This is a genomic window from Streptomyces sp. Ru72 (assembly GCF_002920635.1).
Taxonomy (GTDB): domain Bacteria; phylum Actinomycetota; class Actinomycetes; order Streptomycetales; family Streptomycetaceae; genus Streptomyces.
This window is the reverse complement of the sequence record NZ_PQSR01000014.1, coordinates 1-57671: the sequence shown is the minus strand read 5'-3', so window position 1 is coordinate 57671 and position 57671 is coordinate 1. Positions and strand designations below refer to the sequence as shown.

Here is a 57671-nt window from a genome sequence, read left to right as displayed (position 1 = left end):
CCGATGCCGCGGCCCTCGTGGCCGCGCAGATAGACGACGATGCCGCGGCCCTCGGCCACGACCTGCCTGAGGGCGGAGGAGAGTTGGGGCCCGCACTCGCAGTGCGTGGACCCGAAGGAGTCTCCGGTCAGGCACTCGGAATGCAGGCGGACGAGCATGCCCTCTTCCTCGATGTCGCCGTACACCAGCGCCACTTGTTCGTCGCCGCGGTCGTGGTCGAGGTAGCCGACGGCCTGGAAATCACCGTACTTGGTGGGCAGGGGCGTATTCACGACTCGGGTGACCCCGGTGGGCACGTTCGCGATCCGGGTGACTCCCGAGGGGGCATTCCCGCCGAGCACGCCGTCAATGTCTGTCATGATCTGATTCCTATCTGGTAAGCGCAGGCGGTACGAGACGAAAGGCCGTGAAGTGATGAGCGGTTCGGGAACTGCGGACACTGCCGGGGGCCACTCCGCGGGTGTGCTGCCGTCGGACACCTCGCGGGACGTGCGGGAGCGGGCGGAGGGTGCCCGCCGTCAGGTGGCCGTCCTTCCCGTGGGCAGTTTCGAACAGCACGGGCCGTACCTTCCGTTGGCGACCGACACGCTGGTCGCCTGCGCGATCGCCCGCGAGCTGGCCGCCGCGTATCCGGTTCACCTCCTTCCTCCGGTGACGATCTCCTGCTCGCACGAGCACGCGGCGTGGCCGGGAACGGTGAGCATCTCCTCCGTCACTCTCCATGCGGTGGTACGGGACATCGCCGCGTCGCTCGAACGCTCGGGCGTTCAGGCCCTGGTCCTGGTCAACGGTCACGGCGGCAATTACGTCCTCGGCAATGTCGTCCAGGAGGGCAATGCCGTCCGGGATTCCTCGGGCAGCGGTGTGCGGATGGCGCTTTTCCCGGCCCCGGAGGACTGGGAGGCGGCCCGGGAACGGGCCGGGGTGCGCACCTCGCTGCTCAGCGACATGCATGCCGGGGAAATCGAGACCTCCATTCTTCTGCACTGTCATCCCGAATTGGTCAGGCCTGGTCACGAGACCATGGATTTCGTCGCCGACGACCGGCGGCATCTGCTCACCCTCGGTATGTCGGCCTATACGGAGTCCGGCGTCATCGGGCGTCCTTCGCTGGCTTCCGCGGAGAAGGGGAAGCAGTTGCTCGCGACGCTCGCGGAGTCCTTCGAGCCGTATTTCTCCCTGGCCGGGTCGGACGGCGACGAGGGCGGTGCCGCACATCGCCGGTGACCCCGCGTCAGGAAGGGCGCGGAGGCGGAGCGTGTGCGGCGGGTGTGCGTGCTGGGGGCGCGGAGCGCGTGGGGGGTACGCTCCGCGCCCGGTACGGGGGGCCGGGAGGGCGCCGCGGGGGCTTGACCCTCCTCGGCGGCGTTCTCCGTCGCGGTGCGCGGGTGCCGCAGACCCGTGTACCAGCGGGCGAGGAGGACGAGCAGGCCGGGCAGGCTCGCCACGAAGCTGAGGACGCCGTAGACGACCGCGACGCCCAGCCCGGTGTCCGCGCCGAGGCCCGCCGCGCCGAAGGCCCAGGCGGTGACGCCCTCGCGGGGGCCGAAGCCGCCGATGTTCAGCGGCAGGCCCATCGCGATGAGCGCCAGCAGAGCCAGGGGCAGCAGCGTGACCGGGGAGGCGTGCGATCCGGCGACCCGCGCGGCCACCAGGAACATCAGCAGGTGCCCGGCGAGCACGACGACGGACGACAGCAGGACGGAGGGCCAACTCCCGCGCGCCAGCAGGGCGGCACGGGCCTCGGCGAGCGCGGCGCCGAGAGCCCGGCGCCGACGGGAGGGGCGGGGGGCGCGGCCCATGCGGACTGCCACGACGATGGCCAGCGCACCGAGCGTGGCGAGCGCCGTCAGGCCGGCCAGATGGCGGGCCTGGGTGAGCACCGGCGAGGGCAGCGTGAGCAGGACCGGAACGCCGACCGCCACCAGAGCCACCTGGCCCGCGGTGCGTTCCAGGACCACGGCGCGAACGCCACGGCCGACGTCGCCGGCGCTCTGCCCGTGCCGCACCGCGCGGTGCACGTCGCCGAGGACGCCGCCGGGGAGCGCCGCGTTGAGGAACAGGGCGCGGTAGTAGGCGGCGACGGCGGCGCCGAACGGCAGCCTGATCCCGAGTGCGTGGGCGACCCGGCACCAGCGCCAGGCACTGAACACGGTGGTCAGCACACCGATCCCGAGTCCGGCGAGAAGGGCCGGCCCATCGATCCGCCGCAGCCCCTCGAGCAGCGCCCCTGTCCCGAGCCGCCACAGCAGCACCCCGAGGATGAGCACCCCGGCGAGGGTCCCGAAGTGGGTGCGCAGGGCGCGCAGGGCCCGGCGGCGCGGGAGTGCCTCGGGGTGGGTGGCGGCCGCCACGGGGACGGTCTCCGTCACGGTCACGCCCGCCTCCTCGGCCGCCGTCGCCAGGGCCGCCGTCCGCGTCGCCATCACGCGCCTCCCGTCGGGCGGGGCAGGACCAGCACGTCGCTGTGGTGGACCGTCACGCGCAGATCTCCCGCCGCGCAGGCGTCCAGGCGGTCCCGCAGATACGTCTCTGCGCGGGGCGCGAGGTCAGGGCGCTGTTCCACGGCCGCACCGACCCAGCCGCGCAGCCACTCCTGCGTCAACTCCCGCTGCCCGGCGCCCAGTCGCCAGGGGCTCGGATGGACCCGTACGCTCGCGCCGAGCCGGTCGAAGGCCTCGCAGGCCGCGCCCACGGCGTCGGGGCCGAGGAGGTCACCGCGCCGCTGGTGGGCGTTGAACGCCTCGCCGATCTCCCGGTCCAGGGGGTGCTCGGGCGTCAGTTCCACGCGGCCCACCACGGACAGGGTCAGCAGCGCCGGGCAGCCGGCGCCCACGCAGGCCCGGGCGAGCGTGTCGACCTCCTCGGCGGTGAGCACGTCCAGCAGCGCGGACGCGGTCACCAGCGAGGCCCCGGTCAGCGCATCCGGGGTGAGCCGTCCTATGTCGCCGCGCTGGGTGGTGACCGTCACCGGGCTGCCGTCGGCCGCCGCGCGGGGCGCCCCCACCGAGGCGAAGTGCAGCAGGTAGGGGTCCCGGTCGTGCAGCACCCAGTGCTGGGCGCCGTCGAGCAGCGGGGCGAGCCAGCGGCCCATGGAACCGGTGCCGCAGCCCAGGTCGTGCACGATCAGCTCGGTGCCGTGCCGGGGGCGGTTCGCGAGGCGGATCCGCAGCGGGTCGAGCAGTTCGTGCGCCCGCGCCTCCGCGTCGGCGGGCTCCCGCAGCCTCAGCCACTGCGGGGCGTATCGCGGCACCTCCATCTCGCCGCCGCCGGGCGCGGGGATCGCGGGGAGCACCCCGGGCCCCGGTTCCGTTGCCGTCTCGGAGCCCGCCTCCGATGTCGTACCCGTGCTCATGCCGCCCTCCGAGGATCGTGCCGCAGCCGGCCCAGCACACCCGCCAGGCTGCGCGCCGTGGTCGCCCAACCGTCCAGTGCCGCCCGGCGGCCGCGCGCGGCGGCCTTGAGCCGGCGCCGCACGTCCGCCTCACCGAACCAGCCGCGCAGCTCGGCGGCGATCGCGGCGGGGTCCTCCGGCGGGACGAGGATGCCGGGCACCCCACCGTCCGGCGCGCGCCCCACCGCCTCGGGCAGGCCGCCGACGTCGGTGGCGAGGACCGGGATGCCGCGCGCCAGGGCCTCGGTGACGGCCATCCCGTACGTCTCGGCGTACGAGGTGAGGACCATCAGGTCGGCGGAGGCGTAGCTGGCCTCGAGCTGCGCACCGGACCGCGGGCCGGCCAGGTGCAGCCGGTCGGCCAGGCCGTGTTCGTCGATGAGGGTGCGCAGTCGCTCCACGTACTCCGGGTCGTGGCCGAGGCCGCCGACGCACACGCAGGTCCACGGCAGGTCCTTGACCGCGGCCAGGGCCTCGATGAGCCGGTGCTGCCCCTTGCGGGGGGTCACGGCGGCGACGCACAGCAGCCGGGAGACGCCGTCGGTGCCGGGGGCGAGGGGCGCGATGTCGGCGCCGGGGGCTGCGACATGGACCCGCTCGGGAACGAGACCGTGGTGGGAGACGAGCCGGCGCACGGCCCAGTCGCTGGTGGCGATCACGGCGGGCACGGCCCGTAGGGTGGCGCGTTCCTTGGCGTCCAGTTCGGCCGCCCTCCCGGGGTCGAGACCGGTCTCGTCACCGAGCGGCAGGTGCACCAGGACGGCGAGGCAGAGGCGTTCGGCCTCGGGTACGACGATGTCGGGGACGCCGCAGGCGACGAGGCCGTCGAGCAGGACGATCGCGCCGTCCGGCAGGTCCCGCAGTGTTCGGGCGAGTTCGGCCCTCGCCTGCGTGCCGGGCGTCGGCCAGGAGCCCTCGACCAGGTGCCTTTCCACCTGCCAGCCGAAGCCGGGCAGGTCCAGGCAGATCCGGCGGTCGTAGGCGTTGCCGCCGCTGGGGGCGGCCGGGTCGTCGACGCCGCCCGGCATCACGAAGTGCACGGTGCGCAGGGACATGGGGATGATGTCGGCGTTCCTGAGGGCCGTGTTCTGCACGGGCACATAGCCGAGACGGGGCTGGGCCTGCTGCCCGGTGGGGTTCACGGACGCGCGGTCGATGGTCGTGTCGGTCACAGGGCACGCTCGTAACTCGCCCAGGCGATGTGCGACTCGTGCAGCGTGACGGTGACGCCGGCGATTCCACGGGCGCCCTCACCCAGGGCGCCCTTGTGGATCCGTTCGGCGAGGCGGTCGGCGATCACCTTGGCCAGGAACTCCGTCGAGGTGTTGATGTTCGCGAAGTCCGGCTCGTTGTCGAGGTTGCGGTAGTTGAGCTCGCTCACCACCGCCCCCAGCTCCTGCGTGGCCAGTCCGATGTCGACGACGATGTTGTCGTCGTCCAGCTCGGCGCGGCGGAAGGTGGCGTCCACGAGGAACGTCGCTCCGTGCAGGCGCTGCGCGGGTCCGAAGACCTCGCCGCGGAAGCTGTGGGCGATCATCAGGTGATCGCGGACGGTGATGCTGAACAACGGACGACCCTCCAGGTGCGGTGCGTCTGGTCCCCTTCCGGGGCATGCCGTGTAGTACGGCTGACCCCTCCGCGTTGTTCAGCTGCCCGTTCTCCTTGTTCGGAGGTTCCTTGGGAATTCCTTGGGAGTTCGCCCCAAGGGCGGGCAACTCGCGCGGGACGGGGGCTCAGTCGGCGGGATACAGGATGCGGTGGCACAACCCCTTGAGCTCACCACGGGTGAGGCGTGGCAGCACGTCGGGGAGGTCTTCGAAGGGGGACTCGCCGGTGACGAGCGCGTCGAACGCCGGGTCGGCGAGCAGGTCGAGGGCGAGGGCCATGCGGTCGGCGTAGGTGCGTCCGGTGCGGGCGCGCGGCGAGACGGTGCCGACCTGGCTGCTGCGGATCGTGAGGCGGCGCGAGTGGAAGGCCTCACCGAGCGGCAGGGTGACGCTCCGGTCGCCGTACCAGCTGAGTTCGACGACCGTGCCCTCCGGCGCGAGGAGTTCCAGGGAGCGTGCCAGCCCCTGTTCACTGGCGCTGGCGTGCACGACGAGGTCGCAGTCGCCGAGGGCGTCCTCCGGCAGGGCGAAGCCGACGCCGAGCGCGCGTGCGGTCGCGGCCCGCTCCGGATCGGCGTCGACGAGCTGAACGCGGACGCCGGGGTGGCGGGCGAGCAGGGCGGCGACGGAGCATCCGACCATGCCTCCGCCGACGACCGCGATCCGGTCCCCGAGCTGCGGGCCCGCGTCCCACAGGGCGTTGACCGCGGTCTCGACGGTGCCGGCCAGGACGGCGCGGTGGGCGGGCACGCCGTCGGGGACGGCGGTGACGGCCGAGGCGGGGACGACGTACCGGCTCTGGTGCGGATACAGGCAGAAGACGGTCCGCCCGAGCAGCTCGTCCGGCCCCTGCTCCACCTGCCCGACACTCAGATATCCGTACTTCACGGGGGCCGGGAAGTCGCCCTCCTGGAACGGGGCACGCATGGCGGCGTGCTGGCTCTGCGGGACACCGCCGCGGAAGACGAGCGTCTCGGTGCCGCGGCTGACACCGGAGTACAGCGCGCGCACCAGCACGTCGCCGTCGCCGGGCTTCGGCAGCTCGACGTCCCGCAGCTCCCCGTGGCCCGGCGAGCGCAGCCAGAAGGCGCGAGCTGTGAGGTCCATGTGCGTCTCCCTGAACGATCCGGCGTTTCACCACGTACGCAGCTACGAGAAGTCGCGCACAAGGTACGCGCGAAGATCGAATCTGTCACTTGGCCGGAGGGTGAGCGGTGGCCCTGAACCACACATACGAGGCGAGGCTCTTGCAGCAGGAGACGACCGTGGGAGCGGGCGTGCAGGTACTGCTGCTGACCTTGCTGGGCACGGCGATCGGCATGGGTCCGGCCGGCTGGCTGACGGGCCTGGCGTTCGCGCTCGCCACCTGGGCCGTGCTCACCCGGGCCGTGCTCCGCTCCCGGCTCAGCTCGTTCGGCCCGGCCAACCGGGTGACGCTGGGCCGCGCGATCCTGGTGGGCGGGGTGACGGCGCTGGTCGCGGACTCGTTCGAGAGCGCGCCGCCGGTGACGGTGTTCGTGGGGCTCACGGCGGTGGCGCTGATCCTGGACGGCGTGGACGGCAAGGTGGCCCGCCGCACGGGCACGTCGTCGGCGCTGGGCGCGCGCTTCGACATGGAGGTCGACGCGTTCCTGATCCTGGTGCTGAGCGTGTACGTGTCGATGGCGCTGGGCCCGTGGGTGCTGCTGATCGGCGCGATGCGGTACGTGTTCGTGGCGGCGGCCCGGGTGCTGCCGTGGCTGAACGGCGAACTGCCGCCGAGCATGGCCCGCAAGACGGTGGCGGCGGTTCAGGGCGTCGCGCTGCTGGTCGCCGCGTCGGGGCTGCTGCCGTACGCGGCGGGCGCGGGGGTCGTCGGGTGTGCGCTGGCGTCGCTGGTGTGGTCGTTCGGGCGGGACGTGCTGTGGCTGTGGAGCGTGCGGGGCGGCGCGACGGTGGCGACGCCCGCCGAGGTGATGGTGGAGCCGGTCGCGGAACTGGTGGCGGGCGGCTGATCCGCGCGGTCGCCCCAGGTCGTCAGGAGGTGGCCCTCGGGCCGTCGAGCCGTCCGATGCGGGCCACGTTCTCCCGGTCCTCGGGGTCCTCGCTGGGGCGGGCGGCGAACCAGGCGTCGAGGATCTCCTTCAGGAGCGGCTCGGAGGTCAGGCGCAGGCTGAGCGCCAGCACGTTGGCGTCGTTCCAGCGGCGGGCGCCGTCGGCCGAGTACGCGTCCGTGCACAGGGCCGCCCGTACGCCCGGCACCTTGTTCGCGGCGATCGACGCGCCGGTGCCGGTCCAGCAGCACACGACCGCCTGGTCGCAGCTGCCGTCGGCGACCTCGCGGGCCGCCGCCTCGGAGCACGCGGCCCACTGCGGGTCGTCCCCGGCGCGCAGCGCACCGTGCGTGAGCACCTCGTGGCCACGGCCGCGCAGTTCGGCGACGAGGCTGCGGGCCACGGGCTCGTCCATGTCCGAGGAAACGGAGATCCGCATGTCTCGGAGGGTACCCGCTCACACCCGTCCGGTGGGTCCGCCGGCCTGCGGGGTACTCGGCCCCCGGACCGAGACGGAAGGAGCCGGACGTGGGCGGCGGCGATCGGCTGCGGGAGTACCGCGGCAAACGTGACTTCGAGCGGACCGCCGAGCCCCGGGGCGCCACGGCGTCATCCGGCGCGGAGCCCCACTTCGTGGTGCAGATCCACGACGCGAGCACCCTGCACTTCGACTTCCGGCTCCAGGTGGGCGACGTCCTCAAGTCCTGGTCCATCCCCAAGGGCCCGTCCGCCGATCCCGGCGACAAGCGGCTCGCCGTGCCCACCGAGGACCATCCGCTGGAGTACGAGGACTTCGAGGGCGTCATTCCTGCGGGCGAGTACGGGGGCGGCACCGTGATCGTCTGGGACCGCGGGACCTATCAGCCGCTCAGCCACGACCGGCGCGGGCGCCCCGTGCCCTTCGACGAGTCGCTTCAGCGCGGGCACGCGACGTTCCGGCTGGACGGGTCGAAGCTGCACGGCGAGTACGCGCTCACCCGGTTCCGCGGTGGCGAGAGGGGCGGCGAGCAGGAGGCCTGGCTGCTGGTGAAGGCGGGGCGTGCCGGCTCCGGCGGCCACGGGACGCCCGACCCGCGCCGGGCCCGGTCGGTCCGCAGTGGACGCACGCTCGCGCAGGTGGCGGCGGACGGCGGTGAGGGCTGAGGAGCCATCAGCGGCCCCCTCCAGCCGCCCACGGAGCAGCGCCGCCTGGTCGGCGCTGCTCGGGGCGCCGGGGTCCCCTGCTCCAAGAGCCCGGGGGCCGGCCGTCGCCGGGAGCCTTCCCCTGCCCGCCTCGGCAACGAGCAACCGCTGCCCGCAGGGCAACGTCACGTACCCGACGTGGCAGCCTCCCGCTCCGGGTGCGAAGCGGCTCGCGGGGCACCCGCGGTGCGCAACGCGCGCCCGCCGGGCACCAACAGCGCGGCCAGCGCGGCGCCGAGGCACAGCACCCCCAGCAGACCGAAGCCGTGCGTGTACCCGGAGCCGTACGGCAGCCCCGTGGGCTGCAACCGGCCCGTCACCAGCACACTGGTGACCGCCGCGCCGATGGAGCCGCCGATCGTCCGGATGTTGGCGTTCATTCCGGTCGCCGCGCCGGTCTGCTCGGCCGGAACGCTGCCGACGATCAGGTTGGCCATGGAGGCGAAGGCCAGTCCGATGCCGAAGCCGAACACACCGGCCACGAGAGCCACCTGCCACTGCGCGTCGTGCCACAGGGTGAGGAACCCGCAGGCGACCGCACCCAGCGCGGCCCCCGCAGTGAGCAGCGCCTTGGCCCCCACGACCGGCTCCAGGCGGCCGCTCAGCACGCCCGAGACGAACATGGCCACCAGCATCGGCAGCATGAGCAGCCCGGACGCGGTGACGGACGCACCGAAGCCGTATCCGGCGGAGCCGGGCGTCTGCACGAAGGCGGGCAGGAAGGACCAGATCGCGTACATGCCCGCGCCGAACAGCAGCGCGGCGGTGTTGGTCGTCCACACGGCGGGCAGCCGCAGGACGCGCAGATCGATGAGCGGGTTGCGGGAACCCGCCTCGGCCGACAGCCACAGCGCGAACAGCACCGCGGCGGCGAGGAAGAGACCGATCACCGGGGCCGATGCCCAGCCCCACCTGGTCGCCTGGCTGAGCGGCAGCAACAGCGCCACCAGCCATGCGGACAGCAGCACGGCACCGAGCCAGTTGACGCGTCCCTCGGCACGGCTCGGCGACTCCGGCACGAAGCGGGCGGCGATCAGCGTGGTGACGGCGACGACGGCGACCGGGATCCAGAACAGCCAGCGGTAGTCGAGCGCGGAGACGATGGGGCCCGCCGCCACGATGCCCACGCCGCCACCGGCGGCGATCACGGCGGACAGGTTGCTGATGCTGCCGCTCACCTCGGCCGGGGCGAACTCGTCCCGGATGATGCCGAACGACAGCGGGAACAGCGCTCCGCCGGCGCCCTGGACGACCCGGGCGACGATCAGCACGCCGATGGTCGGCGCGAGCGCGGCGAGCAGACAGCCGGCCAGCAGCGTCAGCAGCACCGCGACGAGTGTGCGTTTCCTTCCCACGAGGTCGCCGACCCGGCCGAGGATCGGTGTGAAGACCGAGGCGGACAGCAGGTACGCGGTCATCACCCAGGTCGCGGTGGACTGAGAGGTGTGCAGCGCGTGCTGGACGGTCGGCAGGGCCGGCGCGATCAGTGACTGCAACATGGAGAACACGCCCGCACCGGTCGCGAGGACCGCGAAGGTGAGGCGGGTGGACTTCCGGGGCATGAAAAGCCTCTCCGAACAGGGCGCGGCCGAGATCTTCCGGCCGCGGTCGTAGGACTCCGCCGTGCGTCAGGGCAGCGTGGAGCACGCCGACGGCCGCGGGGAGCGGTCGCGGAGCGGACGGACTGACGGGCGGGCGGTGCGATCGGCGCAGGGCCCGCGGTACGAGGTCATGGGCATGAGGCCGCCGGGGGCGCGCACGGCCGCACGCGCCCAGGGCGGACGCACCCCGACTGATAAAGTGGAGGTGCGCCTCCACTGTAGCGGAGGCACACCTCCGCTTCAACCGGCCGGCCTCGGGAGGCAGCAGTGACGACCCCGCCGTTCCCCGTCAGTGAGATCGTGGCGTCCCAGCGGCCGCACCGAAAGGACGCCGCCCGCAACTACGACGCCCTGATCGCCGCCGCCCGCGAGGCCTTCGCGGAGCACGGCGCGGAGGCGTCCCTGGAGGACATCGCGAGGCGCGCGGGCGTCGGGATCGGCACGCTGTACCGCAACTTCCCCACCCGCCGCCATCTCTTCGAGAGCGTCTACGCGGGCGAGGTGAACGACCTGTGCCGGGTGGCGCGGGAGGTCGCGGACCGTGAGCCGTGGGAGGCGCTCACCTCGTGGCTGCGCCGGTTCGTGGACTACACGGTGACCAAGCGGGCGATCCGCGAGGCGATGGACGACGAGTCGGAGATCTTCCTGGCCTGCCGGGAGTCCATGTACCGGGCGGGCGGCCCGCTCTTCGAGCGGGCGCAGCAGGCCGGCCGGGCGCGCACGGACATGACCTTCGACGACCTGCTGCGGATGGTCGCCGGCATCACGGCGACGAACTTCCTGGACGACGCCCAGCGGGACAGGGTCCTGACCGTGGCCCTGGACGGGGTGCGGGCGTCCGGCGCCTGAGCACGGTCAGGCGCCCCACCGTGCTCAGCTGTTCCAGCTCTCGTCGTACGGGTCGCCGGGGGCCGCGACCGGCTTCGCCTGTATGACGTCGAGGTAGGGGATGATCCCACCGTTGACGGGGTCCTCGGCGCGCTTCGGGGTGTAGGTGCCGGTGACGTCGAGCCAGGAGTCCGGCTCCAGGACGGGCGGCAGCTTGCCGGTCAGGCCGATCTTGACCGGCTGGGCGTCGGCGGCGCAGCAGTTGAGAGCCATGCGGACCAGGTACGGCGTCCCTGTGTGGTCCAGCGCCACGAACCCGTTGATCTCCACCTTCCGGCCGCCGAGGGAGCGTCCGTGGCCGTACGCCGCGCGGCCGGCGTAGTCCACCAGGCCGAGCCTGACCGGGTCGCCGGACGGCAGGGGCGGATAGGCCAGGGGCTGCTGGAGGGCCGTACCGGAACGCACGGCACTGTAGGAGCCGAGCGCGGGCGGGGCGACCAGGATGAGCGCGAACAGGGGGAGCACGAGGAGCCAGGAGATCCGCGGCTCGCGGTGGGCGTGGCCGTGGCCGCCGGCGTGGCCGCCATGTCGGTCGTGTGCCTCGCCGCCGGGGTGCCTCCGGGCAGCCCGGGCGCGGCGCAGCTCGTACCAGAAGGTGGCGGCCGCCGCCACGATCAGGACGGCGCCGGCCGCGAGCAGCAGCGGCTGCAGGCCCGCCTTGACGTAGCGCAGGTACAGGCCGGTGGTCCCGGCGTGCAGCAGTGCCCCGCCCACCAGGAACATGACGGCCGCTTGCGCCTGCCGGTTCACAGCAGCACCGCCCCGGTCAGGACCGACACCAGGACGGCCAGCGCGAAGGTGGCGGGCGCGAACCGCAGTGCGAAGGAGCGGCCGAAGGTGCCGGCCTGCATCGCGAACAGCTTCAGGTCGATCATCGGCCCGACCACCAGGAACGCCAGCCGCGCGGTCAGCGAGAACTGCGACAGCGAGGCCGCCACGAACGCGTCCGCCTCGGAGCAGATCGACAGCAGCACCGCGAGCACGGAGAGCGCGAGGACCGCCACGACCGGGTTGCCGGCCGCCGTCCGCAGCCAGCTCGCCGGCGCCACGGCCTTGAGGGTCGCCGCGGCCATGGCGCCGACGACCAGGAAGCCCCCGGCGTGCATGACGTCGTGCCGTACGGACCCCCAGAACGCGGCCCCCTTGCTCTGCCCTTCGTACGACGCCCGGGCCGGCGGCCGCAGCCAGTCGGTGCGGCCGAGCCGCTGCCACAGCCAGCCCATCGCGCACGCCACGAGGAGGCTGGCCAGGAACCGGGCGAGGACCATCTCCGGGTCGCGGGGGAAGGCCACGGCCGTGGCGGTCAGCACGATCGGGTTGATCGCGGGCGCGGACAGCAGGAACGCCAGCGCCGCCGCGGGCGTCACACCCCGGCGTACCAGTGCCCCGGCGACGGGCACCGAGGCGCATTCGCAGCCGGGCAGGACCGCCCCGGCCACCCCCGCGACGGGCACCGCGAGGGCGGGCCGCTTCGGCAGCGCGCGGGCGAAGAACGACGGCGGGACGAACACCGCGAGCGCCGCTGACAGCAGCACGCCGAGGACGAGGAACGGCAGCGCCTGGACGACCACCGCGAGGAACACGGTCATCCAGCTCTGCATCACCGGCGCGCCCAGCGCCCGGCGGATCGGGCCCTGCCCGACGACCAGCACGAGCAGCAGCAGGGTCAGGCCCAGGGAGGAGTTGAACTGCCAGCCCTGCGAAGGCTCCTCGTCGTGGCCCCGGTCGACCGGGGCCGGGGGTGCTTTGACGGCGGTCACGAGCGGGGTACCTCCGGAAAGGGGCGGGCGGCGCGGGGTGGCTTCCCCTCCCCGTCTGTACGAAGTCCCGGGCGCGGTGTCTCACCGCGGACCCGGGACTTTGCCGCTCAATGACCTTCCCGCGTCACCGGCCGCTGCCGTGCGCCGGTGTCGGCTGTCCTCCCCCGGCCGCCGGGGCGTGCCGGCGGCGGAAGAGGGACGGCAGGCTCGGCGCGGTCAGGAACCCCTCGGCCCGTGCGCTGGCGATGCCGATGCGCGGTATGTCGCGGGTGTTCTCGAACAGCAGGAAGCGGGGCTCCCAGACCGGCCGGTACTTGGCGTTGGCCCGGTACAGGGACTCGATCTGCCACCAGCGGGAGAAGAACGTCAGCACCGAGCGCCACAGCCGCAGTACGGGGCCGGCGCCGAGGCGGGAGCCGCGTTCGAAGACGGCGCGGAACATGGCGAAGTTGAGCGACACCCGCTCGATGCCGAGCTCGCGGGCGCGCAGCAGCAGCTCGATGACCATGAACTCCATCAGGCCGTTCTCGCAGTCGCGGTCGCGGCGCATCAGGTCGAGGGACAGGCCGTGCTCGCCCCAGGGAACGAAGCTGAGCAGGGCCCGCGGCTCGCCCTCGCCGTCGCGGCACTCGAGCATCATGCAGCACCCGTCGGCGGGGTCGCCGAGGCGGCCGAGGGCCATGGAGAAGCCGCGCTCGGTGGCGCCGTCGCGCCAGTGGTCGGCCTTCTCGATCAGCTCGGCCATCTCGGACTCGGGGATGTCCCCGTGGCGGCGGACGGTCACGGTGTATCCGGCGCGCCGGACCCGGTTGTGCGCCTGCCGCACGACCCGCATCGCACGCCCCTCGAGGCTGAAGTCGGACACCTCCACGATCGCCTCGTCGCCCAGTTCGAGGGCGTCCAGACCGTGCCGGGCGTAGATCGTGCCGGCCTCTTCACTCGCGCCCATGACGGCGGGGGTCCAGGCGTGCCGGCGGGCCTCCTGCAGCCACTCCTCGATGGCGCCGGGCCAGGCCTCGGGGTCGCCGATCGGGTCGCCGGAGGCGAGGGTGACGCCGCCGACCACCCGGTAGGCAATGGCGGCCTTGCCGCTCGGGGACCAGATCACGGCCTTGTCGCGCCGCAGCGCGAAGTAACCGAGGGAGTCCCGCTCCCCCTGCTTGTCGAGCAGTTCGCGCAGCCGTCGCTCGTCCTCCTCGCCGAGGAGCTCGCGGCCACGGGGCGCGCGGAAGCAGGCGTACAGGACGAGGAGGAAGGTCGCCGCGGTCAGGACGTTGATGGTGATGTCCACCCAGCGGGGGGCGTGCACGTGCTCGATGTGGTCCGCGAGCGGGCCGACGCTGACGCCGCGCAGCAGCGCATAGACGATCTCGTCCGCGAGGGAGGCCGAGGCCTCGGTGTGCGCCTTGTTGGTGGCGTCCACCAGCAGGGTGCCGATGCCGCCGCTGACGACGATGCCGCAGGCGGCGACGATCAGCGCGAGCTTGGGGTTGGAGCGGTCGCCCACGGCCCGGAACTCCTTGCGGCCGAGCAGCAGCGCGGCCACGAACAGAGCGGTGAGCAGGGCGGAGACCCAGTTGAAGACGTGCTGGTTGTACTGGTGCCGGGTCAGGGCTGCCGCGTAGAGCGCGAGCAGCGGGCCGGCGAGCAGGATGTTCGCCATCCAGGCCGCGCGCTTGCGCCGCCGCATGACCATGGCCAGGAACAGGGCGAGGGCCGCCGAGACCAGTCCGGCGGTGGCCAGGTACGGGGTGAAGAACTCACCGCCGTTGTGCTCGTGCACCTCCTCACGGAAGGGCAGCGAGACGACGGCCACGATGTTCAGCAGGGCCATCAGCCGCAGGTACCAGACCGTGGCGACGGCCGCCCCGGGACCCAGGCGCGCGGGCAGGGACGGACCCTCCCCCGCCGCGCCCTGCGGGCGGCGGGCGTGCTGCTGGACGATCTCTGCTTGCTGCTGTGCGGGCACCGCGATGACTCACCTTGACGAGAGAGGGGCCGGAGCGACCGGCGTGGACGGAAGCACTCGCATCGACCCTACATTTCGTAGGGGTAACGGTGGCTTTTCTTAGGTAGGAGTCCGGCAAGGACGATCCCGTTCCCTGTGAACCCGGCACGAGCGGCGCGGGACGGCCGCCGGGGGCGACGGGTTCACCCCGTAGGGGAACCTCTGGAAGTCTACGGGTCTGTCGGTGGGGGGTTCTCTCCCCGGCCTATGGGGCTCTCTCCTCGACGTGCTCCAGCCCGGCGCGTTCGAGGTCCGCGTGTTCCAGCAGGAACGGCACGATCGCCCGCTCCAGCAGGGCGCGCTCCCAGATCTCACGGGCGCGGCGCACCCGGGGGTCGCGGTCCGTGGGATCGCCGCCGTCGTCGCGGCGGGTCCGGGCGCGGGCCGCCAGGAGCCAGGCGAGGTCCCCGAGGGCCGCTCCCGCCGTCACGACGGCGGCGATCACCCCGGACATCACGAGCCCGTCGCCGATGTGCGGGCGCACGGCGAAGGCCCGCAGTCCGAAGCCGCACAGCAGGAACACTCCCGTGGCCGCGGCTCCGAGGCTCGGCACCAGGACCGCGAGCGCCGGCAGCAGTCTTCTTTGCGTACGATCATCACCCGCCCCCTCCGGCCTGTCACGGTCGGCTGCCGCGGCCCGCAACGCGAGGTAGTGGTGATACTCGTCGGCGGCGATCGAGACGAGGCGGTCACGCGCCTCCAGCGCCCGCGCACGCAGCTGCTCGCGCGCCGGTTCCGCGCAGGTGGCGCCGATCGCCGCCCCGATCCCCGGATGGCCGAGGGCCCGGTCCACCATCTGTTCGAACATCGGGCCGCCCGCTGGTGACGGCTCCTCGGACTCCCGCACAGATCCCCCGACGGCACACAACGGGCCGGCCGATACCGACCGGCGGACGGACGGGCCAAACCCTACAACATGTAGGACCTCCCTCAGGGCGGAGTGTGGAGACCGCACATTTCCCGGGGCGGCGGCCGGTTCGGGCATGCGGTCAGTGCTCCTCGGCGGGCTCGGCGTCCAGGCCGGTGCACGCCAGCGTGCCGTCCACCTTGGCGCACGCCTCCACGTCGTCGGGCGACGTCACGGCGAGCATGGGGCTCGCCGAGCCTCCGGAACCGTCTCCCGGATACGCCGCGGAGAGCACGTCCCGCCCCTTGCGGACGGAGATGACGCGGGCGTCCGAGGCGTCCGCGTCGACCTCGGCCCAGGCGGTGCCGCAGTTCGGGGAGTATTCGAGGCGCACCGCATAGGTGGCGTCGCGGACCTTGCTCTTGGTCTGCGCGTCCCGGTCGCAGGTGGACACGTCGGGCAACTGCCCCTGACAGGCGTCGCCCCGGCACCGGGGCGACGCCGCGGCGAGCCGTCCACCCGGCGCACCCGAACGGTCGGAGGCGAGGAGGGCGACGGCCACCGCGGTGACCGTGACGATGAGGGCGACCGCCGACAGCGGCAGCCGACGCGCCCGGGCGATCCACGGCGGTGGGCAGTCGTGCGGCGGCGCGTCCGCGGGCGGCGGACGGTCGGCCGCCTCCCACAGGGTCAGCACGGGAGCGGAGTCGGCTCCGGCGAGTGCGGCGAGCGCCTCGACCGCCGAACGAGGGGGCCGTTGGGCGCCGGTGAGATAGCGGTGCCAGGCGGACTTGCTGTAGGGGGTGCGCGCGGCGAGGGCCGCGAGGCTGAGACCGGTGCGCTTCTTCAGATCGCGCAGCGTGGTCACGAACGCCTCGTCCGTCTGTGCGGGCGGTGGGGCCGAGGGGCCGCCTGGCGCCGCCGTCCGTGCCGCGCCGGCCTTCACGGTCTGGATCCTTGGGGCTGTCGCATGACCTGTCCCTCAACACCTAATCCTATTTGGGCGGTTCGCCCCGGTTGTCGAGATGTGTTCCCGGGGGCGCGGTGCCGCCACACATCGGGACCGGTATGAGAAATGGGCAACGGGAGTCGTGGGGACGCAGCGCACCGACGGCCCGCCCGGTCACGTGCGTGACCGGGCAGGCCGTCCCTTGGAGGGGAGAGCGGTCGCGGTGTCAGCACCAGGGCAGGGCGCCCCGCGTGCGGACGTAGTGGGCGGAGACGTAACCCTGGTTGCCCGAGAGCTTGTACCAGCGCCGGTTGCCGAAGACGTACGAGCCGTTCTTCTTGCAGACCAGTACGAGGCGGCCGTTGACGTGCGCGTGGCCGACGACGCGGTAGCGGAAGCCGGGACCGGAGCGGACGTTCAGCCTGACGTGGCGCGTGGCGACGTGTCCCACCAGACGGACGGGGCGGCGGTGGTGGACCACGCGCGTCACGTGCCGGGTGTGGCGGGTGGGGTGGGAGCACCGTGTGGAGCGGTGCGCGCGGTGCCGGGCCGGGACGTGCCGGGCCGGGGCGGGGAGCAGGATGTGCGGGCGGTGCGGAACCGTCCGCACGACCGGCGCCGAGGTGGGCCGGCCGCCGTCGGCGGCGACGGCGGCCGTGGGCACCAGCGCGAACATCGCGACCGCGGCCACCAGGCCGCTCTGCAGTGTCCGGCGAATCATGGGAACCTCCGTGCTGACGATGCCGATCACGGTCTGCGTGATCTCATGTCGCCCAGCGTTTCCGTGCGGACTGCCGGGGATTCCGTCCCGTTGTGCCAGGGACACGGGAGACGTCCCGTGGGACGGCGGGCGGCGGCGAGCCACCGGAGCACCGGCCGCACACGACGGGGAACGGCGACGGGGCCTGCGCGGCGCAGGCGCGGCGACGCACGGACGTTCGAACGCGTGCGGACGTGCAGACGTGTGCGGCACGCGGACGGTCCCGCCCCACGCGTGGGGCGGGACCGTCGCCGAACCACCGGGTTGGGGCCTAGGCCGCCGTCCTCACCTGGCTGCCGGTTGCGCGGGCAGGTCGAAGACGTGCCCGGGCGTGACGAGCTTCGTGATCGCTTCGCCGAAGAGCGTGCTGGGTTCCCGGCCGGCATGGTCGATGTCGGTGTTCAGCAGCACCACGAGGGTCGTCCGCGCCGACGGGAGGTGGACGGTGAGGGACTCGTAGCCCGGCAGGGAACCGTTGTGCCCGATCCAGCCGTGGACATCGAAGATGCCGAGGCCGTATCCCGCACCCGGGAGGGGGGTCGGGGGTGTGGTGAGCCGTTGTCTCTGCAGGGTGGGGCTGATCAGGGTGCCGCCGCCCGGGAGCCTGCCGGTGGCCACCGTCCGCGCCCACACCCGCAGGTCCCGCAGATCGGAGATCATCGCGCCGGCCGCCCATGCCCAGGAGGGGTTCCAGTCGGCGGCGTCCTCGACCTTCCCGCTCGCGGTCTGGTCCGTGTAGCCCTGCGCGTGCGGGGTCGGGAAACCGGCGTCGAGCGGGAACAGCGTGTGGTGCAGACCGGCCGGTTCGAGGACGTTCTCGCGGATGAAGTCCGCGAGCCGCTGACCGCCGGCCTTCTCGACGACCAGGCCCAGCAGGACGGTGTTGGTGTTGGAGTAGTCGAACTTCTGCCCGGGCGGAAACAGCACGGGGTGTCTGAAGGCGTAGTCGAGCAACTGCCGTGGCGTGAAGGCCCGTCGCGGATCCGACGTGAGCGCCTTGAAGAAGTCCGGGTCCTGTGAGTAGTTGTACAATCCGCTGCGCATACCGGCCAGTTGACGCAGGGTGATCCTGTCACCGCCCGGTACGCCGTCGACGTACTTCCCGATCGGGTCGTCCAGACCCACCCTGCCCCGGTCGACCAGCTGGAGCAGCGCGGTCACGGTGAACGTCTTGGTCTCGCTGCCGATCCGCAGGTACAGGTCCGGTGACATCCGCCGCCCGCTGCTCTTGTCGGCGACGCCGAACGACCGTGCGTAGCTGCCCTGGTGGGGCGTCCACAGCCCCACGGTCACGCCGGGCACGTGCGCCTCCCGCATGACCCGCCGAACGGCCTCGTCGAGTTGCCGCGTCACGGCGGGGGTGAGGTCCCGGACCTGGCCCGGGGCCGACGGGGCGGGCGGTCCGGCGGCTCGGACGGCCGTGACAGGCGACCGGCCCGCTCCGAACGCGGTCCCGTCCGCGACCGGCACGACCAGCATCCCCGCCGCCACGGCGGCCACGGCCCCCCTGCGCCATCGCGTACACGCACGTGTCATGGGCTGACTCCCACAGAGCCGCAGGTCCCGAGGTTCCGCGGGCCAGCCTAGGGGCGTCCGCGCGCTGCCGCCTGCCGACGCCCATGCGGCTCGAGAGGCCCAGGGGTGGACCGTGGCGCCCCGGACGACAGGGCGCGGGGCGATGACGGTCTCTCTTCCCGGGGCCGTTCCCCCGTCCCTCTCCCCCTCCAGCCGGGCGATGCGCGGCCGACGACGAGTTCGGCCGGTCGGGGGATGGCCTGGGCGACGCCGGTGAGGTCGATGGGGGCGAGGCGGGCCAGGCGGGTGCGCGACCAGGTGGTCCACGGCCTGGCGGGCGCCCTCGTCGTCGGCGCTGCGCACCACGTCCACGCCGGGCGGGGCCGACCGGAGCCGGCGGGCCACCGAGACCACGGGGACGGGACCGCAAGGTCCCGCCAGCCGGGCGACGGGCATCTCGGGACCGAGCAGGACCAGGGCTTCGCACCGGTGTGGGGTTCAACCGCCGCTACGACACCGGGTCCGCGCCGCCCACGAGAAGATCACTGCGGGGCGCCGTCGGCACCCCGCGCTGCTGCGCCCGCTCACCCGCGCCCCGAGGCCGGCCGCTCCGGCACGTGTCCCGCCGTGGACGACAGAGTGGCCGAAATGAGTAATCCGTCTCTTTTGTCAAGATAAGTTCTAAAATTACCTACGGCATCCCACCGTTCCCCCAACGAGGGCGGCGGAGCAGCCCAGCGGCGAGCCGGCGAGCCGGCGAGGGGAGTGATGCACATGGCCGTGGACGACGGCATCGACCTCACTCCGGTTCGCGAGCGATTCCTGCAGGGCGGGACCGTCGAGAGCGGCGTGCGGAGCATCATCCTGAACTCCTGGCAGCGCTCCGTGCTGCTGGGCCTCTCGCCCGACCAGGCCGAGCTCCCCTACCGACCGGACGTCGACACGGACGTACGGCTCGTCCGGGCGGCCGACCCGGTGCTCGACTGGCTGCAGAACCGGTTCGCCGGCAGCCGGATGAACATCGGGCTTGCCGACGGGGAGGGAACGGTGCTCGCACGCCGCTTCGGGCAACCGTCGCTGGCGCGCAGACTGCCGCCGTTCCAGGTCGCCCCGGGGTTCGTGTTCGCCGAGCACGTCGCGGGCACGAACGGCATCGGCCTCGCCCTGGCGGAGCGGCGGCTGTGCCGGCTGTACGGCGCGGAGCACTTCGCCGAGCGGTCGCAGGGCAACGCCTGTTCGGCCATCCCGATCCGTGATCTGCTCAGCGGACGCATCGAGGGCGTCCTCTCCTTCGGTTGCCCCCGCACCGACGCCGGCCCGGTCATGGACACCCTCATCACCCAGGCCGCCCACGCGATCGAGCGCCGACTGCTGGAACAGAGTTCGGCGCGCGAGCGCGACCTGCTCCAGGCGTACCTCGATGCCCGGCGCGGCACCACGGTCGGTGCGCGGCTGCTCGACGCCGCGGGGATCGGCGTGGACGAGCCGGCCCTGGGCGGACTGAACGGGCGCGACCGGATGATCGTCAGGGAGAAGGCCGCCGAGCTGATCTCCGCCGCCCAGCGGGGCGCGGTCGAGGTGGCTCTCTGCGACGGCCGGCGGCTCACCCTGCTGAGCCACTGGGTGACCGGCCCCGGCGGCACGGAGGGCGTCGCCGTCGAGGCGGTCCTGCACGAGGACGGGCCGCAGCCACAGCTCACCCTGACCGGACACCTCGGCGAGCCGCGCGACCTCGCCGCACCGGACACGCTTGTCATTCCGGTGCCGCGGCACCTTCTCGACGTGCCTTCCGGCCAGGTCACCACGGCCCCGCCCATCACCGTCCGGACGCCCGAGCAGCCCCGCGAGCAGTCCGGCGACAGCGCATCCGCCCCGGCGACGGCCGACGGCCGGCTGGTCCTCGTCGGGGAGCCCGGCGTGGGAACGTACGCCGTCGCGGCGCGCCGCCGTCTTGAGCTGCTGTCCGAGGCGAGCGCCCGTATCGGCACCACGCTGGACGTGCGCCGCACGGCTCTCGAACTCGCCGAGATGGCCGTACCGCGTCTCGCGGACCATGTCGCCATCGACCTGCCCGAGGCCGTGCTGCGCGGCGAGGAGGCGGCCGACCCGCGCACCGGCATGGTGCGCGCGGTGATGCACGGCACTCGTGACCTCCCCTTCTACCCGGTCGGCGAGCGGATCGACCCGCGCCCGGCGACGCCGCAGTCCCGTTGCCTGGACCGCGAGCAGGCCGTGCTGGTACCCGATCTGAGGGCCTCCACCGGCTGGATCTCCCAGGAGCACGCGCACACCCAACGACTGGTCTCCATGGGCGTCCACTCCCTGATCGCCGCCCCCCTGCTCGCCCGCGGTGTCGTCCTGGGCATCGCCAGCTTCTACCGTTGCGAGTCCCCGTCGCCCTTCGACGACGACGACCGCTCCCTGGCCCAGGAGCTCGCCACACGCGCAGCGATCTGCATCGACAACGCCCGCCGCTACACCCGCGAGCACACGATGGTCCTGGCGCTGCAGCGCAGCCTGCTGCCGAACCGGCTGCCGGAACAGAGCGCCCTGGAGATCGCGCACCGCTACCAGCCCGCCGAGTGGGAGGTCGGCGGGGACTGGTTCGACGTCATCCCCCTCTCCGGCACCAGGGTCGCGCTGATCGTCGGCGACGTGGTGGGCCACGGCCTGCACGCCTCGGTCACCATGGGCCGACTGCGCACGGCCGCGCGCAACTACGCCGAACTCGACCTCTCCCCCGACGAGGTCCTCACCCACCTCGACAACCTGGTGGGGCGCATGGACCGGGACGAGACGGCCTGCGCCACCGCCGGGATCATCGGCGCGACCTGCCTGTACGCCGTCTACGACCCGACCACGCAGCGGGCCACGGTGGCGCGCGCCGGCCATCTGCCGCCCGCGCTGGTGCACCCGGACGGCAGCGTGACCTTCCCCGACCTGCCCGCCGGGCCTCCCCTGGGCCTCGGCGGCCTGCCGTTCGAGTCCACCGAGATCCCCCTCCCCGAGGGCAGTGAACTCGTCCTGTACACCGACGGGCTCGTCGAGGACCGCGGACGGGACCTGGACACCTCCTTCGAGTTGCTGCGCCGGGCGCTCGCCCGCCCGGACCGGGCACCGGACGACACCTGCCGCGCGATCCTCAGCACCGTGGCACCGGAGCACCCCGAGGACGACATCGCGCTGCTGGTCGCCCGCACCCACGCCCTGGACCCCGGCCGGATCGCCGACTGGTCGATGCCCGCGGACCCGGCCCGCGTGAAGGACGTCCGCGCCGCCGTCATCCGCCGCCTGGCCGACTGGGGCCTGGAGGAGGTGTCGTTCACCGCGGAACTGCTGCTGAGCGAACTGGTCACCAACGCCGTCCGCTACGGCAGCGGCCCCATCCACGTACGCCTGATCCACGACCGCACCCTGATCTGCGAGGTCGCGGACACCAGCAGTACATCGCCGCACCTGCGCCACGCGGCCACCTACGACGAGGGCGGCCGGGGCCTGTTCCTCGTGGCACAGCTCGCCCAGGCCTGGGGCACCCGCTACACCGCCGAGGGCAAGGTCATCTGGGCGGAGTGCGCACTTCAGGCGCCGTCCGGCGCTCTGCCGGAGGCGACGCCGACGGACATGGACTGGGGGGACCTCGCTGGCCTCGTATGACGTCCCGGACCTCGCCGCGAACGACAGCGGTTCGGAGCCCCTGCTGCGCATCCGGGGGCTCGGCAAGCGGTTCGGCGGCACGCTCGCGCTGGACTCGGTCGACCTCGACGTCCACCGGGGCGGCGTCCTGGCGCTGCTGGGGCCGAACGGCGCCGGCAAGTCCACCCTCATCAAGGTGCTCGCCCAGGTCCACCGCGCCGACGAGGGAGAGGTGACGGTGGCCGGACACCCGCTCGGCACGCAGCCCGCCGCGCGTTCCATGTCCTTCATCCATCAGGACCTCGGGCTCGTCGGGTGGATGACCGTCGCGGAGAACATCGCCCTGGGCACCGGTTACCCGCGCCGCCTGGGCCTGATCTCGTTCCGCCGTGTGCGGGAGCGGTGCGTGGAGGCGCTGGAGATCGTCGCCGGCCACCTGGACCCGGACGCCCGGGTCGCCGACCTCGGCCGGGCCGAGCGTTCACTGGTCGCGATCGCCCGCGCGCTGGCCGCCCGAGCCCCGCTGATCGTGCTCGACGAGCCCACGGCGAGCCTGCCCGCGACCGACTGCGCACGCCTGTTCGACGTACTGCACGCCCTGCGCGACCGCGGCCACGGCATCGTGTACGTCAGCCACCGGCTCGACGAGGTCTACCAGGTCGCCGACCGCTTCGCCGTACTGCGCGACGGCCGCGTCGTCAGCCGGGGCCGCCTCGCGGACCGTCCCCCGGCCCGGCTGGTGCAGGACATCGTGGGCCATGGCCCGGTGGCGGCGCACCGGCCCACGACGGCTTCCGCCCCCGGACCGGTCGTGCTCCGCCTGGAGGACGTCCGCACCGAGACCGCGGGGCCGGTCGGCCTGCAACTGCGGTCCGGTGAGCTGCTGGGCGTGGTCGGGCTCACCGGCGCCGGTCACATGGCTCTGGGGCGGGCGCTCGCCGGCTCGGGGACGATCGTCAGCGGGCGCGTCCTGCTGGACGGCCGCCCCCACCACCCGCGGACGGTCGCCGCCGCCGTCGCCGCCGGGGTCGGATTCGTGACCGACGACCGGCAGGAGGAGGGCTGCCTGCACGACCTCACCGTCCGCGAGAACCTCCTGGCCAACCCCCGGGCACAGGGCCCGCACGCGCCCCGCTGGATCGGCCCGCGACGCGAGCGCGCCACGGCCCTGTCCCTGCTCGACCGGTACGGAGTGCGCCCCCGCGACACCGAGGCCCGTATCGACACCCTGTCCGGAGGCAACCAGCAGAAGGTCATGGTGGGCCGGTGGCTCGGGCTCGGCCGGCGGCTGCTGATCCTCGAGGAGCCGACCGCCGGCATCGACGTCGGCGCCAAGGCGGCGATCCACCGTCTGCTCGATGAGGCGCTGGCCGCCGGGGCGGCCGTGCTGCTGTGCTCCACGGACTTCGAGGAGGTCGCCGACGTGTGTCACCGCGCCCTGGTGTTCGTCCGGGGGACCGTGGCGGCCGAGTTGACCGGCGCGGCCCTCACCGTCCCGGAACTCACCCGCACGGCGACGGCCATGCCGGGCATCACCGGAACGGCGACGGAGCGATGACCGGCGCCGCCCCGCGGTCCCCGCACGGACCGTCCCGCCCGCCCCGGCGGCGGCCGGTCCGTGCGCGGGGCCATGTCATCGGGGCGTACGGCCTGCTGTTCCTGACCGCCCTGCTGTTCCTCGTCTTCTCCCTCACCCTGCCGGGCACGTTCCCGACGCTGGACAACGTCTCCTCCATCCTGTCCAACCAGTCGGTGTCGGCGATCCTCGCGCTCGGGGCGACGGTCCCCATCGCCACCGGCCGGTTCGACCTGTCCATCGGGTACGGCCTCGGCCTCGCCCACGTGATGGTCCTGCACCTGATGGTGGCCGGCGGCTGGCCCTGGCCGGCGGCCTGCATCGCCGTCGTCGCCGGCGGCGGTGCCGTCGGCGTCTGCAACGGCCTGCTGGTCGAGTTCGCCCGCATCAACTCCTTCATCGCCACCCTCGGCACGGGCACGGTGATGTACGGGGTCACCGGCTGGATCACCGGCGGCGCCCGGATCGTCCCCGGCCCGGCGGGCCTGCCGCCCGCCTTCACCGACCTCTACGACGCCAGGTTCCTCGGCCTCCCGCTCCCCGCCTTCTACGTCCTGGCCCTGGCCGTCCTGCTCTGGCTGCTGCTGGAGCGTCTGCCGCTCGGCCGGTACCTCTACGTCATCGGCTCCAACCCGCGCGCCGCCGACCTCGTCGGCATCCCCACCCGCCGCTACGGCGTCTACGCCTTCGCCGCCTCCGGCCTGGTCGTGGGCCTCGCCGGAGTCCTCCTGGCGGCACAGCAGGAGCTGGGCAACCCGAGCGTGGGCATGGACTACCTGCTCCCGGCCTTCGTCGGCGCGCTCCTCGGCTCGACCGCCATCAGGCCGGGCCGCGCCAACGCCGCGGGAACCCTCGTCGCCGTCGCGGTGCTGGCGATCGGCCTGGCCGGCATCCAGCAGCTGGGCGCGGACTTCTGGGTCACGCCGCTGTTCGACGGCGGCACCCTGCTGCTGGCGGTCGGTCTCGCGGGCTATGCGGCGCGCCGCCGCCTCCGCGCGGCCACGACGGACGGCAGCCACGCGCCGACGACCGACGAAGGCCCTCCGCGGCCCCCTTGAGTGACCGACTCGACGTGACCGAAAGCGCGAGACTGTGCACGTGAACCGCACGACCGCCGTCGGCACCGCCGCACTGGCCGCCGTCGTCGTCCTCGCCTCCGGCTGCGAACACGGCTCACGGCCGGGCACCGGGACCTCCACCGCGCCGTCGGCGTCCGGCTGCCCGGCCGCATTCGCCCGGGCGCAGTCGGCCGTACGCCAGGCGGAGCAGCCCCACACCGCCTGGAACGGCCCCACCACCGGCCCCAAGGCGGTGCGGGGCCGGACGATCATCTACGTCGCGCAGACGATGACCAACCCGGGCGTCGCCGGCACGGCCAATGGCGCGCGGGAGGCCGCGCAGGCCATCGGCTGGAAGTTCAAGGTCATCGACGGGGGCGGCACACCGGCCGGCATCCAGGCGGCGCTCGACCAGGCGATCGCGCTCAAGCCGTCGGGCATCGTGCTGGGCGGCTTCGACCCGAAGTCCACGGCGCAGCAGGTGGCGAGGGCGAACGCGAAGGGGATCCCGCTGATCGGCTGGCACGCGGTCGCCGAGCCCGGCCCCAGCGAGAACCCGAAGCTGTTCACGAACATCACCACGCACGTGGGGGACGTCGCGAGGATCACGGCCGACTGGATCATCGCGCACTCCGGGGGCCGGGCGGGCGCCGTCCTGTTCACGGACGACTCCATCCCGTTCGCGAAGCACAAGGCGGAATCGATCAGAGAGGAACTCGCCACGTGCGGCGGCGTGCGGCTCCTGTCCTACGTGAACATCCCGCTCCCGGACGCGAGCAGCCGCGTCCCCCAGCAGGTCTCCTCGCTGGCGTCCCGCCTGGGCGGCGGCTGGACCTACTCGGCGGCCATCAACGACCTCTACTTCGCCGACGCCGCCCCGGCCCTGCGCGCCGCGGGAAGGAAGGGCTCCGGTCCCCCCTTCAACATCGGGGCGGGAGACGGGGATCCGTCCGCGTTCCAGCGCATCAACAGCGCAAGCTACCAGGCGGCGACGGTCCCGGAACCGCTCACGCAACAGGGCTGGCAGATCGTGGACGAGTTCAACCGGGCGTTCGCGGGGGCGCCGGCGAGCGGGTATGTGGCGCCTGTGCATGTGGCAACGGCGCAGAACACGGGAGGGGCGACGTCCTGGGATCCGGTGGGGTATCGGGAGGCTTATCGGGGGATCTGGGGGACGTAGTCGGTGTTCCGGGTCAGTGAGCAAGGGCTCGCGCGGGCAGGGGCGGTGGAGCGCGCCGCGAGAGGAGCGGCATCGGCACGGGACCGCTGATCGGGGTCGGTGGGCAGAGCCAGGCCGTCGAGGCCGAAGGATGCTTCCTCGACCGGATGGCGGTGACCGACGACATCGTGGCCGAGGTCGTGGGTTCCGTGACCGGGCGCCTTGACTCGGGCCGCCGTCGAACGCTTTGATCATGCGCGTGCCGGGCCGTTGCCCCGGTACCTCAGAGGTACGCCCAGCCGGTACGCGGTCATGGTCCAGTCCGGCCCGAGTCGCCAGGACCGCGACGGCGTCGGAGGCGGGGTCGTACTCGCGATGGGTGGAGCGTACATGTCCGTCATGCGTGTGGCCCGCGTCGGAGCGGCCGCCGCCGTGGTGGCCCTGCTGGCGGTCGCCGGCTGCGGCACCAAGGCCGACCCGGAGGATCCTTCGGACGCGAGCCCAGGGCAGACCCCGTCGCAGGCGTCACCCTCCCGGAAGCCCGCTCCCACCGCGGTCAGGCTCCCACCACCGCACGCCGGCTTCGACTACCAGATCGGGGGCGCCTATCCCCCGCCGCGCGGAGTCCGCATCGTCAGCCGTGACCGCACGGCGTCCCCGGCGCCGGGCCTCTACAACATCTGTTACGTCAACGCCTTCCAGGCCCAGCCCGGAGCCGAGAAGACATGGCCCGCCGATCTGCTCCTGCGAGACGACAGCGGCGAGGTGGTCATCGACCAGGACTGGAACGAAGCACTGCTCGACATCGGTACGGCGACCAAGCGCGCCCGCGTGGCGACGCGGATCAACCAGTGGATCGACGGCTGCGCCGCAAAGGGCTTCGACGCGGTCGAGCCGGACAACTACGACAGCTACACCCGCTCTGACAACCTGCTGAGCGCGCAGGACGCCGCCGCCTTCATGACCCTGCTGTCGGTCCACGCGCACGCCCGCCATCTGGCCATCGGCCAGAAGAACACCCTCGAGCTGGCCGGGCAGCGCAAGCGGACCGGCCTCGACTTCGCGGTGACGGAGGAGTGCGGGCAGTACGACGAGTGCGACGCGTACGCGAAGGCCTTCGACAACCACGTCGTCGACGTCGAGTACACGGACGGCGGCCTGCGCAAAGCCCTCGCGGGCTACGGCGACCGGCTGAGCATCGTGCGCCGGGACCGGGACGTGTCGACGCCGGACGACCCGGGCTATGTGCGCAGGACCGACTGAGGTGAGCCGGGCGCACGGAGGACCTTCCGGGCTGTTAGGAGACAGCCAGGTTGTCCATCTGAGTCTTCAGTTCCCGCCGGGCGTTGCCATGGCGTACCGCTGGTCCACGAGAACGGACGTGTCGCAGACGACGTGGAACCATGAGCGGTCGGCGGCTGCGGCGACTTCCACTCCCACGCCCACGCTCGTCGCCTGGAGGGCCTCCAGGAGAAGGCCGGCAACGCGGGTGGATGGATTCAGCTCACCCGCCCATCCCGGACGACTGCCTTGTTGCGGACTCCTCATCAGGTGTGTCCGCGCCCCGCCAAGGGGCGCGGACCGCCCATGTTGTAAGCAGCAAGCCGACCAAGCCCGTGCGCATCACCGACGACGCGCGGCCGGAGCAGCCGCGTTGGGCTTCCTGCGGTTGAAGACCCAGATGCCTTGGGAGTGTGTCGCCCCCAGGACGCGGCCAGGAGTCAGCAGCCAGGGATTGGCCTTCTGGAACGGAGCGAAGTTGTCGTTGGAAACGATCACTCCGCCCACCTCTTCCGCGATACTGATGACCAGGGCGTCTCCACGGCCTTCAGTGCCTGCCGGCGGTTGGACGACCGTCCCGGCAGCGATGGCCTCCTCCACCAAGGGGCGTTCCGCCTCGGCGACGTCATGCCGAAGCGTGGCGTCGACGACGACGTGGATGTCCCGGTTCGGGTTCTTGAATCTGAGCGCCCTGACGGCCGCCTGGAGTGCCTGGAAGCTCGGCTGTCCTCCTGCGGAGCGGGGCGGGCGGCCGTTCCACGCCAGGTTCGAGCCATCCACAATCAGGGGTGCGGCGGGTTGCTCGAGGGGGGACGCGGCCTTCGCCATGGAGGCGGGCGATGGCGGGGGCACCGATACGCCGGAATCGGCAGGTCGCCCATCGCGTGGCAGTGCGGGCGACTGCTGTGGATGCGTCGGCCTGGGCGCGGTGTGGCTCGTGGCGCGCAGGGCGAGCAGCTCGTTCAGTTCCTTCTCGATCTCCGGAGGGACGGTGCTGTCGCCGAAGACCTTGACCTCGCCATCGAGGAGGACTTCCCCGGTCTTCTGCAGTGTGGCCTTGACCGCGAGCAGCCCTTCCTTGCTGTAGGTGTATTCGAGGTCGAACACCCCGTCTTCCGCCTGGGACCGCTGCGGGTAGGAGAGCACCAGCTCGGTCAGTTTGACGTTGTCGGGGTGGTCGACAGGTCGGTCCGGGTCTCCTTCCCACACCTCCACGGTCAGCTTGGACACGCCGTCCTTGGACGGCCGGTAGGACTTGACCCGTTGCTGCGGCAGACGCTGGTTGCGGCCGATCAGCGCGCTGAACTCCCGCTTGCCGTATTGGTCCTTGGTGACCGTGCCGAGCGCGTGCGTGTTGACGACGCGGATGATGCTCTCCAGCTCGCCGTCCATGGCCGCGGCGCAGATCGCGGCGCCCTCGGCGACCGCGGTCATCGGGTGGCACAGATCAACACCCACGAGTTCGCAGTCAAGAGCTTCGGACACCGCGTCACGGACGGCCGGGATCTGGCTGCTGCCGCCGATCATCAGTACGGCCTTCAGCTCGCTGGGATCGATGCGGGCCTGCTCGAGACACTCCTCGACAGGGTCGAGCGCGCGGTTGATCAGGTCCTGGATCTCGGCGGAGAACTCGTCCTGTCCGATCTCGACGGGGATGCCGTCCGGCGTGGTGATACGAACGGACTCCTGAGTGGACAGCAGGATCTTGTTCCGTTCGATGTCCAGGGAGAACTGGCGCTGTTCGGACTCCGACCACGCCCTGCGCGCGGGCGCCCGATCGAGCACCATGCGCCGCAACCGCGCGTCGATCTCCAAACCGCCGAGCCGGTTGACGCCTCGGCTGGCCTTCTCGTCGAAGAATCCGTCGTCGTGCAACAGCAGGGTGGCGTCCATGGTTCCGCCGCCCCAGTCGAAGACGAGGAACTCGCCGTCTTCCTTCATGTTGTGTGCGTAGGCGATCGCAGCGGCCGTCGGTTCGTTCAGCAGCGTCTTGACGACGATGCCCGCCGCCCGCGCTGCTTCCCGGGTACGGAAACGGGCCGCTCCGGTGGCGTTCGCCGGCACGGTGATCACGGCTTCCTCGATCTCCGTCGCGGACTCCTCCTCGGCAGCCGTGACCATGGACCGGAAGACACCGGCGGCAGCGGTGGTCGCCGCGAACCGTCGCCCCCCGACCGTTACGAGAGGCTCTTCACGCAACAGGCGTTTGCACGCCTCGACGGCCTTCTCGGACCGAAGTTTGGCCTCCCAGCCGAACAGGGCTCCGGAGCGCAGGGAACTGGTGCCCACCACCGACGGGTAGAGCTTTTCGAACCCAGGGCGTCCCCAGTCGGCGTCGAGCCCTTGACCACCGAGTTCCAGGATCTCGACGTATTCCCCGTTCCACTGCGCGGCCACCGAGTTCGTGGTGCCGAAATCGATGCCTGTCGTCACGCTTCCTCCCCCACTGCAGAACCAGGAACCCGACGCAGATGTCCCGCCAAAATGACCTTCCCGGTCACTTCGTCGACGTACGCCGGGCGCAGCACCTCGAACGCCTCGCCATCACCTTCGGTGACGACGAACCGATCGCTCGCTTCAGGCTCGGTCACCCTGAGGATGCGCAGTTCTCGCAGGTGTTCCCGCAGAGCTCCCCCGAGCAGGTCGCCGCCGTGCTCCGCCTGCGCCCACACAAGAGCGTCGATCTCCGCGAGCCGTCCGGCGAACTGAGCCCGGGTGCGGAACTCATCGAGGACCGCCTTGCGCACCGCCACGCCGACAGCGGTGGCCGACGGCATCCCGTCGGCGTTCACGTCTTCCAGGGCGGCTGGTATCCGATCGACGACTCCCTGGATGATGGTTTTCGCGTCAATGGGTTCGGGCGCCGCGAGCTGTCTCATCGTGGCGGTCGGCTCAGTCGTCTCCTGACTCTTCTCTCTGCGGCGTCTGGTCCCACCGGGCTTGTGGGGCGAGGGCGTCTGCAGCGCTCCTGGCTGTATCTGCCCGCAGTGCGGACAGAGTCGGTGAGGCCGCAGGCTCTTGGAGACCTTCTTCTCGGCGCGACGCGCCGCCTTTCTCCTCCGGGGATCCATCAAGTGGTTGTGCCTCGCTCACCATCGTGCGTCATCAGTCGGGAAACGCCGTCAGCGGATGGACCGGTGACGGTCGAGATGCGGTGCGGTGCTGCGGAAGTCGTCGAGCAGTTCGACGGCCGCCAGAGCGCGAATGGACTCGAGGTCCGCGCCGCTCGTGAGGGCGGTTCGGCGCGCCATCGGTTCCAGCGGCGGCACCAGTTGCCTCGGCACGGCGTCGGGCAACTCGTGTCGGGACCGGTCGAGCGGAATCTGAAAGAAAACGTCGAAGCCAGCCTCGTTGCCCGCGGCCTCATAGATACGGTCTTCCGCCCGATTGAGCCGAGCCTGGCTCGCCCGGTCTCCCGCCTGCTCGTACCGGCGGAAGATCTCCCGGCAGCGCCGCTCCCAGCCTTCTGCCCCATGGTCGAGGCCGAGTTCGAGGAACGGGTTGGTCATCACGCCCCGTCTGTTCTTCGGGGTGGACCTCCAGGTGCGCACGTGCGCGAGATTGCGCACCGCCACCGGATGACCGTTCTCCGCCGCCTTCTCCGCGTAACTCTCCGCCTGTGCGAGCCGCTCCCTTGCGGCACGGTCGTTCTCGGCTTCGGGCGACGTGATCGCAGTGACGTAGGCGGCGATGGTGTACGCCTCCTCCATCAGGTCAGCGGGCAGGGAATGGCCGGTCTTCCGTTCCCGCACGAAGGACTCCGCCTGGCGGTCGGCCCCTTCCAGGTCACCTGACTTCAGCAGGTCGTAGGCCCGGTTGAGCGCGACGAGGGCGTAGAACTCGCTGCGTCGGGGATCGACGGGCCCCGTCGGTCGCCACATGGAGGCCATCAGCTTCCACAGACCTCGATCGCGTATGGTGCCGCCGTCCCACTGCCCGACGAGCGCTCCCGATCTGAGATCACGCAACTGGATCTGCTGCACGCGCGGTAGGACGGCGTCCAGGGCGTCGAGGGACGCCAGCTGAACGTCCATCACCACGTCGTACAGCAAGTCCCAGACGTCCTCGGGCTCCTGCCTCGTGATCGTCTCTCCGGCGAGGAACGCCCGACGGCGCAGCAGGTCGTCCCAGCCGAGTCGCTCGGCCTCTTCAGGGCTGATCGAGGTGGGGGTGAGACGGGCCCGCAGGTAGAGCGCTTCCTCCTCGCTGCGCACCGTCCAGGGCTTGTCCTCTGCCAGGAGGCCACCGCGTTCCACAAGGTCGTCGAGCACGGACAGCGGCGCCCAAGGGAGGACTTGGGCCAGAACGGCGTTCGGTACAGGAATTGCACCTCGGGTGGCGGCGGTGGCGAACAGGGAGAACGCAGGGCCGCCCGAGACCGCGCGGGACCTTGCGTTGACCAGTTCGATGCCGGGAGCGGTCGAGCAGAGGATGCGGCACCGCTCCAGGCCTGCTTCGTTCAGCCATCGCACCCCGGCGGCCCACAGCGCGCGGAGGTGATGGAGCACAGCTTCCGGCTTCAGCCCCGCGAGGCCGGCCCGAACCACCGGGAGCAGCGCCTCCCGGTCCGGTGCACCTGCCTGAGCCTGGCCAAGGACCTCTCGCTGGCTCTCCGTCAGTTCGGCGGACTGCTCGATATCCTTGAGCACTTCCAAAACGGTCTGGACGGCGTCACCACCGTCTACACCGACCCAACGCCATTTCCGCTGAGCGAATCCGTTCGCGCCTGCCGCTTCGCCGCTGCGCCGGCGCTCGCGCGCCCGAGCCAGGCGCTCCTTCTCGGCGGCTATCGCCGCACGGCGGGCGGCAACCGGGTCGGTCATGTCGTACACGCCGACAGATTAACCGTGCACACAAGCATTACATAGCCCTTACATCCGTCACGCTTCCGCACGTTGACACGGCCGGCACTCCTCGGCCTCGGCGACGGAGAAGATGCCGCGACCGGTCAGCCGACCCGCTTCCACTCCTGACACCGGTTCGCCTTGAAGTACTCGCCGTTGTTCAGCGCCACGCGCCCCGTCCGCGGATCTTGCGGCTCGCCTTGGTGGCCGAGTGGAGAATCGCGGCGGCTACGCGGCCTCTGGAGTCTTGACACCGAGCGCCGGCCTTCGCAGCGATGCCGTCTCGGACGTCGCCTCGCCTCGCGCTCCAACTGCGACGGCCTCCTAGGCCATCCGATCCCGGCCGTACGCGCCCGTGGCCCGGGACGTCACATGTCCGTCGGCATCTGTGTAGCGCAACAGCAGTGCCCCGACCGGATCAAGCCAGGGGAACACATTTTCTCCATGGTTCGGTGCAACCTTTTCCACATCCGGACGGTCGATCTCTGCATGCACCACCGATTCCCGGACAGGGGCCTCCGCTTCGGCCGGCTCATCCCGCAGCCGCCGACGTTCGGCGTCGCCGAGCCAGAGTCGCCGCACGTGCGCCTGAACACCACGTCCCGGCACCGCACCGTCAACGGCAGCGCGCCGAAGGCGAGTCAGCAGCTCGGCCAGTACGGCTTTCGTCACGGGCGCGCCCTTGGTTCCGACCATCTGATGCCCCATATCGCCCCCTACGCAGCCCAACTGCACGGCGTGAGCGTAGAACTGACGCGTTAACAGTGTCAACAGATCGAACACCTATGAAAGATGGCACCGCTCGTGTACGGTACTCGGAACCGCACTCCGCTCTGTGACACCCCATGAGCGAAGCGGTGTCACGTGCAGGGGGCGAGTCCCTTGGGGGACGGCGAGATGAGCGCGGAGGATGGCCCGTGAGCCACGAACTGATCGATGGCAGGTTCCGCATCGGACAGGTCATCGGCAAGGGCAACATGGGAGAGGTTCACCGGGCCGAGGACCTCCAGGCGCCGGAGGGCAGCCCCGAGCGCAAGGTCGCGGTGAAGACGATCCTGCGGCGCCGTACGGGCGCGCTGATCGACACCGGGGCGGACGCCAAGGCGGTCGAGCGCTTCGCCCGTGAGGTCCGCATCATGCGTCGCCTCGAGCACCCGAACCTGACACGGCTCGTCGCCGGCGGCGTCACCGAGGACGGTGGACTGCCCTATCTGGCGATGGAGTTCCTGGACGGCGAGACGCTGCGCGACCTCATCGAGGAGGAACGCCAGCTGCCCGTCTCCTGGGTGGCGGCGATCGGCGCGCAGATGGCCTACGGTCTTGCCACGGCGCACGCCGCCGATGTGGTGCACCGCGATCTGAAGCCCGCGAACGTCATGCTGACCCGGGGCGGGACCGTCAAGGTCCTCGACTTCGGCATGGGCCGCATCGTCGACGACCCGGACGAGGCACGGCTCACCAGCACAGGGGTCAGCGTCGGAACCGCCCGCTACATGGCTCCCGAACAATTCCAGGCACGGCAGGTCACCCAGGCAGCCGACCTGTACGCATTGGGCTGTGTGCTGTACGAGATGCTCGTCGGCGTACCTCCCTTCACCAGCGAATCGCCGTACGAACTCGCCCGCAAGCACCTCGAGGCCGAGCCGACGCCCCTCGCCGTCATCCGCAGCGAGATACCCGCCGAGCTGATCCGCCTCGTCGGGCGGCTGCTGGCGAAGGACCCGGCGGACCGTCCAGCCGACGCGGCCGAAGTCCGCGACGCGCTGCTCCCGTTGGCCGTGCAGGACGGGGACGCGGCTCGACTCCCCCACTGGAGCGCCCTCGACCCGACTCGGCTCCTGCGCGCGTACGGCACCCGCGCCACCGCACCCACCCCCTCCCCCACCTCGAGGCCGGCCCCGGTCACCGCTTCCGGCACGGCGATGGACGTGTTCGGCGTGCACCGTGCGCTCATAAAGGACTACCGCTCCTTCACCGAGGGCGGCACGGTGATCCGCGACGACCGCATCGCCGCCTTCGTGGAGAAGGACCTCGACGACAAGTCCCAGTGGCCTGACCCGTGGCTGTCGCTCAACCCGTTCTTCCAGAGCGGCGGCACAGTCGCGGAACTGGTCGGGGAGAGGGTCCTGCACCCGGAGTGCGCCCGCATCTTCCAGGCGGGCAAGACGGAGGGCGGAACGGTCCCGGACGGCCGGCCGCTCACCCTGCACCGGCATCAGCGCGAGGCCATCGAGGCCGCCGACCGCGGTGCCTCGTACGTGCTGACGACCGGAACCGGTTCCGGCAAGTCGCTCTCCTACATCGTCCCGATCGTCAACCGGGTGCTGCACGAGCGGGACGCCGAAGGTACCAGGGCTGAGAAGCGGGTGCGCGCCATCATCGTCTACCCGATGAACGCGCTCGCCAACAGCCAGCTCAAGGAACTGGAGAAGTACCTCCGCGACGGCTACGGCCCAGGCCGTGAACCGGTCACCTTCGCCCGCTACACGGGCCAGGAGGACGACGAGAAGCGCAAGGAGATCCGCGACAACCCGCCGGACATCCTGCTCACCAACTACGTGATGCTGGAACTGATGCTGACCCGGCCCGCCGACCGGGCCAGCCTCATCAGGATGGCGAAGGGCCTGGAATTCCTGGTCTTCGACGAACTGCACACCTATCGCGGCCGGCAGGGCGCCGACGTGGCCCTGCTGATCCGCCGGGTCCGTGAGGCCTGTCAGGCCCCGCACGTGCAGTGCATCGGCACCTCGGCCACCATGTCCACCGAGGGCACCGTCGAGGACCAGAAGAAGGTCGTCGCCGGTGTGGCGAGCACGCTGTTCGGTGCGACGGTCAGCCCGGAGCACGTCATCGGCGAGACGCTGGTACGCGCGACGGAGGAGGCGCCCGACGCCGTTCCCGCCGAGCGCCTGACCTCGCCGGCCTCGCCCCGAGCGTACGACGATCTCGTGCGCGATCCGCTGGCCCGCTGGATCGAGACGCGCTTCGGCCTGGCCACGGACGGTGCGACGGGCCGACTGGTGCGCCGACAGCCCACGAAGATCGAGGTCGCGGCGCGTGAGCTGGCAGAGCAGTCGGGCGTCCCCAAGGACGCCTGTGTGAAGGCCATCGAGGCGACCCTGGAGGCCGGCTCGCAGGCCAGGCATCCGGTCACCGACCGCCCCCTGTTCGCGTTCCGGCTGCACCAGTTCCTCTCCAAGGGCGACACCGTGTACGTCACCCTGGAGGACAAGCTCTCCCGGCACCTCACCCGCTCCTATCAGCTGGAACAGCCGGGCAGCGGCGGCAAGTTGCTGATGCCGCTCGCGTTCTGCCGGGAGTGCGGCCAGGAGTATCTGACGGTCTGGCGCACCGAGAAGGACGGCGAGGTCCGCTACGAGGCCCGCCGGGACACCTCCGCCACGGGCGGGCGCCAGGGCGACGGCTACCTCTACATCGACCACGAGCGGGCCTGGCCGTCCAGCGTCCAGTACGCCGTCGACGACCGCCGGCTGCCGGAGTCCTGGCTGGAGCTGGACGACAAGGGTCAGGAGATCGTCAAGAAGGCGTTCCGCGACCGGGTGCCGCGTGCCGTGACGGTCGACCCGCTCGGCTACGAGGGCCGCGGCGAGTTGCACGCCGCATTCATCCCGTCGCCGTTCCTGTTCTGCCTGCACTGCGGTGTGGCGTACGAGCAGACGCGCGGCCGGGACTTCGCCAAACTGGCGACCCTGGACCAGGAGGGCCGCTCCTCCGCCACCTCGCTCATCTCCGCGTCAGTGGTGCGGTCCCTGAAGTCCGTGCCGGAGGAGGCGCTGGACAAGGAGGCCCGCAAGCTCCTCACGTTCGTGGACAACCGCCAGGACGCCTCCCTCCAGGCCGGCCACTTCAACGACTTCGTGCAGATCACCCAGCTGCGAGGGGCCCTGTACCGGGCCGCTCTGGACGCGGGCGAGGACGGCCTCCACCATGAGGAACTGGCCTCCGCGGTGACGAACGCGCTCGCGATCGAGCCCGCCGACTACACGGGTGACGGCGACCTGCCGCCGTCGCTCGCCAAGGCCGCGGCCAAGACGCTGCGCGACGTGATCGCCTTCCGGCTCTACCTCGACCTGGAACGCGGCTGGCGTATCACCATGCCGAACCTGGAGCAGACGGGTCTGCTGGAGATCGACTACGAGGACCTGCAGTGGGTCGCGAACAAGCAGGACCGCTGGGCCTACACCCACGCGGCGCTGCGGGACGCCGACCCGGCGCTGCGGTCGGAGATCCTGAAGGCGCTGCTCAACGAGATGCGCCGCTCCCTGGCCATCGACGTGTCGTACTTCCGTGACGACTTCGACTCGTTGCAGCGGGCTAGCGAGGAGCGGCTGGTGGACCCGTGGGTGCTGTCGGCCTCCGACCGGCCGCGCGTCGGCACGGCCTATCCCCATCCGTCCCGCCCCGGTCTGGACCGGTCGGCTCTGTTCCTGTCCGCCCGCGGCAAGTTCGGCAAGTACCTGAAGCGCGCCGACACGTCGTTCAAGGCTCTCCCCCTCGAAGACCTGCAGCTCGTCATCGAGGAGCTGTTGAAGGTCCTGGCCAAGGCGGGCCTGGTGAAGGAGGTGTCGGAGGCCCCGCAGCGAGCGGGCCGCTACCGCAGGGCCAGTACACCGTCCGCGACGGGCTACCGGGTGGCCGCCCAGTCGCTGATCTGGCGTGCGGGCAAGGGCGAGACGGGCACGCACGACCCGTTGACGCGCACCTATCAGAGCGGCGACGGTCCACGGGTGAACACCTTCTTCCGCGACCTGTACAAGGAGGCGGCGAGCGCGCTGTCCGGCCTGTTCGCGCGCGAGCACACCGCGCAGGTGGCTCCGGAGGAGCGGGAGCGGCGCGAGGAGGCTTTCCGCAAGGCGGAGTTGAAGCTGCTGTACTGCTCCCCGACGATGGAGCTGGGCGTCGACATCTCCTCCCTCAACGCGGTGATGATGCGCAACGTGCCGCCCACGCCCGCGAACTACGCACAGCGCTCCGGCCGTGCGGGCCGCAGCGGCCAGCCCGCGCTGGTGACGACGTACTGCGCGACGGGCAACAGCCACGACCAGTACTACTTCCGCCGTTCGGAGCGGATGGTGGCGGGCGCGGTGGCACCGCCGCGTCTGGACCTCGCCAACGAGGACCTGGTCCTCTCCCACCTCCAGGGCATATGGATCGCGGAGGCGGGCCTGAAGCTGGGCCGCGCGATACCCGAGGTCCTCGACGTGTCCTACCCGGACACCGGCGACCGCCCGAACCCCGCGCTGGAGCTTCAGCCCGACATCCTCGCGGCCTCCCTGGATGAGGGCGCCCAGCGCCGCACGGTGGACGCCGCCCTGCGCGTGCTCGGCCCGCTGCTGCCCGACTTCGCCGAGACCACGTGGTGGCACGACGACTGGATCCAGGACCGGGTGCGGACGGTTCCGGAGCGGTTCGACCGGGCCTTCGACCGGTGGCGGCAGCTGTTCCGCGCCGCACTCGACGACCAGTACATCCAGAACAAGCGGCGCCTGGACTACAGCCTCACCGAGGGCGACCGCAACCGGGCCAACGCCCGCCGCCGCGAGGCGGAGACGCAGCTGAACCTGCTGATGAACGAGAGCGTCGACAGCAAGTCGGTCCTGTCCGACTTCAACCCGTACCGCTATCTCGCCTCCGAGGGTTTCCTGCCCGGCTACAGCTTCCCGCGTCTGCCGCTGGCCGCGTACATTCCCACGGTCGGCCGCCGTCGCGGCGAGGGCGACTACCTCCAGCGGCCCCGCTTCCTCGCCATCCGCGAGTTCGGGCCCGGCGCGCTCATCTACCACGAGGGCGCCCGCTACCAGGTGACCCGCATCCAGCTGCCGCCGGACTCCTCCGGCGACCTGGCGACCAGCGAGGCGCGCCGCTGCGCGCACTGCGGCTACCACCACGATCCGGAGGAGCGCCAGGACCGCTGCGAGATGTGCGGGGAGCCGCTGGGCGCGGCGACCTACGGCCTGCTGCAGCTGCACACCGTGTACACCACGCGGCGGGAGCGGATCTCCTCCGACGAGGAGGAGCGGCGCCGCGCCGGCTTCCGGCTGGAGACGTCGTACCGCTTCCAGGACCACGGCACCCGCAAGGGACGTCTCGACGCGTCGGTCTCCGACGCCTCGGGCGCGGCGCTCGCCGACATCGCGTACGGCGACTCGGCGACCGTACGGATCACCAACATGGGGCCGGTGCGGGCCAAGAGCGACGAGCCGCCGGGCTACTGGCTGGATCTGGCGGACGGCCGCTGGATGACGAACAAGGATGCGGCCGAGGCGTCCGGCGAGTTCAGCGAGTTGGACAAGGTCGACGCGGACGGCAACGAGCGGCGCCGCAAGAAGCGGGTCATCCCGTACGTGGAGGACCGCCGCAATATCCTCGTCGTCACCCTCGACGAGCCGCTGGACGAGCCGGTGGCGCTGTCCCTCATGTACGCGCTGGAGCGGGGCATCGAGGCCGCGTTCGAGCTGGAGGACGCCGAGCTGACCGGCGAACTGCTGCCGCCGGAGGACGGACCGCGGGGCCGCATCCTGTTCACGGAGGCCGCCGAGGGCGGCGCGGGCGTGCTGCGCCGACTCCAGGCAGAGAAGGACGCCCTGGCGAAGGCGGCCCAGTACGCCCTGTCGATCTGCCACTTCGACGAGGACGGCACCGACCTGGGCGGCCCGCACCCCGACCGGCCGTGCGCGCTCGGCTGCTACGAGTGCCTGCTGACGTACGGCAACCAGCTCAACCACGCCCTCATCAACCGCCACGCGGCACGGGACCTGCTGATGCGGCTCGCCTCGGCGACGGCGCGGCGCGATCCGCGCGGCGAGTCCCGTTCGGAGCAGTACCGGCGGCTGCTCGACGAGGACCCTGCCGAGCCCACGGCCGTCGAGGCGTCGGCCGCCGAACTGGCCGCGCAGGGTGACTTCCTGGGCTGGGCGAAGGCCCGCGGTCTGCGCCTGCCGGACGAGAAGGACGTGTTCCTGAGGGAGGCGAACGCCGGCCCGGACTTCGTGTACCGCCTGCCGGGGGTGAAGGTCGCGGTCTTCGTCGACACCCCGGACAAGGAGCGGAACACGCTGCGGGACGAGGACGCCGAGGACCGCCTGTTCGACGCGAGCTGGGAGGTCGTCCGCTTCCCGCACGACGGCGACTGGGACGCCGTCGCGACGGCCCACGCCCGCTACTTCGGCACGCCATCCACCAACTGATCCCCGTATCGCAAGGACTTGGCTACGTACATGGCACTCACGTACTCCGTCGGCTCTCTGGTGACGGCCCGCGGCCGCGAATGGGTGGTCCTCCCCGAGAGCGAGCCCGATTTGCTGGTGCTGCGCCCGCTGGGTGGCTCGGACGACGACATCGCCGCCGTGTTCCCGGCATTCGAAGAGGTGAAGGGCGCACAGTTCACGCCTCCGGAGCCCGTCGACCTCGGCGATCAGCGCGCGGCGGGCCTGCTGCGTACGGCACTGCGGGTCGGCTTCCGCTCCGGCGCGGGCCCTTTCCGCTCGCTGGCCGGCATCGCGGTGGAGCCGCGGGCGTACCAGCTCGTACCGCTGCTGATGGCCCTCCGTCAGAAGACGGTCCGCATGCTGATCTCCGACGACGTCGGCATCGGCAAGACGATCGAGGCGGGCCTGATCGCGAGCGAACTCCTCGCGCAGGGCGAGGCGACGGGCCTGGCGGTGCTGTGTTCCCCGGCGCTGGCCGAGCAGTGGCAGCAGGAGCTGCGTACCAAGTTCGCCATCGACGCGGAGCTGGTCCTCGCCTCCACGGTGTCCCGCCTCGAACGGGGCCTGGACCTGGGCCAGTCCTTGTTCGACAAGTACCCGAACGTCGTCGTCTCCACAGACTTCATCAAGTCCACGCGCCACCGTGACGACTTCGTGCGCCACTGCCCCGACCTGGTCATCGTGGACGAGGCACACACCTGTGTGGCCGCCGACGACACGTCGGCGAGCGCCCAGAACCAGCTCCGCTACGAACTGCTGCGCCGGGTCGCGGAGGACGCCACCCGTCACCTGATCCTGGTGACGGCGACGCCGCACAGCGGCAAGGAGTCGGCGTTCCGGAATCTGCTGGGCCTGGTCAAGCCCGAACTGGCGTCCGTGGACCTGGAGACGGAGACGGGCAGGAGGCTCCTGGCCCAGCACTTCGTGGCGCGCAAGCGGGCGGACGTACGCCAGTACCTCACCAAGGAGGACGGCCTCGGCGACGACTCGCTCGCCGAGCGCACCGCGTTCCCTTCCGACCGCTACTTCAAGGACGAGACGTACAAGCTGTCGCCGGAGTACCGGGCGCTCCTGGATGACGCGATCGCGTACGCGAGTGAGCGCGTGGAGGCGGCCGACAGCCGGGGCCGCCGGGAAGCGCGGATCGCCTGGTGGTCGGCGATCGCCCTGCTGCGCTCGCTGGTGTCGTCGCCCCGGGCCGCCGCCCAGACGTTGCGTACGCGCTCCGCGGCGGCGGTGGCGGCGTCGGCGGAGGAGGCCGACCGGCTCGGCGCCCCGCTGACCAGTGACGCGGCGGACAGCGACGCGCTGGAAGGCATGGACGTGGCGCCGGGCGCGGAGACGGAGGAGAACGCCGGATCGCGCCTGGCCGAACTCGCCCGGCGTGCTGAGCAGTTGGAGGGGCCGGACGGGGATCTCAAACTCAAGGCGCTCATCAAGCATCTCAAGGCGTTGCTGGCCGACGGCCACAACCCGATCGTGTTCTGCCGCTACATCCCGACCGCCGAGTACCTGGCGGAGGAGTTGGGCAACACGGACGCCGACGGCAACAAGAAGCGCGGCCCGCTCGGCGCGAAGGCCGTGGTCAAGGCGGTGACGGGCACGCTGTCCCCGCAGCAGCGCGTGGAGCGCATCGAGCAGCTGGCGGCGGAGGCGGGCGAGGACGCCGCCGCGCGCCGTGTCCTGATCGCCACGGACTGCCTGTCCGAGGGTGTGAACCTCCAGCACTACTTCGACGCCGTCGTCCACTACGACCTGGCCTGGAACCCGACGCGCCACGACCAGCGCGAGGGTCGCGTCGACCGCTACGGCCAGAAGCGGGACCAGGTCCGCGTCATCACCCTGTACGGCGAGGACAACGGCATCGACGGCAAGGTCCTCGAAGTCCTCATCAAGAAGCACCGGCAGATCAAGAAGGACCTCGGCATCTCCGTCTCCGTTCCGGACGAGATGTCCACGGGCGTGACCGACGCGATCGTCGAATGGCTACTGCTGCGCGGCAGGCAGGGCGAGCAGGAGGCTCTGTTCGGTTCGGACGCCTTCCAGCAGAGCTTCGCGGACCTGGAGAAGGACTGGAACTCGGCCGCGGAGCGCGAGAAGGCGTCGCGGTCGCGATTCGCGCAGCGGTCGATCCACCCGGAGGAGGTGGCCCGCGAGGTCGCGTCGATCAGGGAGGCGCTGGGCGGCGCGGGTGAGATCCACACCTTCGTACGGGAGTCGCTGGCGGCCCTGAACGCGGTGATCCGGGACAGCGGCGAGGACTTCACGGCCGAGGTCGGCGGCACGCCGGCGGGACTCCGGGATGCCCTGGCCGCGGTGGTGGGTGCGGACACGATCGAGAAGGACCGCCCGATCCCGTTCCACACCGATCCGGCGATCGGACGCGGCGAGGCGGCTCTGGTGCGCACGGACCCCGTGGTCGGCGCCCTTGCCGCGCACGTCCTGAACGCCGCCCTGGACACCCAGGCGGATGGTGCACGCCCGGCGCGCCGCTGCGGCGTCATCACGACGGACGCGGTGGCGACGCGCACGACGCTGCTGCTGGTCCGCTACCGGTTCCATTTGACCCTGCCGTCACGGAGCGGCGAGAGGCAGCTCGTCGCGGAGGACGCGCGGCTGCTGGCCTTCCAGGGCTCCCCGAAGAACGCGGTGTGGCTGCCGCAGGAGGAGGCGGTGGCGCTGCTGGAGGCGACGGCGTCGGAGAACACGGACGCGCACTTCGGCGAGCGCACGATGACCCGGATCCTGGGGCAACTTGGCGAGGTCTCCGCTCACTTGGAGGCGTACGGCGAGGAGCTGGCCACCGAGCTGGACGCGTCCCACCGCCGGGTGCGCGCGGCGTCCGGTGAGATCGTCCGCGGCCTGTCCGTGACCGCACAGAAGCCCGCCGACGTCCTCGGCGCGTACGTCTACCTGCCCGCCACCCCCGCTGATTCCGCTACTGGTTCCCCCGCTCTCGCTGGAGTGTCCGCCTGATGTCCGCCACCACCCGCAACCAGGTGTTCTCCGCCGTCCACACGGTCGGCGCGCTGCTCCCGGCCGACATGCTGGTCCGGATCTCCGAGGGCAAGGACGTGCCGGGCTCGAAGCCCGCCGACTACGGCCTGCCGTCGTCCCGTTCGGTCCGCGACGAGGCCGAGCGCAGCTGGGAGTACCTCAAGCCGCTCTGGCGCGAACTGCGCAAGCGCCTGCCGGAGGACCCGGACACGGGTCTCCCGGCCGCCGACCCGACGGGCGTCGCAGGCACCGACTGGCTGGCGCCGCTGTGGCGGGAGCTGGGCTTCGGCCGACTGACGGCGCTCGGAACGACGGGCGTGGCGGCCGACTCGGACGCGGAGAAGACGTTCCAGGTCTCGCACCGGTGGCGGCACGTGCTGATCCACCAGACGGCGTGGAACGCCAACCTGGACAAGCGCCCGGGCGGCGCTGGCACGGTGCCGTCGCAGTCGATGCTCCAGGAGTGCCTGAACCGGACGGAGGCCCACCTGTGGGGCGTCCTGACGAACGGGCGGCAGGTGCGGCTTCTGCGGGACTCCAGCGCCCTGGCGACGGCGTCGTACGTCGAGTTCGACCTCGAGGCGATCTTCGACGGCGAGCTGTTCAGCGAGTTCGTGCTGCTGTACCGGCTGCTGCACGTGTCCCGCTTCGAGGTCGCGGAGGACGCGGCGCCGTCGGCGTGCTGGCTGGAGAAGTGGCGGACAGAGGCGATCGCGTCGGGTACGCGGGCGCTGGACCAGCTCCGCAAGGGCGTGCAGACGGCGATCACGACGCTGGGCACGGGCTTCCTGAAGCACCCGGACAACCGGGAACTGCGGGAGGAGCTGGACGTCAAGACGTTCCACTATGCGCTGCTGCGCCTGGTGTACCGGTTGCTGTTCCTGTTCGTGGCGGAGGACCGGGAGGTGCTGCTGTCGCCGTCGGCGGATGAGAAGGCCAAGGAGCGGTACGGCGCGTACTTCTCGTCGGCTCGGCTTCGTCGGCACGCTCAGCGGCGCCGGGGTACGGCGCACGGGGACCTTTATCGGGCACTGCGCTTCGTGCTGTCGGGGCTCGGCAATGATGACGGCCTCCCGGAGCTGGGGCTGCCAGGCCTGGGTGGCATCTTCGACGACACGGAGGCGGACAAGGTCCTGCACGGGCTGTCGCTGTCGAACGAGCCGCTGCTGGAGGCGGTGCGGGCGCTGTCGATCGTGCGGGACACCGACTCGCGGCGGAACCGGGTGGTGGACTACCGCCACCTGGACGCCGAGGAGTTGGGCTCGATCTACGAGTCCTTGCTGGAGCTGGTCCCGAAGCACAACGCGACTGAGCGCACCTTCGAGTTGGTGGAGCTGGCGGGTAATGCGCGGAAGACCACGGGGTCGTACTACACGCCGTCTTCGCTGATCGAGTGCCTGCTCGACTCGGCGCTGGACCCGGTGATCGACGACGCGGTCAAGCGCGGCGAGATCCGGGCGACGCGCTCGGGCCAGCCGGACGCCGGCCCGGCGATCGTCGAGGAGCTGCTGAACCTGACGGTGTGCGACCCCGCGTGCGGGTCCGGCCACTTCCTGGTGGCTGCGGCGCGTCGTATCGCGAAGAGGGTTGCGGCCGTACGGGAGCAGAACCCTGAGCCGACGATCGACGCGGTGCGGCATGCGTTGCACGAGGTCGTGGCGCGGTGCATCTACGGTGTGGACCTCAACCCGATGGCGGTCGAGCTGGCCAAGGTGTCGCTGTGGCTGGAGGCCCTGGAGCCGGGTAAGCCGTTGGGCTTCCTGGACGCGCATATCAAACACGGCAACGCGCTCATCGGGGCCACCCCGGCCCTGCTGGCCAAGGGCATCCCGGACGAGGCCTTCAAGCCGATCGAGGGCGACGACAAGAAGATCGCGGCGGCGCTGAAGAAGCGGAACGCCGCCGAGCGGGGCGGGCAGCTCAGCTTCCACACCGAGGAACGGATTTGGGTGTCGAACGCGGCCTTCGCGGAGAGCCTGCGCCAGATCACGGGAGCTCGCGCCGACACCCTACGTGATGTGCGCCTCCAGTCCAGCCGCTTCCGCGCGCTGGAGCAGTCGGCGGACTACCTGAGGGCGGTACACATCGCCGACGCGTGGTGCGCGGCGTTCGTCTGGCCGAAGTGGCAGGGGGCGCCAACGCCGGTGACGGAGGGGGTGTTCCGGGACCTTCAGAGCCCGGGCGCCGGGATACCTGTGAGCACCAACGAGGAGATCATCCGGCTGGCCGGACAGTACAAGTTCTTCCACTGGCACCTGGAGTTCCCGGATGTGTTCTCTGTATCGGAATCAGGGACAGGCGTAAGTGAGGCCACGGGGTGGGCCGGAGGGTTTTCTTGCCTGTTGGGAAACCCCCCCTGGGACCAAGTCCAGGTTGATGCTAGAGAATTCTTCGCGGCGACGCGGTCAGACATTGCAGAGGCTCCTACGACAGCCGCCCGAAACCGCGCGCTCAAGAAATTGCAAACGGAGGATCCTGCGCTATTTTCCGCATTCTCTGACGAACAGCGCCAGAATGATGGATTCAAACATTTCGTTCACGCTTCAAGTCGATTCCCGCTGACCGCCTTCGGCCGACTTAACACGTATTCCCTTTTCGCTGAGCTCGCCCGTCAAACATCGGGAGACGGCGGCAGAATTGGCCAGATCGTCCCGTCGGGAATCGCTACAGACTCATTCAATCGACATTATTTCGCCGATCTAATCAATCGAAAGTCGCTCGTTTCTCTATACGATTTCCGCAACGCGGGATTCTTTGGCGACGTCGCTGGAGCTCAAGGCAACCGGTTTTGCCTACTGGTCGCTAGCTCATCTCCAAACAATCAACCACTTGATCTGGCCTTTCGCCTACAGGCAATCCAGGACTTGGACGACGTCAGCCGACACGTCGTTGTTACCCCCGAAGAGATTCTCCTCGTTAACCCGAATACAGGAACGTGCCCGATTTTCAAAAGTGCACATGACGCTAGAATCACCCTCGACATCTACCATAGACTTCCCATCCTAGTCCAGGAAGGGAACTCCGCCGGGAATCCCTGGGGTATCGACTTCTTGCTGATGTTTATGACCAACACCGACTCTCACTTGTTCAAAGAAAAAGAGGATCTACGCGTAGAGGGCTGGCAGAGGGCAGGGAACACGTTCAGTCTCAACGGCAGGCGAATGGTTCCGCTCTACGAAGCCAAAATGCTACATCAATATACTCATCGATTCGGCGACTACGCCCTCGCCCAGCTTTCCCCGGGTAAAGGCGTGCGCGCGCTCCCTACACCCACTCCCGAGCGTTTGAACGACCCGAATTACTTGACCGAGCCGCGTTACTGGATTCCCGAGGCATCGGTCGACGCGAAGCTGAATGAAAAAGGTTGGCACAGTGAATGGATAATCGGATTCCGAAAGATCACTAGTTCCCTAGACGAGCGGAGCGTCATCGCCTTCATAGCCCCCCGTGGTGGAGTGGCTGATTCGGCAAACGTGATACTCCCAAGAGAGGTTGGACAAGCACCCGTACTCTATGCTCAACTGTCGTCTTTCATCTTCGATTACGTGGCGCGCCAAAAGCTGGGAGGCGTGAACTTGAATTTCTTCATTTTCGCCCAGCTACCCACATTGCTACCCGCACACGCCAAGCACCACGCCGCGTTTGTCAACCCCCGGGTTCTCGAGCTCCTCTATACGGCCTGCGACATGACGGGCTTTGCCGCAGAGCTGGGAGATTCGGAATCACCCTTCCGATGGGAAGAATCCCGCCGCCAGGTGGTCCGTGCCGAATTGGACGCGTTCTTCTTCCACCTATACGGAGTTTCGCGTGATGACGTGGACTACGTCATGGAGACTTTCGAAATCGTCAAGCGTAAGGACGAGGCCCAGTACGGCACCTACCGCACCAAGGAGCTGATCCTCGCCGAGTACGACCGCATGGCCGACGCAGGAGTGAGCCTCACCAACCCGTTGGTGGACGGCGAGAACTACACCTCCACCCTCACCCCGCCCCCGGGCCACGGCCCCCGGCACCCCGCCTGACCGCCCGGCGCTCGCCGCGCGCCCCCGACCACCCTCAACTGCGAGAATCCACTTCAGGAGCGGGCAATGGACAACGAGATTCAGCTGATCAGTGACGGTGATGGACTGGCGGTTATCGGAAATGCGACGGATGTCGAACGCTTCCTCGTCTCGGAGGGACTGTCGTCGAAGGACCTGGGACTGCACCGGCTCAAATCCGTCTTCAGTACCGGAGCTGAAATTGCGCAGGCAGGCTCGGAGATTGCCGCCAACTCCGGTCGCTGGGTGAAGCTGACCCAGGAGTCCGCAGAGCGTGTGAAGAAGTTCGGGCTGATGGAAAGCAAGACGCCGGGCGTCCGCCATGCGATGGTGGGGAAGCCTGGCTCAATCAAGTCATGGCTCCAGATCGAGAAGGGAGCCGGCTCGTTCCTGACCAACCCGGCGCTTCTGTCTGGTGCCGCGGGGATCATGGCACAGCTCGCGATGCAGCAGACCATGGACGAGATCACCGACTATCTCGCCACGATCGACGAGAAGGTCGACGACGTGCTCCGCGCCCAGAAGGACGCTGTGTTGGCGGACGTGATCGGAGTGGACCTCGTCATCGAGGAGGCCATGACCATCCGAGAGCAGGTGGGCCGGGTCTCCGAGGTCACGTGGTCGAAGGTGCAGGCCACGTCGGCGACGATCGCGCGAACTCAGGCCTACGCGTTGCGTCAACTCGACGCACTCGCGGAGAAGATGGAGAGCAAGACCAAGATCGGTGACCTCGCCACGACGGCCAAGGAAGCAGAATCCAAGGCTCAGGAGTGGCTCGCTGTTCTGGCTCGTTGCTTCCAACTGCAGGACGGGATCGCCGTGCTCGAACTCGACCGAGTGCTGGACACGACTCCGGAGGAGTTGGACCGGCATCGCCAGGGACTTCGGGCTGCCCGACAGAACCGGCTGGATCTCATCTCGCGGAGCACTGAGCGTCTGGTGGCCCGGATGAATGCGGCCGCCGGAACGGCCAACGCGAAGGTTCTGCTGAACCCGACCAAGTCCCCGGCTGTAGTCCAGTCGAGCAACCATGTCACAACCAGCGTCCATGACTTCCACGGACGGCTTGGGATTGAGTCTGGTCGCCCGTCATCGGAGGCGAGACGATGGGTGGACGCGGCCGCAGAGGCGAGAGACAAGGCGCTCGGGACAGGAGCAAAAGGCGTCGAAGCCGCCATGAGCCTCGGCAACGAGACCTTCGACCGGGCCAGCTCGGTAACGGGCAGACTCTCCAGCGGGATCGCCGAGCGAGCGCGCCGTCTGCTCAGGGACGAGGAGAAACGCGACGCGGAAGGCTGAGAGAGCGCCGCCCGTCAGCCACGTGCGCAGCCCGTCTACACCCTCAACTGCGAAGAGCCGGGTTACGCGTCACGGTGGCATGCGCCTGTGAGCGTGCCACCGTGCGCGTCGCCTTCAGGCCTCCGCCACAAAGTCCAGGAAGCGCAACCAGCCGTCCCGGCCCGTGGCAAGGGGGGTGCGCATCGCATCCTTGGAGTCCCGTACGTGCACGGCCTCTTCGCTGACGGCAACTTCCACGCAGTCATCACCCTGTGCACTGCTGTAGCTGGACTTGAACCAGTCGAGTTCGGACGTGTTCATAGCGCTCCTCTGATCCGCACCAGCAGGCCCGTGGAGTCCTTCGGGGAAAGTGCCTGCGAGCGCAGTCTCGCATAGCGCATGTGGATCCTGCTCACCTCTTTCGGGTCAGTGATCAAGCGGCCGTTCTCCTGACCTTCGGAGTAGGCGTGCCAGCGTCCGTCCGGTGTCTCCAGAAGCCGTACAGGCCCGGAAAGGCACGAGTGCTGTTCGCTGTCCACAGGCATGATCTGCACCGTCACGTGGCGAAGTGAGCTCAGCTCAAGGATGAGGTCGAGCTGCTCGGCGGTGACCTGGGAGCCACCCAAGCGGCGCATGAAGACGGCCTCCTCGATGACGAAGTCGAACGTCGTGTTGCACTTCTCCCTGAGCAGTTGCTGACGCTCCATGCGTGCCCGCACGGTGGTTTCCAGAGACTCGTCCGACAGAGGCGGAATCTCGTTATCGCAGAGGGCCCGCGCATACCCCTCCGACTGCAACAACCCCGGCACCAACCGACACTCATACGTACACAGACTCACCGCCACCCGCTCCAGCCGAGCCCACCGCCGGAACCAAGTCGCCAGCCCGGCCTCACCCCTGGTCAGAAACCGAGCCGCCCTCCGCAGCGCCCCGGTGTTCCCCAGCACCTCCTCCGCCCGCTCTACGAACGACTCGTCCGGCATCCGCCGCCCCAGCTCCACCGACTCCACGGTGTGCTTGGAGAACCGGACCATCTCCCCGAACTCGGCCCTGCTGTACCCGGCGTGCTCCCGCAGGGCCTGGACGACGGCCCCGAAGGTGCGCAAACTGTCGGAAGGGTCGGGCTCCCGTTCCAGCTCGCAGGTCGCCACCTCACCGATCTCCCCCACGCCCTCCGTCATACGGCCACCTCCAGATCCTCGCGCCCACTGAGCCGTTGCCCCACGATCGACGGCACCCAGAGTGACGGCAGGATCCGCGTACCGTCCACAGAATGTGCCCGTACGCTGACGCACCGTACGGGTCGCGCTCCTGGCTCACACCCCCGCGCGCCCGTCACCGTTGTCCCATGAACGCGACCCCGCCCCACCTGGCCACGGCCGTCAGGACGTTCGCCCAGCAGCTGTCATCCACCCGCCGCGGAGCCCGACTCGCCCGCCTGCTCACCCACGAGCAGCTGCGCTCCTGGGAGGTGTCCCCCACTGTCACGGAACGTGCCGAGCAGATCGTCGCCGAGCTGGCCGCGAACGCCGTCCTGCACGGCCGCGTCCAAGGCCGCGACTTCCGCCTCGCGCTCACCCTTGGCCACCCGGCCTCCGGCGTCCTCCGCATCGCCGTCACCGACGCCCGAGGCGACCAACTGCCCGCCACCTCGACGGACTTCGAGACACCACCGGACGCCGAAACGGGCCGTGGGCTCCTGCTCGTCACCGCCCTGGCCGACCGATGGGGCACGGAGCCGTATCCGCCCGGTGGCAAGACCGTGTGGGCCGAACTCGACGTCGGCCCAGGCGAGCCGAGGCCGATCGGTTAAGAGTTGAGAGTCACCAGCTCACCGGCCGGGAGAGCGGACCCGTTCTCCCCGCCCTACAGCCCCTCGTTCCCCGGATCGGGTTCATCGTCCGGAACTGTCTGCCCGGCACCCAGTGCGTCGGCGGCCGGCTCCTGGTCTGTGCGGGTGTGCACGTCCAGCAGGGTCACAAGGCGCTCTCGCATGCGCTCCCGGCGTACGTCGTAGAACTCCAGGAACCCCGTCACGTCCTCCGGCAGGCCGATGGCGTCGAACTCCCGCAGCCAGCTTTCCCGCTCGGCGTCCGACAGGAAGTGCTTCCGAAGCCAGTCGGCCGGCAGGGAGGCCTGCTTGGACGTGTTCTCGCCCCCTCTGAGGAGTTGCAGGTTGGCTGCCCTGTCCGCACGGTCCTCGATCAGCGGGAGCGCGTCCTCTGGTACACCGGCCTTGCGCAGCTTGGCCCGTGAGCGCAGGAGACTGCGCGGGAAGATGTGGTCCTCGTGGAAGTGGTCACGGGTGTCGACGCCGGGATACAGCATCGCCAGCATCGGGAACAGCCGCTTCGATCCGTACTTGAGGTCCAGGAGGTCGTCGATCTCGGCCGGCTCGAAGCGGAGGGACTTGCCCTGTCGTGCCATCTCGCGTTCGATGACCTCGGTCGGCCAGCCCTGACCGCCTTCCCTCTCCAGAGTCGTGCGCAGGCCGGTGAGCAGCCGGTCGAGACCGCTGCCCCACACGCCGGACTTCATGAGCGAGCGCTGGAGCCAGCGGCGGATCGCCGCGCGGTCGTCCCGGAAGGCTTCCGACGTGCGGTAGTTGTCACCCAGGTTGCGGCGATGGAGGTAGTAAGCCAGCGGGATCAGCACGCTGTTGGCCGTGAGCGTGACGCCGGAGAACCCGAAGTCGGCCAGCAGTGCCACACCGAGGCGGAGGGCACCTTCGATGTCGGACCAGTGCTTCTCCAGGTTGGTCATGGTCTCGCGGTCGAAGTTGTCGACCTTGAAGCGGATGTCCCCCTTGCCGAGCAGCACCAGACCCGTCTTGAGGATGAGGTCCTTGCTGAAGGCGAAGCCCTGGCCGACTGCGTTCAGCTCGTCGACGAGCCGGTGGATGGTCTCCCTGGCGTCACGCTCGCCCCACTGCGCGGTGGCCACCGACAGCAGCAGGTCGGAGTAGGACAGAACCGCTCCGCCCGAGTTGACCCGGATGAAGATGTTGAGGACCTTGTCCAGCTCCTGCGCTTCCTCCAGGAAGAAGTTCACGGTCGGGACGACGTGGACGACTTCCTGCAGGCGGCTCAGCACATCGCCGGCGGTGTCGTTGTCCACGATCCCGCGGTGCTGAAGCGTGCGGACGGCATCCCGGACGGTGCGTACTTCGCGCACATCCTGAACGCGGTACCAGTGAGCGTCACCGCTTCCGGTCCCGGCCGCGGCCTCCTCCGGCGTCAGGAACCGGAAGTCGTACTCGACTCCCAGGTCGTCGTCCTGTCCGCGGTGCAGGAGATCCACGTACAGGAACTTCTTCGGGTAGGCGAGCGGGTTGTTCGCCCACAGGCGCGGGAGCTTCGCGGTGAACGACCCGTACAGGCCGATGTTCAGGGCCGTCAACCGCTGCTGGCCGTCCAGGATCGCCGTAACCGGGCGGCTGCCGAGGGGGCCTGTCGGCGCGCAGTGGGCGTTGTCGCGCTCGTGGTAGTCGCGCATGAAGTCGTAGAAGGTGAAGCGGCCGGCGTTGCCCTCCTGGACCTGCCACATGAGGAAGGAGCCGATCGGGTAGCCGCGCATCAGGCTGTCGAACAGCCGAGTGATCTTGTCGCGCGACCAGACGAACTCCCGCTGGATCGCCGGCAACACGTACTCGCGGCGATGGATCCTCTCCAGCGCGCTCGCGATCGTGATGGGCGTCTGGAATGACATGCGTCCCCCCACCGGACTCAGACTTCGTCCACACCGTATCGCCCCCGGTCGGGGCCCCGCAGCGAACGGCGACGATCAGAACGAAGCAGGCTCCCATCGGTACTCGTCGCGGACTTCGCCGTACGGCCGCAACAGCGGCTCGAGCTCCGTCCGCACGATGTCGGCATCACCTGGCGGGAGCGCCAGCGACGCCCGCCGCATCCGGACACTCCACGTGACCGGGTCGGGGAAGACCGACAGCCGCGGAACCAGGTCGCGCAGAACGAGTCCCTGGCGGAACCCGGCCAGGCCGGACACCTCCAGGCGGCACCCTTCCGTGAACGTGCGCTCCCCGAAGACGGCCGGTTCGTCCAGTATCCGCACGGGACTGGCAACGAAGGCCCGCCCGATGACGCGTCCCAGGTCTCGCGTCGGGTTCCGGAAGCAGCCCCGCGTGGTGTAGATGAAGACCTCGTCGCCCTCCTCCAGCGCGCGGCCCGCCTTGGACCGCCCGGCCGGGAACGCCATCCGCTGCTCGGTCACCACCCAGCTCAGGGCGGCACGGTCTCCGATGATCAACAGGTGCGTGGACGGCATGCCGATCACCATAGCCGGGGCCGGTCCCCTCGACGCACCGGCGGCATGTTCCTCCCCGGCGTAGGCGGATCGTGGGCCGTCGCATACGAAACTTTTGCGCTTTCGAGAGGATCGCTCACACCGCCTGCCACCTGCGCGGAGTCCGCTTAGTCCGCACGCGCGGCCTGTCGGTCACACCAAGTTCACCGCGCTGCCCTTCCTCGGCGTTCTACGCGCGTGGTGTCATGCACGCGCCCACCCCGCTTTGAGCGTCAACTCGACCAGGAGTCACGCATGCTGTGGAAGGTTCTCCGCCGCGCAGGGGTCGCCCTGGCGGCCTGCGCCACCGTACTTGCCACCGCCCTGCCCGCGAACGCCGCCAGCTACTCGGCGTTCGCCTTCTCGCAGAGCGGCAGCCAGCCCACCATCTACGACTTCATCAACTCGGCCACCACCTCCCTCGACATGACCATGTACGAGCTGGAGGACACCACGGCGGTCAACGACCTCATAGCCCTGGAGAACAAGGGCGTCACCGTGCGGGTCATCCTGGACCGCCAGCACCAGAGCGCGAACAGCTCGGCGTACAACGCGCTGAAGAGCGCGGGCGTGGGAGTGGTGTGGTCGCCGTCCACCTTCGTCTACACCCACCAGAAGACCATCACGGTGGACGACGTCAAGTCGCTGATCCTGACAGGCAATCTCACCTCCCAGTACTACACGACCAGCCGTGACTACGGCGTGTTCGACGACGACAGCCGCGACGTCGCCTCGATCGAGAAGGTCTTCAACGCCGACTACAGCGGCACCTCGATCACCCCGACCGACGGCGACCATCTGCTCTGGTCCCCCACCGACTCCCGCAACCGCCTGCTGTCCGTCATCAACGGCGCCACCGCGAAGCTCGACGTCGAAGAGCTGGAACTCAGCGACAGCACGGTGGTCAACGCCATCGTGGCGCGGGCGAAAGCAGGCGTGGCCGTGCGGGTGGTCCTGGAGAGCCCGTCCAGTTACTCCAGCGAGGTGTCCGCGATCAAGGCCGCAGGCGGCACCGTCGTCGGCTATTCCGACCCCAACGGCTTCTACATCCACGCCAAGGCGATGGTCGCCGACTATGGCCTGACCACCCAGAAGGTAGAGGCGGGTTCCATGAACATCAGCAGCAACTCGCTGGACAACAACCGAGAGCTGGGCCTCATCCTCACGGGTACTGGGGTGGCCGAGCCGGTGGCCACCACCATCGAGACCACCTTCAACAGCGACTACTCGGGCGGCACTCCCGCATGACCCGGCGCCGATGATCCCGCCCCGATGCCCGACACCGCTGCTCCGCGGGCATCGGGAGTCGACACGGCCCCGCAGCGTCGATCGCGCCGCCGGTGCGCGGCAGACGTTGCCCGCCTCAACCGCCTCGCAGACCCGCCCGCGCCAGCCGGACATGCCCCTGCCTCGCGACCCCTATGCGACGGTCAGCAGCTCGCTTCCAAGGTCTCGATCTCGCAGCGCGCCGCACCGCTCCTGCGGATCCTCGCGTCACAAGTGAGCAGGGGCACCCCCAGGGCTTCGGCCAGGGCGACGTACTGCGCGTCGTAGGCGGACAGATTGCTCGAAAGGCTCTTGACGCGCTCCCACAGGATCAGCGTTTCGTGCCGGTCGATCGTCAGGTCGCGGTAGGTGGCCAGGGCCTTGCGGAGCTGGGTTTCATTCAGCTTCGACTCGCCGCCGCGCCGAGCGCGCGCCAGGCCGAGCAGGGCGGACATGACCTCGTAGTCGATGAGGTGGGGCGCGGCGAGCCGGTCCTCCTTCGCGATCCGCTCACGGACCCGACGTCCGGTCGGGCCCGCGTCGGTCAGAAAGAAGACCAGTGCGGAGCAGTCGGCGACGATCAACGGCGTGACCTGGCGTCGTCGATCGCTCCCAGTACGTCCGAAGGGCTCAGGTCCGCAGCGGCCTCGGCTTCGGCGCGGGCGGCGGCCTCGGCCAGCGTCGGCCTGGCTGCTTCACCGACCAGCAGATCCAGCGCGTAGGCCTGAAGAGACTTGCCCATCTGCGCCGCGCGGGCCTTCAGTATGGCGAGCGTGTCATCCGGAACATCGCGGATCGTCAAAGCCGTCATGCAGGCATTTTAGCTGCGATGCCTGCATTTTGCAGCTCTCTCGCGGAGCCTCATTCGCACGGTATTCCGGCCGCGCGCCCCTCTGTCGCCATACCACCAGCGTGATACGTGCAGTACCGCGCCTTCCGCACCCGGTCCGTATTCCCGACCGCCAGATCAAGCGGCGCTCCCGGGCAGGGGCGGGCGCGGACTCCGGGGTCCGCCTGCGCTGAAGCCGACTGTCAGAGGGATCCTCTACTGTTTCCGGTGGATCTTGTGTCGTCGAGGGGGGAGCGGTAACGATGACTGACGAGTACCCCGAATTCCGGTTGCGCCTTCCGAATGGCGGACCCGAGGCCCGGGGGAGGCTACTGACGGAGAAAGGGACGAACGGAAGCCAGAAGTTCGTCGTCCTCGCCGGTTCTCCCGGTCGGCCGGAGGTGGTGCCTTCATTCCCGATCCGCATGCCGTCGTCGCATCGGCTGAGGCAGCGTCTGATCGATGAAGGTGTCCTCGCAGAGTCCGCCACCTGGCCGGGGTGGCTGGAGACCACCCGGGACGTCGAATGCAACTCGCCGTCGGCCGCCGCCGAGATCCTGGTCGGGCGCAGCGCCAACGGATGGACGGAGTGGAAGTCCACCGAGGGCCACCCGCTCGCCGATTACCTCGACCAGGTGTGGTGGGGGCCCAACAGGGCCTGGCTAGTGCGCGGTTCGAACGTCTCCGGACTCGACCTGGTCCGGCGCCTGTGGCTTCCGGAGGGGCTGGTGTCCCTCTCGGCCCGGCACCTGCGGCTGGGGATCGAGCAGGGCACCAGCAAGGAGCGGTTGCGCGCTGCCGTCGAGGAGGACTACGCCTCCACGGCGACGTACAACCAGAAGGTCCAGTTGGTCGAGGATGCGCACGCCTTCCTTTCGCGGATGAGGCCCGGCGACACCATGTGCACCATCTCCGGAGGAGAGCTCTACGTCGGCAAGATCACGGGAGCCGCTGAACAGGTCGACTCCGAAGGCGGGCGGTCCAATCTGCGCCGACCGGTCGACTGGGCGGACAGCGGCTACGAATACGAGGAACTGCCGGAGGAACTGCAGCAGAAGCTCTCCGCACAGCACGACGTGGTCGACCTCACCGCGGTGAAAGATCTCATTGACGGCCTTGGGTTGAGTGACGAGGACCTGATCGAGGAGGCGGAAGCCGCCGATCGGGATCCGAGCGTCGAGCTCGCCGCGCTCACCGCCCGCCGCGAACTCGAACTGCCCGAGCCGACGGACGAGCTGGCCGCCGAACTCCTCGTGCACGACGTGGAATGGCTGCGCGAGGTTCGGGATCTGCTCTGGGACGAGCGGCAGCTCGTGCTGTACGGGCCGCCCGGCACCGGAAAGACGTACCTCGCGCTGAAGCTCGCGGAGTTCCTGGGTGGGGGCCCCGAGCAGGTCAAGCTCGTTCAGTTCCATCCCTCGTACTCCTACGAGGACTTCTTTGAAGGCTTCCGGCCGCAGGAGGACCCGGAGACCCGTGAGGTCGCCTTCCGGCTCACTGCCGGGCCGCTGCGCGAACTCGCCGACCTCGCCTCCCGCGAGGGCAACCGGCACATCCCGCACTTCCTGATCATCGACGAGATCAACCGCGCCAACCTGGCGAAGGTCTTCGGCGAGCTGTACTTCCTGCTGGAGTACCGGAACAAGTCGGTGCGGCTGACCTACTCCGGTGACGACTTCGCGCTGCCGCCGAACCTGTTCGTGATCGGCACCATGAACACCGCGGACCGGTCCATCGCGCTCGTAGACGCGGCGATGCGCCGCCGTTTCGCGTTCGTCGAGCTGTCGCCCCGTACCGAGCCGACGAGCGGATTGCTGCGCCGCTGGCTGGTGAGGGAGGGCAAGGACACCGAGCCCGCTGATCTGCTCGACGCGCTCAACTCCCGTATCGGCGACCCGGACTTCCGCATAGGCCCCTCATACCTGATGAAGAAGGGGGTCTATCGGGAGGGCGGCCTCGAGCGGACCTGGCGCACGAAGATCCTGCCGCTTCTGGAGGAGCACCACTACGGGGAAGGTGTGGACATCGAGAAGCGGTACGGCCTGGCCGCGCTGCGGGAGTCCCTGGCGTGACTGCCGTCGTCCCGGTCGGGACGCCCGCGTCGTCCGTCGAGCTCGTCGAGCACGCGCCGGCGGTCAGTCTGGCCCTGCCGGACGGCATCGGCCGGGCCCTCGCTGCAGGGGACATCGTGGACGCGGTACCCGACCCCTACACGCCGGGCCGCTGGTCGTTGCGTGCCGGCAGCAAGGTCGGCGCGGTGGCCGTCGCGGTGCCGGGCGGCGGGGAGGCGTTCACCGTGCGCGTCAAGTCGAAGGTGCCCATCGCCCGGCTCTTCTTCCTGCTCGGCTACAGCCTCGACCCCGAAGGCGCATGGCGGGACGGCGACGTGGAGGTGGCCGAGCACCGCGACCTGCTGCCCGCCCTCGCGCACGCCGTGGAGCGGCAGGTGGACCGGGCTCTGCGACAGGGCCTGTTGCAGGGGTACCGGGCGACGGAGGAGACCGCCCTCGTCGTACGCGGCCGGATCCGGGAGGCCGAGCAGATACGGCGCCGGTTCGGTGCGACGCTGCCGATCGAGGTGGCGTACGACGAGTTCAGCACCGACGTCGCGGAGAACCGCATCCTGCGCACGGCCGTCGAACGCCTGCTGCGCCTGCCCGGCGTACCGCGCGACGTGCGCCGGAGACTGCTGCACCAGCGTGCCCGGCTCGCCGACGTCCCGGCGATCGTGCGCGGACAGCCGGTTCCCGAGTGGCGGCCGACGCGCCTCAACGCCCGCTACCACCATGCGCTGCATCTCGCCCGAGCCGTGCTCGACGGCACCTCGGTCGAGCACGCGCCGGGCGGGCTGCGGATCGACGGGTTTCTGCTGGACATGAACAAGCTCTTCGAGGACTTCGTGACGGTCGCTCTGCGGGAGTCTTTTCGCGGCTCGGGGTTCTCCGCCCGGTTCCAGGACACGCACCACCTCGACGACGCCGCCGCGATCCGGATGAAGCCGGACTTCGTGCTGTACGGGCCGGACGGCGCCCCGTGCGCCGTGGCGGACGCGAAGTACAAGGCGGAGAAGTGGGGCGGCTTCCCGGACGCCGACCTGTACCAGATGTTGGCGTACTGCACCGCCCTGGGTCTGCACGAAGGACACCTGGTGTACGCCAAGGGCAACGCCTCGCACGCGGCCCACCGAGTGCGTCACGCGGGCATCGTGATCCACCAGCACGCCCTCGACCTCGACCAGGAGCCGGCGGGACTGCTCACGGATATCTCGGCGGTCGCCCAGCGCATGACCGGCCTGTGCCGCGACTGACCTGCGCGGACCACCCCGTGCGTATGATCGACTGCGCAGGGTCCGTTCAGGGTGGGGAGTGCACGTCGTGCCGCAGCTCGCGTTCGCCAACAGCTTCTGGGAGAGCTACGACGTCCTCGAGAGGCCCGTCAGGGCCGGCGTGCGCAAGGCGATGCAGAAGTTCCAGCAGCTGACCGTTCCGGAACTGCAGGCGGACAAGGGGCTGCACCTGGAGTCGGTCGAGAACGCTCGGGATCCGCGTATGCGGACCATCCGCATCAACGACTTCTGGCGCGGGGTCGTCCTCGCCCCTGACGACGGCAGTGACGTGTTTCTGCTCGTCAACGTC

The 57671-nt window shown here is 70.4% G+C and carries 41 protein-coding genes and 2 pseudogenes (1 of these 43 running past the window's edge); 18 read left to right on the top strand and 25 right to left on the bottom strand.

Annotation, left to right across the window (positions count from 1 at the left end):
• Nucleotides 1-359, bottom strand: the 5' portion of a protein-coding gene (ribA, locus tag C3488_RS09545) for a GTP cyclohydrolase II (protein ID WP_103838905.1). 325 nt of this gene lie to the left of the window's left edge; 359 of the gene's 684 nt are visible here — the first part of the coding sequence; the start codon lies at nucleotides 357-359; its stop codon lies beyond the left edge, outside the window.
• A gap of 55 nt (nucleotides 360-414) precedes the next feature.
• On the opposite strand from ribA, the gene C3488_RS09540 reads away from it, so the two are divergent.
• Nucleotides 415-1227 (top strand): creatininase family protein, encoded by an 813-nt coding sequence (locus C3488_RS09540; protein ID WP_103838955.1) that lies wholly within the window; start codon nucleotides 415-417, stop codon nucleotides 1225-1227.
• A gap of 215 nt (nucleotides 1228-1442) precedes the next feature.
• Here C3488_RS09540 and C3488_RS09535 read toward each other — a convergent pair.
• The 5 genes and pseudogenes from C3488_RS09535 to C3488_RS09515 form a co-directional block, all read right to left on the bottom strand.
• Nucleotides 1443-2426, bottom strand: a pseudogene (locus C3488_RS09535) (lysylphosphatidylglycerol synthase transmembrane domain-containing protein); the annotation flags it as partial.
• Nucleotides 2426-3355 carry a class I SAM-dependent methyltransferase gene (locus tag C3488_RS09530; protein WP_103838904.1) on the bottom strand — a complete coding sequence of 310 codons (930 nt, stop codon included), beginning with the start codon at nucleotides 3353-3355 and terminating at the stop codon, nucleotides 2426-2428. The gene C3488_RS09530 and the pseudogene C3488_RS09535, both read right to left, overlap by 1 nt.
• The gene (locus C3488_RS09525) at nucleotides 3352-4566 is read right to left on the bottom strand and encodes a glycosyltransferase family 4 protein (protein WP_374955407.1); all 1215 of its coding nucleotides are present in this window, start codon (nucleotides 4564-4566) and stop codon (nucleotides 3352-3354) included. The genes C3488_RS09530 and C3488_RS09525 overlap by 4 nt, the downstream gene beginning before the upstream one ends.
• A complete protein-coding gene (locus tag C3488_RS09520) occupies nucleotides 4563-4961 on the bottom strand; it encodes a 6-carboxytetrahydropterin synthase (protein WP_103838903.1) in 399 nt (132 codons plus the stop codon). The genes C3488_RS09525 and C3488_RS09520 overlap by 4 nt, the downstream gene beginning before the upstream one ends.
• Before the next feature lie 166 nt (nucleotides 4962-5127).
• Nucleotides 5128-6108, bottom strand: a complete 981-nt coding sequence (locus tag C3488_RS09515) for a zinc-binding alcohol dehydrogenase (protein ID WP_103838902.1) — start codon at nucleotides 6106-6108, stop codon at nucleotides 5128-5130.
• A gap of 107 nt (nucleotides 6109-6215) precedes the next feature.
• On the opposite strand from C3488_RS09515, the gene C3488_RS09510 reads away from it, so the two are divergent.
• Nucleotides 6216-6995, top strand: coding sequence for a CDP-alcohol phosphatidyltransferase family protein (locus C3488_RS09510; RefSeq protein WP_103838901.1), 780 nt, complete (start codon nucleotides 6216-6218; stop codon nucleotides 6993-6995).
• A 22-nt stretch (nucleotides 6996-7017) separates the two neighbouring features.
• Here the strand turns inward: C3488_RS09510 and C3488_RS09505 are convergent, their stop codons facing one another.
• On the bottom strand, nucleotides 7018-7473 hold the full coding sequence (locus C3488_RS09505) for an RpiB/LacA/LacB family sugar-phosphate isomerase (RefSeq protein ID WP_103838900.1): 456 nt from the start codon (nucleotides 7471-7473) through the stop codon (nucleotides 7018-7020).
• Nucleotides 7474-7562: 89 nt separating this feature from the next.
• On the opposite strand from C3488_RS09505, the gene C3488_RS09500 reads away from it, so the two are divergent.
• Nucleotides 7563-8177 carry a DNA polymerase ligase N-terminal domain-containing protein gene (locus C3488_RS09500; RefSeq protein ID WP_103838899.1) on the top strand — a complete coding sequence of 205 codons (615 nt, stop codon included), beginning with the start codon at nucleotides 7563-7565 and terminating at the stop codon, nucleotides 8175-8177.
• Between the two features lie 164 nt (nucleotides 8178-8341).
• On the opposite strand, the gene C3488_RS09495 is transcribed toward C3488_RS09500, so the two are convergent.
• Nucleotides 8342-9778, bottom strand: a complete 1437-nt coding sequence (locus tag C3488_RS09495) for an MFS transporter (protein ID WP_103838898.1) — start codon at nucleotides 9776-9778, stop codon at nucleotides 8342-8344.
• Nucleotides 9779-10084: 306 nt separating this feature from the next.
• Between C3488_RS09495 and C3488_RS09490 the strand changes: the two genes are divergently transcribed.
• Nucleotides 10085-10666 (top strand): TetR/AcrR family transcriptional regulator, encoded by a 582-nt coding sequence (locus C3488_RS09490; protein ID WP_103838897.1) that lies wholly within the window; start codon nucleotides 10085-10087, stop codon nucleotides 10664-10666.
• 24 nt (nucleotides 10667-10690) lie between these two features.
• Here C3488_RS09490 and C3488_RS09485 read toward each other — a convergent pair whose 3' ends face one another.
• The 7 genes from C3488_RS09485 to C3488_RS09455 form a co-directional block, all read right to left on the bottom strand.
• A complete protein-coding gene (locus C3488_RS09485) occupies nucleotides 10691-11455 on the bottom strand; it encodes a TIGR03943 family putative permease subunit (RefSeq protein ID WP_103838896.1) in 765 nt (254 codons plus the stop codon).
• On the bottom strand, nucleotides 11452-12465 hold the full coding sequence (locus tag C3488_RS09480; protein ID WP_103838895.1) for a permease: 1014 nt from the start codon (nucleotides 12463-12465) through the stop codon (nucleotides 11452-11454). The genes C3488_RS09485 and C3488_RS09480 overlap by 4 nt, the downstream gene beginning before the upstream one ends.
• A gap of 124 nt (nucleotides 12466-12589) precedes the next feature.
• A complete protein-coding gene (locus C3488_RS09475; protein ID WP_374955406.1) occupies nucleotides 12590-14434 on the bottom strand; it encodes a phosphatidylglycerol lysyltransferase domain-containing protein in 1845 nt (614 codons plus the stop codon).
• 244 nt (nucleotides 14435-14678) lie between these two features.
• Nucleotides 14679-15281, bottom strand: coding sequence for a hypothetical protein (locus C3488_RS09470; protein WP_103838893.1), 603 nt, complete (start codon nucleotides 15279-15281; stop codon nucleotides 14679-14681).
• Nucleotides 15282-15462: 181 nt separating this feature from the next.
• Entirely contained in the window at nucleotides 15463-16266 is an 804-nt protein-coding gene (locus tag C3488_RS41455) for an XRE family transcriptional regulator (protein ID WP_258053353.1), read from the bottom strand.
• Nucleotides 16267-16495: 229 nt separating this feature from the next.
• The gene (locus C3488_RS09460; RefSeq protein ID WP_258053352.1) at nucleotides 16496-16990 is read right to left on the bottom strand and encodes an SH3 domain-containing protein; all 495 of its coding nucleotides are present in this window, start codon (nucleotides 16988-16990) and stop codon (nucleotides 16496-16498) included.
• 324 nt (nucleotides 16991-17314) lie between these two features.
• A complete protein-coding gene (locus C3488_RS09455; protein WP_103838953.1) occupies nucleotides 17315-18565 on the bottom strand; it encodes a serine hydrolase in 1251 nt (416 codons plus the stop codon).
• A gap of 747 nt (nucleotides 18566-19312) precedes the next feature.
• Between C3488_RS09455 and C3488_RS09445 the strand changes: the two genes are divergently transcribed.
• From C3488_RS09445 to C3488_RS09425, 5 genes are all read left to right on the top strand, one after another.
• Complete coding sequence (locus tag C3488_RS09445) at nucleotides 19313-22198, top strand: SpoIIE family protein phosphatase (RefSeq protein WP_374955405.1); 2886 nt, start codon at nucleotides 19313-19315, stop codon at nucleotides 22196-22198.
• Nucleotides 22185-23735 carry a sugar ABC transporter ATP-binding protein gene (locus C3488_RS09440; RefSeq protein WP_258053357.1) on the top strand — a complete coding sequence of 517 codons (1551 nt, stop codon included), beginning with the start codon at nucleotides 22185-22187 and terminating at the stop codon, nucleotides 23733-23735. The genes C3488_RS09445 and C3488_RS09440 overlap by 14 nt, the downstream gene beginning before the upstream one ends.
• Nucleotides 23732-24811 carry an ABC transporter permease gene (locus C3488_RS09435; RefSeq protein WP_103838889.1) on the top strand — a complete coding sequence of 360 codons (1080 nt, stop codon included), beginning with the start codon at nucleotides 23732-23734 and terminating at the stop codon, nucleotides 24809-24811. Before C3488_RS09440 ends, C3488_RS09435 begins: the two co-directional genes overlap by 4 nt.
• A 34-nt stretch (nucleotides 24812-24845) precedes the next feature.
• On the top strand, nucleotides 24846-25991 hold the full coding sequence (locus C3488_RS09430) for a substrate-binding domain-containing protein (RefSeq protein WP_103838888.1): 1146 nt from the start codon (nucleotides 24846-24848) through the stop codon (nucleotides 25989-25991).
• A 369-nt stretch (nucleotides 25992-26360) separates the two neighbouring features.
• Nucleotides 26361-27233, top strand: a complete 873-nt coding sequence (locus tag C3488_RS09425; RefSeq protein ID WP_103838952.1) for an endo alpha-1,4 polygalactosaminidase — start codon at nucleotides 26361-26363, stop codon at nucleotides 27231-27233.
• A gap of 360 nt (nucleotides 27234-27593) precedes the next feature.
• Here C3488_RS09425 and C3488_RS09420 read toward each other — a convergent pair whose 3' ends face one another.
• The 4 genes from C3488_RS09420 to C3488_RS40080 form a co-directional block, all read right to left on the bottom strand.
• Entirely contained in the window at nucleotides 27594-29684 is a 2091-nt protein-coding gene (locus tag C3488_RS09420; protein WP_103838887.1) for an Hsp70 family protein, read from the bottom strand.
• Complete coding sequence (locus tag C3488_RS09415; RefSeq protein ID WP_103838886.1) at nucleotides 29681-30130, bottom strand: hypothetical protein; 450 nt, start codon at nucleotides 30128-30130, stop codon at nucleotides 29681-29683. The genes C3488_RS09420 and C3488_RS09415 overlap by 4 nt, the downstream gene beginning before the upstream one ends.
• A 243-nt stretch (nucleotides 30131-30373) precedes the next feature.
• Nucleotides 30374-32074, bottom strand: coding sequence for a hypothetical protein (locus C3488_RS09410; protein WP_103838951.1), 1701 nt, complete (start codon nucleotides 32072-32074; stop codon nucleotides 30374-30376).
• 345 nt (nucleotides 32075-32419) lie between these two features.
• On the bottom strand, nucleotides 32420-32878 hold the full coding sequence (locus C3488_RS40080) for a hypothetical protein (protein WP_146067851.1): 459 nt from the start codon (nucleotides 32876-32878) through the stop codon (nucleotides 32420-32422).
• Nucleotides 32879-33012: 134 nt separating this feature from the next.
• On the opposite strand from C3488_RS40080, the gene C3488_RS09400 reads away from it, so the two are divergent.
• The 4 genes from C3488_RS09400 to C3488_RS09385 all read left to right on the top strand — a co-directional run bounded on the left by C3488_RS09400 (nucleotide 33013) and on the right by C3488_RS09385 (nucleotide 47660).
• On the top strand, nucleotides 33013-39303 hold the full coding sequence (locus C3488_RS09400; protein ID WP_103838884.1) for a protein kinase: 6291 nt from the start codon (nucleotides 33013-33015) through the stop codon (nucleotides 39301-39303).
• A 30-nt stretch (nucleotides 39304-39333) separates the two neighbouring features.
• Nucleotides 39334-42300 carry a DEAD/DEAH box helicase gene (locus C3488_RS09395; protein ID WP_103838883.1) on the top strand — a complete coding sequence of 989 codons (2967 nt, stop codon included), beginning with the start codon at nucleotides 39334-39336 and terminating at the stop codon, nucleotides 42298-42300.
• Entirely contained in the window at nucleotides 42300-46343 is a 4044-nt protein-coding gene (locus C3488_RS09390) for an Eco57I restriction-modification methylase domain-containing protein (protein ID WP_103838882.1), read from the top strand. Before C3488_RS09395 ends, C3488_RS09390 begins: the two co-directional genes overlap by 1 nt.
• Nucleotides 46344-46409: 66 nt before the next feature.
• Complete coding sequence (locus tag C3488_RS09385; RefSeq protein ID WP_103838881.1) at nucleotides 46410-47660, top strand: hypothetical protein; 1251 nt, start codon at nucleotides 46410-46412, stop codon at nucleotides 47658-47660.
• Nucleotides 47661-47774: 114 nt separating this feature from the next.
• Here the strand turns inward: C3488_RS09385 and C3488_RS09380 are convergent, their stop codons facing one another.
• On the bottom strand, nucleotides 47775-47960 hold the full coding sequence (locus C3488_RS09380; RefSeq protein ID WP_103838880.1) for a DUF397 domain-containing protein: 186 nt from the start codon (nucleotides 47958-47960) through the stop codon (nucleotides 47775-47777).
• The gene (locus C3488_RS09375) at nucleotides 47957-48820 is read right to left on the bottom strand and encodes a helix-turn-helix transcriptional regulator (protein WP_103838879.1); all 864 of its coding nucleotides are present in this window, start codon (nucleotides 48818-48820) and stop codon (nucleotides 47957-47959) included. The genes C3488_RS09380 and C3488_RS09375 overlap by 4 nt, the downstream gene beginning before the upstream one ends.
• A gap of 167 nt (nucleotides 48821-48987) precedes the next feature.
• On the opposite strand from C3488_RS09375, the gene C3488_RS09370 reads away from it, so the two are divergent.
• Nucleotides 48988-49452, top strand: a complete 465-nt coding sequence (locus tag C3488_RS09370) for an ATP-binding protein (RefSeq protein ID WP_103838878.1) — start codon at nucleotides 48988-48990, stop codon at nucleotides 49450-49452.
• 53 nt (nucleotides 49453-49505) lie between these two features.
• Here the strand turns inward: C3488_RS09370 and C3488_RS09365 are convergent, their stop codons facing one another.
• Nucleotides 49506-51347, bottom strand: a complete 1842-nt coding sequence (locus C3488_RS09365; protein ID WP_103838877.1) for a DUF262 domain-containing protein — start codon at nucleotides 51345-51347, stop codon at nucleotides 49506-49508.
• A gap of 75 nt (nucleotides 51348-51422) precedes the next feature.
• Entirely contained in the window at nucleotides 51423-51923 is a 501-nt protein-coding gene (locus C3488_RS09360) for a hypothetical protein (protein ID WP_103838950.1), read from the bottom strand.
• A 273-nt stretch (nucleotides 51924-52196) separates the two neighbouring features.
• On the opposite strand from C3488_RS09360, the gene C3488_RS09355 reads away from it, so the two are divergent.
• A complete protein-coding gene (locus C3488_RS09355; RefSeq protein ID WP_103838876.1) occupies nucleotides 52197-53189 on the top strand; it encodes a phospholipase D-like domain-containing protein in 993 nt (330 codons plus the stop codon).
• Nucleotides 53190-53371: 182 nt separating this feature from the next.
• Here C3488_RS09355 and C3488_RS09350 read toward each other — a convergent pair whose 3' ends face one another.
• Nucleotides 53372-53791 carry a type II toxin-antitoxin system VapC family toxin gene (locus tag C3488_RS09350; protein WP_103838875.1) on the bottom strand — a complete coding sequence of 140 codons (420 nt, stop codon included), beginning with the start codon at nucleotides 53789-53791 and terminating at the stop codon, nucleotides 53372-53374.
• Nucleotides 53788-54018: an antitoxin gene (locus C3488_RS09345; RefSeq protein WP_103838874.1), complete on the bottom strand. Its 231-nt coding sequence runs from the start codon at nucleotides 54016-54018 to the stop codon at nucleotides 53788-53790. Before C3488_RS09345 ends, C3488_RS09350 begins: the two co-directional genes overlap by 4 nt.
• 281 nt (nucleotides 54019-54299) lie before the next feature.
• Here C3488_RS09345 and C3488_RS09340 point away from each other — a divergent pair, with 281 nt between their 5' ends.
• From C3488_RS09340 to C3488_RS09330, 3 genes and pseudogenes are all read left to right on the top strand, one after another.
• Nucleotides 54300-56108, top strand: coding sequence for a DUF4357 domain-containing protein (locus C3488_RS09340; protein WP_103838873.1), 1809 nt, complete (start codon nucleotides 54300-54302; stop codon nucleotides 56106-56108).
• On the top strand, nucleotides 56105-57343 hold the full coding sequence (locus C3488_RS09335) for an McrC family protein (RefSeq protein ID WP_103838872.1): 1239 nt from the start codon (nucleotides 56105-56107) through the stop codon (nucleotides 57341-57343). The genes C3488_RS09340 and C3488_RS09335 overlap by 4 nt, the downstream gene beginning before the upstream one ends.
• Nucleotides 57344-57410: 67 nt before the next feature.
• Nucleotides 57411-57671 (top strand): annotated as a pseudogene (locus C3488_RS09330) (DNA helicase UvrD); the annotation flags it as partial.

Bases quoted from the DNA above. Each gene is read 5' to 3' on its own strand.
- C3488_RS09360 (WP_103838950.1), bottom strand. From the start codon at position 51,923: ATGCCGTCCACGCACCTGTTGATCATCGGAGACCGTGCCGCCCTGAGC.
- C3488_RS09340 (WP_103838873.1), top strand. From the start codon at position 54,300: ATGACTGACGAGTACCCCGAATTCCGGTTGCGCCTTCCGAATGGCGGA.
- C3488_RS09410 (WP_103838951.1), bottom strand. From the start codon at position 32,074: ATGACCGACCCGGTTGCCGCCCGCCGTGCGGCGATAGCCGCCGAGAAG.
- C3488_RS09380 (WP_103838880.1), bottom strand. From the start codon at position 47,960: ATGAACACGTCCGAACTCGACTGGTTCAAGTCCAGCTACAGCAGTGCA.
- C3488_RS09460 (WP_258053352.1), bottom strand. From the start codon at position 16,990: ATGATTCGCCGGACACTGCAGAGCGGCCTGGTGGCCGCGGTCGCGATG.
- C3488_RS09385 (WP_103838881.1), top strand. From the start codon at position 46,410: ATGGACAACGAGATTCAGCTGATCAGTGACGGTGATGGACTGGCGGTT.
- C3488_RS09395 (WP_103838883.1), top strand. From the start codon at position 39,334: ATGGCACTCACGTACTCCGTCGGCTCTCTGGTGACGGCCCGCGGCCGC.
- C3488_RS09445 (WP_374955405.1), top strand. From the start codon at position 19,313: ATGCACATGGCCGTGGACGACGGCATCGACCTCACTCCGGTTCGCGAG.
- C3488_RS09540 (WP_103838955.1), top strand. From the start codon at position 415: ATGAGCGGTTCGGGAACTGCGGACACTGCCGGGGGCCACTCCGCGGGT.
- C3488_RS09515 (WP_103838902.1), bottom strand. From the start codon at position 6,108: ATGGACCTCACAGCTCGCGCCTTCTGGCTGCGCTCGCCGGGCCACGGG.
- C3488_RS09435 (WP_103838889.1), top strand. From the start codon at position 23,732: ATGACCGGCGCCGCCCCGCGGTCCCCGCACGGACCGTCCCGCCCGCCC.
- C3488_RS09415 (WP_103838886.1), bottom strand. From the start codon at position 30,130: ATGAGACAGCTCGCGGCGCCCGAACCCATTGACGCGAAAACCATCATC.
- C3488_RS09370 (WP_103838878.1), top strand. From the start codon at position 48,988: ATGAACGCGACCCCGCCCCACCTGGCCACGGCCGTCAGGACGTTCGCC.
- C3488_RS09530 (WP_103838904.1), bottom strand. From the start codon at position 3,355: ATGAGCACGGGTACGACATCGGAGGCGGGCTCCGAGACGGCAACGGAA.
- C3488_RS09390 (WP_103838882.1), top strand. From the start codon at position 42,300: ATGTCCGCCACCACCCGCAACCAGGTGTTCTCCGCCGTCCACACGGTC.
- C3488_RS09425 (WP_103838952.1), top strand. From the start codon at position 26,361: ATGTCCGTCATGCGTGTGGCCCGCGTCGGAGCGGCCGCCGCCGTGGTG.
- C3488_RS09365 (WP_103838877.1), bottom strand. From the start codon at position 51,347: ATGTCATTCCAGACGCCCATCACGATCGCGAGCGCGCTGGAGAGGATC.
- C3488_RS09495 (WP_103838898.1), bottom strand. From the start codon at position 9,778: ATGCCCCGGAAGTCCACCCGCCTCACCTTCGCGGTCCTCGCGACCGGT.
- C3488_RS09470 (WP_103838893.1), bottom strand. From the start codon at position 15,281: ATGTTCGAACAGATGGTGGACCGGGCCCTCGGCCATCCGGGGATCGGG.
- C3488_RS09375 (WP_103838879.1), bottom strand. From the start codon at position 48,820: ATGACGGAGGGCGTGGGGGAGATCGGTGAGGTGGCGACCTGCGAGCTG.
- C3488_RS09455 (WP_103838953.1), bottom strand. From the start codon at position 18,565: ATGACACGTGCGTGTACGCGATGGCGCAGGGGGGCCGTGGCCGCCGTG.
- C3488_RS09345 (WP_103838874.1), bottom strand. From the start codon at position 54,018: ATGACGGCTTTGACGATCCGCGATGTTCCGGATGACACGCTCGCCATA.
- C3488_RS09505 (WP_103838900.1), bottom strand. From the start codon at position 7,473: ATGCGGATCTCCGTTTCCTCGGACATGGACGAGCCCGTGGCCCGCAGC.
- C3488_RS09355 (WP_103838876.1), top strand. From the start codon at position 52,197: ATGCTGTGGAAGGTTCTCCGCCGCGCAGGGGTCGCCCTGGCGGCCTGC.